Origin of the sequence: Herpetosiphon geysericola (genome assembly GCF_001306135.1) — a bacterium.
Classification (GTDB): domain Bacteria; phylum Chloroflexota; class Chloroflexia; order Chloroflexales; family Herpetosiphonaceae; genus Herpetosiphon; species Herpetosiphon geysericola.
Genome location: NZ_LGKP01000021.1, coordinates 288,358 through 334,712 on the forward strand (window position 1 = coordinate 288,358; position 46,355 = coordinate 334,712).

The 46,355-nt window shown below is 50.7% G+C and carries 42 protein-coding genes (1 of these 42 running past the window's edge); 21 read left to right on the forward strand and 21 right to left on the reverse strand.

Annotation, left to right across the window (positions count from 1 at the left end; all coding sequences use genetic code 11):
- Positions 1-182: the 5' end (the start) of a DUF11 domain-containing protein gene (locus tag SE18_RS12655; protein ID WP_054534825.1), read on the reverse strand. 1,051 nt of this gene lie to the left of the window's left edge; the window shows 182 of its 1,233 coding nt (coding positions 1-182); the start codon lies at positions 180-182; its stop codon lies off the left edge, out of view.
- A 675-nt stretch (positions 183-857) separates the two neighbouring features.
- On the opposite strand from SE18_RS12655, the gene purL reads away from it, so the two are divergent.
- The 4 genes from purL to purQ all read left to right on the forward strand — a co-directional run bounded on the left by purL (position 858) and on the right by purQ (position 6,470).
- Positions 858-3,737, forward strand: coding sequence for a phosphoribosylformylglycinamidine synthase subunit PurL (gene purL, locus SE18_RS12660; protein ID WP_152976640.1), 2,880 nt, complete (start codon positions 858-860; stop codon positions 3,735-3,737).
- Between the two features lie 66 nt (positions 3,738-3,803).
- Positions 3,804-4,637, forward strand: a complete 834-nt coding sequence (locus SE18_RS12665) for a DUF1444 family protein (RefSeq protein WP_054534826.1) — start codon at positions 3,804-3,806, stop codon at positions 4,635-4,637.
- Positions 4,638-4,652: 15 nt separating this feature from the next.
- A complete protein-coding gene (locus tag SE18_RS12670) occupies positions 4,653-5,369 on the forward strand; it encodes a hypothetical protein (protein ID WP_054534827.1) in 717 nt (238 codons plus the stop codon).
- 330 nt (positions 5,370-5,699) lie between these two features.
- Positions 5,700-6,470 (forward strand): phosphoribosylformylglycinamidine synthase I, encoded by a 771-nt coding sequence (purQ, locus tag SE18_RS12675; protein WP_054534828.1) that lies wholly within the window; start codon positions 5,700-5,702, stop codon positions 6,468-6,470.
- Positions 6,471-6,526: 56 nt separating this feature from the next.
- Here the strand turns inward: purQ and SE18_RS12680 are convergent, their stop codons facing one another.
- The 6 genes from SE18_RS12680 to SE18_RS12705 form a co-directional block, all read right to left on the reverse strand.
- Positions 6,527-8,104, reverse strand: coding sequence for an ankyrin repeat domain-containing protein (locus SE18_RS12680; protein WP_054534829.1), 1,578 nt, complete (start codon positions 8,102-8,104; stop codon positions 6,527-6,529).
- A gap of 155 nt (positions 8,105-8,259) precedes the next feature.
- Complete coding sequence (locus SE18_RS12685) at positions 8,260-9,351, reverse strand: prenyltransferase/squalene oxidase repeat-containing protein (protein WP_054534830.1); 1,092 nt, start codon at positions 9,349-9,351, stop codon at positions 8,260-8,262.
- 195 nt (positions 9,352-9,546) lie between these two features.
- On the reverse strand, positions 9,547-10,983 hold the full coding sequence (locus SE18_RS12690; protein ID WP_054534871.1) for an aspartate kinase: 1,437 nt from the start codon (positions 10,981-10,983) through the stop codon (positions 9,547-9,549).
- Between the two features lie 145 nt (positions 10,984-11,128).
- Positions 11,129-12,202 carry a threonine synthase gene (thrC, locus tag SE18_RS12695; RefSeq protein ID WP_054534831.1) on the reverse strand — a complete coding sequence of 358 codons (1,074 nt, stop codon included), beginning with the start codon at positions 12,200-12,202 and terminating at the stop codon, positions 11,129-11,131.
- Positions 12,203-12,619: 417 nt separating this feature from the next.
- Complete coding sequence (locus SE18_RS12700) at positions 12,620-12,982, reverse strand: DUF1294 domain-containing protein (protein ID WP_054534832.1); 363 nt, start codon at positions 12,980-12,982, stop codon at positions 12,620-12,622.
- A 104-nt stretch (positions 12,983-13,086) separates the two neighbouring features.
- Positions 13,087-14,376: a hypothetical protein gene (locus SE18_RS12705; protein ID WP_054534833.1), complete on the reverse strand. Its 1,290-nt coding sequence runs from the start codon at positions 14,374-14,376 to the stop codon at positions 13,087-13,089.
- Positions 14,377-14,916: 540 nt separating this feature from the next.
- Here SE18_RS12705 and SE18_RS12710 point away from each other — a divergent pair.
- Entirely contained in the window at positions 14,917-17,091 is a 2,175-nt protein-coding gene (locus SE18_RS12710) for a hypothetical protein (protein ID WP_054534834.1), read from the forward strand.
- A gap of 1 nt (position 17,092) precedes the next feature.
- On the opposite strand, the gene SE18_RS12715 is transcribed toward SE18_RS12710, so the two are convergent.
- The 3 genes from SE18_RS12715 to SE18_RS12725 form a co-directional block, all read right to left on the reverse strand.
- A complete protein-coding gene (locus SE18_RS12715) occupies positions 17,093-17,611 on the reverse strand; it encodes a GTP-binding protein (protein WP_054534835.1) in 519 nt (172 codons plus the stop codon).
- A gap of 17 nt (positions 17,612-17,628) precedes the next feature.
- Positions 17,629-19,011, reverse strand: a complete 1,383-nt coding sequence (locus SE18_RS12720) for a glycogen synthase (protein ID WP_054534836.1) — start codon at positions 19,009-19,011, stop codon at positions 17,629-17,631.
- A gap of 104 nt (positions 19,012-19,115) precedes the next feature.
- Positions 19,116-21,929 (reverse strand): XRE family transcriptional regulator, encoded by a 2,814-nt coding sequence (locus SE18_RS12725; protein WP_054534837.1) that lies wholly within the window; start codon positions 21,927-21,929, stop codon positions 19,116-19,118.
- Positions 21,930-22,136: 207 nt separating this feature from the next.
- Between SE18_RS12725 and SE18_RS12730 the strand changes: the two genes are divergently transcribed.
- Entirely contained in the window at positions 22,137-22,340 is a 204-nt protein-coding gene (locus SE18_RS12730; RefSeq protein ID WP_054534838.1) for a hypothetical protein, read from the forward strand.
- A gap of 56 nt (positions 22,341-22,396) precedes the next feature.
- Positions 22,397-23,068 carry a hypothetical protein gene (locus SE18_RS12735; RefSeq protein ID WP_054534839.1) on the forward strand — a complete coding sequence of 224 codons (672 nt, stop codon included), beginning with the start codon at positions 22,397-22,399 and terminating at the stop codon, positions 23,066-23,068.
- Positions 23,069-23,152: 84 nt separating this feature from the next.
- Here the strand turns inward: SE18_RS12735 and SE18_RS12740 are convergent, their stop codons facing one another.
- A complete protein-coding gene (locus SE18_RS12740) occupies positions 23,153-24,307 on the reverse strand; it encodes a hypothetical protein (RefSeq protein WP_054534840.1) in 1,155 nt (384 codons plus the stop codon).
- A gap of 100 nt (positions 24,308-24,407) precedes the next feature.
- Here SE18_RS12740 and SE18_RS12745 point away from each other — a divergent pair, with 100 nt between their 5' ends.
- The gene (locus SE18_RS12745) at positions 24,408-24,836 is read left to right on the forward strand and encodes a methyltransferase family protein (RefSeq protein WP_054534841.1); all 429 of its coding nucleotides are present in this window, start codon (positions 24,408-24,410) and stop codon (positions 24,834-24,836) included.
- On the opposite strand, the gene SE18_RS12750 is transcribed toward SE18_RS12745, so the two are convergent.
- Positions 24,817-25,305, reverse strand: coding sequence for a hypothetical protein (locus SE18_RS12750; RefSeq protein ID WP_054534842.1), 489 nt, complete (start codon positions 25,303-25,305; stop codon positions 24,817-24,819). The genes SE18_RS12745 and SE18_RS12750 overlap by 20 nt on opposite strands.
- A gap of 31 nt (positions 25,306-25,336) precedes the next feature.
- Here SE18_RS12750 and SE18_RS12755 point away from each other — a divergent pair, with 31 nt between their 5' ends.
- Positions 25,337-26,221, forward strand: a complete 885-nt coding sequence (locus tag SE18_RS12755; RefSeq protein WP_054534843.1) for an MBL fold metallo-hydrolase — start codon at positions 25,337-25,339, stop codon at positions 26,219-26,221.
- A 37-nt stretch (positions 26,222-26,258) separates the two neighbouring features.
- Here SE18_RS12755 and SE18_RS27500 read toward each other — a convergent pair whose 3' ends face one another.
- On the reverse strand, positions 26,259-26,435 hold the full coding sequence (locus tag SE18_RS27500) for a hypothetical protein (RefSeq protein WP_160319507.1): 177 nt from the start codon (positions 26,433-26,435) through the stop codon (positions 26,259-26,261).
- Between the two features lie 64 nt (positions 26,436-26,499).
- Complete coding sequence (locus SE18_RS27720; RefSeq protein WP_170206275.1) at positions 26,500-26,676, reverse strand: hypothetical protein; 177 nt, start codon at positions 26,674-26,676, stop codon at positions 26,500-26,502.
- A gap of 203 nt (positions 26,677-26,879) precedes the next feature.
- Here SE18_RS27720 and SE18_RS12760 point away from each other — a divergent pair, with 203 nt between their 5' ends.
- The 4 genes from SE18_RS12760 (at position 26,880) to SE18_RS12780 (ending at position 30,666) form a co-directional block, all read left to right on the forward strand.
- A complete protein-coding gene (locus SE18_RS12760) occupies positions 26,880-27,557 on the forward strand; it encodes a GNAT family N-acetyltransferase (protein WP_054534844.1) in 678 nt (225 codons plus the stop codon).
- A gap of 50 nt (positions 27,558-27,607) precedes the next feature.
- Positions 27,608-28,867, forward strand: a complete 1,260-nt coding sequence (locus tag SE18_RS12765) for a Glu/Leu/Phe/Val family dehydrogenase (RefSeq protein WP_054534845.1) — start codon at positions 27,608-27,610, stop codon at positions 28,865-28,867.
- Between the two features lie 550 nt (positions 28,868-29,417).
- Complete coding sequence (locus SE18_RS12775; protein ID WP_054534847.1) at positions 29,418-29,969, forward strand: O-acetyl-ADP-ribose deacetylase; 552 nt, start codon at positions 29,418-29,420, stop codon at positions 29,967-29,969.
- A gap of 286 nt (positions 29,970-30,255) precedes the next feature.
- On the forward strand, positions 30,256-30,666 hold the full coding sequence (locus SE18_RS12780) for a hypothetical protein (RefSeq protein WP_054534848.1): 411 nt from the start codon (positions 30,256-30,258) through the stop codon (positions 30,664-30,666).
- Between the two features lie 38 nt (positions 30,667-30,704).
- On the opposite strand, the gene SE18_RS12785 is transcribed toward SE18_RS12780, so the two are convergent.
- Positions 30,705-31,499, reverse strand: a complete 795-nt coding sequence (locus tag SE18_RS12785) for a hypothetical protein (protein ID WP_054534849.1) — start codon at positions 31,497-31,499, stop codon at positions 30,705-30,707.
- Between the two features lie 187 nt (positions 31,500-31,686).
- On the reverse strand, positions 31,687-32,397 hold the full coding sequence (locus tag SE18_RS12790; RefSeq protein ID WP_054534850.1) for a hypothetical protein: 711 nt from the start codon (positions 32,395-32,397) through the stop codon (positions 31,687-31,689).
- A 131-nt stretch (positions 32,398-32,528) separates the two neighbouring features.
- Between SE18_RS12790 and SE18_RS12795 the strand changes: the two genes are divergently transcribed.
- Complete coding sequence (locus tag SE18_RS12795) at positions 32,529-33,059, forward strand: response regulator transcription factor (protein WP_083469884.1); 531 nt, start codon at positions 32,529-32,531, stop codon at positions 33,057-33,059.
- Here the strand turns inward: SE18_RS12795 and SE18_RS12800 are convergent.
- Entirely contained in the window at positions 33,034-33,879 is an 846-nt protein-coding gene (locus SE18_RS12800; RefSeq protein WP_160319508.1) for a CPBP family intramembrane glutamic endopeptidase, read from the reverse strand. The two genes, SE18_RS12795 and SE18_RS12800, sit on opposite strands and share 26 nt — an antisense overlap.
- Before the next feature lie 201 nt (positions 33,880-34,080).
- On the opposite strand from SE18_RS12800, the gene SE18_RS12805 reads away from it, so the two are divergent.
- A complete protein-coding gene (locus SE18_RS12805; RefSeq protein ID WP_054534853.1) occupies positions 34,081-34,776 on the forward strand; it encodes an aspartate/glutamate racemase family protein in 696 nt (231 codons plus the stop codon).
- 89 nt (positions 34,777-34,865) lie between these two features.
- Positions 34,866-35,744, forward strand: a complete 879-nt coding sequence (locus SE18_RS12810) for a tetratricopeptide repeat protein (protein WP_054534854.1) — start codon at positions 34,866-34,868, stop codon at positions 35,742-35,744.
- Here SE18_RS12810 and SE18_RS12815 read toward each other — a convergent pair.
- Complete coding sequence (locus tag SE18_RS12815) at positions 35,737-37,101, reverse strand: anaerobic glycerol-3-phosphate dehydrogenase subunit C (RefSeq protein WP_054534855.1); 1,365 nt, start codon at positions 37,099-37,101, stop codon at positions 35,737-35,739. The two genes, SE18_RS12810 and SE18_RS12815, sit on opposite strands and share 8 nt — an antisense overlap.
- Before the next feature lie 143 nt (positions 37,102-37,244).
- Between SE18_RS12815 and SE18_RS12820 the strand changes: the two genes are divergently transcribed.
- The 4 genes from SE18_RS12820 (at position 37,245) to SE18_RS12835 (ending at position 42,238) form a co-directional block, all read left to right on the forward strand.
- A complete protein-coding gene (locus tag SE18_RS12820) occupies positions 37,245-38,489 on the forward strand; it encodes an ROK family transcriptional regulator (RefSeq protein WP_054534856.1) in 1,245 nt (414 codons plus the stop codon).
- A gap of 107 nt (positions 38,490-38,596) precedes the next feature.
- Positions 38,597-39,907: an extracellular solute-binding protein gene (locus SE18_RS12825; protein WP_054534857.1), complete on the forward strand. Its 1,311-nt coding sequence runs from the start codon at positions 38,597-38,599 to the stop codon at positions 39,905-39,907.
- A 167-nt stretch (positions 39,908-40,074) separates the two neighbouring features.
- Complete coding sequence (locus SE18_RS12830) at positions 40,075-41,112, forward strand: carbohydrate ABC transporter permease (RefSeq protein ID WP_054534858.1); 1,038 nt, start codon at positions 40,075-40,077, stop codon at positions 41,110-41,112.
- Positions 41,105-42,238: a sugar ABC transporter permease gene (locus SE18_RS12835; RefSeq protein ID WP_152976641.1), complete on the forward strand. Its 1,134-nt coding sequence runs from the start codon at positions 41,105-41,107 to the stop codon at positions 42,236-42,238. Before SE18_RS12830 ends, SE18_RS12835 begins: the two co-directional genes overlap by 8 nt.
- A gap of 81 nt (positions 42,239-42,319) precedes the next feature.
- On the opposite strand, the gene sucD is transcribed toward SE18_RS12835, so the two are convergent.
- Positions 42,320-43,201 carry a succinate--CoA ligase subunit alpha gene (gene sucD, locus SE18_RS12840; protein ID WP_054534859.1) on the reverse strand — a complete coding sequence of 294 codons (882 nt, stop codon included), beginning with the start codon at positions 43,199-43,201 and terminating at the stop codon, positions 42,320-42,322.
- A gap of 205 nt (positions 43,202-43,406) precedes the next feature.
- Positions 43,407-44,384: a GDP-mannose 4,6-dehydratase gene (gene gmd / locus SE18_RS12845; RefSeq protein ID WP_054534860.1), complete on the reverse strand. Its 978-nt coding sequence runs from the start codon at positions 44,382-44,384 to the stop codon at positions 43,407-43,409.
- 140 nt (positions 44,385-44,524) lie between these two features.
- Here gmd and SE18_RS12850 point away from each other — a divergent pair, with 140 nt between their 5' ends.
- The gene (locus SE18_RS12850) at positions 44,525-44,956 is read left to right on the forward strand and encodes a helix-turn-helix transcriptional regulator (protein WP_054534861.1); all 432 of its coding nucleotides are present in this window, start codon (positions 44,525-44,527) and stop codon (positions 44,954-44,956) included.
- A 1-nt stretch (position 44,957) separates the two neighbouring features.
- Here the strand turns inward: SE18_RS12850 and sucC are convergent, their stop codons facing one another.
- Positions 44,958-46,094 carry an ADP-forming succinate--CoA ligase subunit beta gene (gene sucC / locus SE18_RS12855; RefSeq protein ID WP_054534862.1) on the reverse strand — a complete coding sequence of 379 codons (1,137 nt, stop codon included), beginning with the start codon at positions 46,092-46,094 and terminating at the stop codon, positions 44,958-44,960.
- Between the last annotated feature and the right edge of the window lie 261 nt (positions 46,095-46,355).

Genomic DNA, 46,355 nt, shown 5'->3' on the forward strand with positions numbered 1-46,355 from the left:
GTCAGGGTTTCGCCAACCATCACCACATTGCTCGATTTGAGCAAAGTTTTTTCAACTCGCAAGCCATTGCTTTGGGCAGCCGCGGGGCGTACCGAACCTCCAAAAAACAAAACTCCGACTACCAACAGAAAAAGTGCGGTCGTGATGGCCAACAATAATCCAAGTATGCGCGAACGAAGCATACGTTTGCTCCTTGGCGAGAATTAAAAAGTGGTTAAATACTACCATAGAACGTATCTGGTGATGTTGGGGTGAGGAGATTGATCCACGAAGCGCACGAAGGACGGAAACCGCGAAGGACGCGAAGATCGCGAAGTTAAGTTTTTTCGCCACGAATTGCACGAATGATGATTGTTGTAGCCACAGATTAGCACAGATTATTGTTCCGATAGCCAATAGACTATAGCTTCCTATAGCCCTAATTTTTCTGCGCCGCTGCGTTAAAAGCTTGATCTACGAACCGCACGAAGCTATATTTTTTAGCCACAGATTGCACAGATTCCACAAATGATTATGTTCACCACCCTTCCGTCCCGCCTCAAGGCGGGAGACGCAGGGGGTTTTCAGCCCCCTGCACCCCCAAATATTTACTTTTTGGATTATCTGTGTTTGTGCCAATGAGACAATATTTGCTCTACTCCGCTGCGTTAAAACCTAAGCCATGATTTTTGAGCCACAGATTGCACAGAATATTCAGATTATTGTTCCTATAGCCCACAGCCTATAGCCTGATCCCTCATCCATAATCTATATGTTCTCTGTTCTATGCTCTATGTTCTGACTACCCTTTTTGACATTCATCCGTGAGACGGGTAGAATCGCGATAGCCTACGAGTTCACTCGAACAGGAGTCAATTGTGTCCGCATATTTGGTCACTGTTTGCCCACGCGAGGCCGACAACCACGAACGGCTGTACCTTCTCGCTGGCGATCTTTCCTCAGAAGATGTCCAACGCCTGACCCTCGAATTATTGCATGATCCCGTTGCTCATACTGCTACTTGGCAAGCGCTCGACGCTGAGCTTGCTGCGCCCAACGCTGGAGCATTGGTGGAGATTGCCTTTCGTCCAGGCGTGACCGATAACGAAGCTGAGACGATTTTAGTTGGCGCGCGCCATATTGGGATTACTGGCTTGAAACAGGCCAAAACCCTGCGCCGCGTCTATGTGTCCGCTGGCCAAGACGAAGCTGTTTTGCGTCAATACGCTGGTGAACATCTTTTAAATGATTTGATTGAAACTGCTTATATAACGCTTGAAGCTCGTAGCGCTGAACGCTTGCAGTTTTATCAACACTTATTGCAACTTCCTGCGCCACACACGCCCACGGTCACTCGCGTGGCTTTGCGTGGCGTCAGCGATAGCGAACTCGAACGGATTAGCCGTGAAGGTATTTTGGCCTTGAGTTTGGCCGAAATGCAGGCAGTTCGCGATTATTTTGAAGATTTGGGCCGCGACCCAACTGATGGCGAGCTTGAAACCCTAGCCCAAACATGGTCGGAGCATTGCCGCCACAAAACCTTCCGCGCCACAATTAGCTATCAACAAACTGGCTCTGATGGTGCGATTGACCCAGCTTTACACCCAGCCTTGGCCGAACTCAACGCTACCAACGGCGCGACGATCAATGGCCTGCTTAACCATTATTTGCGCAGCGCCACCGATGCAGTCAGCAATGAGGCCTTGCTCTCGGCGTTTGTCGATAATGCAGGCATCGTTGCCTTCGACGAGAATTATGAAATTTCCTTCAAGGTCGAAACCCACAATCACCCTTCAGCGCTTGAGCCGTTTGGCGGCGCAAATACTGGGGTTGGTGGGGTTGTGCGCGACGTGTTGGGGGTTTCTGCTAAGCCTATCGCCGTGACCGATGTGCTTTGTTTTGGCTACCCCGACTTGCCAGAAAGCGAGCTTTCGCAAGGCGTGCTGCACCCACGGCGGATTCGCGAAGGCGTGGTGGCTGGGGTGCGCGATTATGGCAACAAACTTGGCATTCCCAATGTCAACGGGGCAGTTTGGTATGATCATGGCTACACCGCCAACCCGTTAGTCTTCTGTGGCACGCTGGGCATTGCGCCCCGTGGCAGCCACCCACGCGGCGTTCAGCCTGGCGATGCAATTGTCGTAATCGGCGGACGCACAGGCCGTGATGGCATTCACGGCGCAACCTTCTCGTCGGTGGAATTGACCCACGATACTGCCGAAACTGTTGGTGCTGCGGTACAAATTGGCGATCCCGTCACCGAAAAAACCGTAATCGATGTGTTGTTGCAAGCCCGCGATTTGGGCTTGTACAGCGCAATTACCGATTGTGGCGCTGGCGGGCTTTCCTCGGCAGTTGGTGAAATGGGCGAAGAAACGGGCGCAGTTGTTGAATTGCGCGATGTGCCGCTTAAATATGCTGGCCTGCAACCTTGGGAAATTTGGATCTCCGAGGCTCAAGAGCGCATGGTCGTCTCCGTGCCGCCGCAGAATGTCCAAACCCTGCTTGATCTTTGCCGTGGCGAAGATGTTGAGGCCACCGTTATCGGCCACTTTACTGCCGATGGCGTGTTGACCGTTAAACACAACCAATTAACCGTGGTCGAGCTTGATATGGCGTTCTTGCATAGCGGTGGGGTGCAGTTTAAGCTGAATGCTGATTGGCAGCCAGCAGCAGCGCCAGCAGCAACGCCAGCCACTATCGATCACAATGCCTTGCTCAAGGCAACCTTGGGCCAGCCAATTGTGGCCAGCAACGAAAACATTGTGCGTACCTACGACCATGAAGTGCAAGCAGCGACGGTGCTCAAGCCTTTGGTTGGCGTAGATGAAGATGGCCCAGGCGATGCTGGGGTGTTGCAACCATTGGTCGATTCACGCCGTGGCGTGGTGCTTGGCTGTGGCCTGAATCCGTTGTATGGCAAAATCGATCCCTATTGGATGGCCTTGGCGGCGGTTGACGAAGCCTTGCGCAACATCGTAGCTGCTGGCGGCGACCCAGAACAAACTTGGATTTTGGATAACTTCTGCTGGGGCGACCCTAAATTGCCTGACCGTTTGGCGGGCTTGGTGCGCGCTTCTGCTGGTTGTCACGATGCAGCCTTGGCTTATCGCACGCCCTTCATTTCGGGCAAAGATTCGCTGAACAACGAATATCGCGATGCAGAAGGCAAGCGGGTGGCGATTCCACCAACCTTGCTCATTTCGGCCATGGCCTTAGTACCCGATGTGTTGCAAACAATCTCGATGGATGCCAAAGCCGCTGGCAATGCGATTTATGTGGTTGGCTTGACCCACGATGAACGCGGCGGCGCGGTCAGTGGCTTGGTTGGCGGGATTGATAATGGCGCTGTGCCCAAAGTCAATTTGGCCACCGCCCCAAGCGTGCATAAAGCTGTGCATGCGGCAATTCGCGCCAACAGCGTGCGCGCCTGCCACGATTTGAGCGAAGGCGGTTTGGCGGTTGCAGCTGCCGAAATGGCATTTGCTGGCGGGTTTGGCTTGAACTTAGAATTAAGTGCCATGCCAACATCAACAGGCTTAAGTGCTGAGGCCTTGTTGTGGAGCGAATCGGCGACCCGTTTCTTGGTTGAAGTTGCCCCCGAGCAAGCAGCCACGTTTGAAGCGCAACTCGGCAGCATTGCCTATGCCAAAATCGGCCAAGTGCTGGCTGAACCACGCTTGATCATCAACGATTTGGCTGGTCAGCCGATTATTGACAGCGATTTGGCAGCACTCAAGGCTGCATGGCAAGCGTAATGATCCAAAGGCTTAGCGTTTTGGGCGTTAGGCCTTTGGCTTTTAACCTACAATAAGGACAAGGCTATGGAAGAACGGCCACTTTTAGATCAAGAAGAATTTGGCGATGTTGTCGAGGAACGCCTAGAGCAACTTGGCGGCATCGAAGAACTAAGCCGCGAAGGCATGGAAATTCGCTTTCGCTGGCATGGACGGGCGGTCGTTTCAGAACTAGAACATTTTTACAATGCCTATCGCCGCTCGCCAGCCCAACTCGAATCAATTTTGCAATCGCTTGAAGCAGCGGTGCGTTCGTTCGCGCCCGATCGTGGCCAAGAACTGTGGGATGAACTCGAAGATCGGATTTACCCAATGATCAAGCCAGCCACGATGTTGCTAGAAGTTGCCGAGCGCAATTTGCCCCAACTGGTCTATCGCCCGTTTCTGGCCGATTTGATTATTTGCTATGTGATCGACGAGCCAGAGAGTGTGGCCTACATCAACGAAGAACATCTCAAAACCTGGGGTGTGCTCGAAACCACCATCTACACCAAAGCAGTCGATAACTTGCGAACCAAAACCCTCAAGCCTGGCATGGCTCAAGTGGTGGGCGAGGGCAATCAGATGCTGTTTATCTATTCGACCAGCGATGGTTACGATGCTTCGCGGATTTTACTGACCGATGTTTTGAACGAATGGGCCGCTTTGCTGCCTGGTAATTTGGTGCTAGGAATTCCCAACCGCGATTTTTTGATTGGCTTTAGCGATGCCAACCCCGAAATTTTGCAGCGAATTGCCATGCAAATTGCCCAAGATGCCTACAAACTCGATTATGGCCTGAGCGATCAGCTTTGGACGGTCAAACAAGGCCAAATTTTAATTTACGAGTACGATTGGTCATCAAGCGAACGTAAAAATTAGTGCGAGGTTTGGTGCATGGCAACAATCTTCATTGGAATTACGGTCATTTGTTATGCCGTCGCGATGTTATTGTGGCTGCGCTTTCGCTCATACCGCTATTTGCTGGTGTTGATTGCAGGCCATTGCACCATTGTAGCTGAGCCGATTTTACAACGTTTCTATAGTTTGACTTACCCTGCTGAGGTGGCGGCACTCAGCGTTTTTGGCAATCCTGTGCCAATTTATAGTGTGCTTGCCGCCAGTTGGATTGGCGCATTGCCAGTGTTGTTGATGTATTTTGGCCAGCAGCAACAGTGGTGGACGCGCCATTATCTGACAGGGTTGGTGGCCTATATTGCGCTGGTGCTCTATCACATCATCGTGCAGGGTTTGGCGGCACGCACTGGCTTGTGGCGATATAGCCAAAGTGTCGGGGCATGGGGCATTAATTTCTATCTGTTGATGGCGATTTTTGCTGGGCTAAGCTCATTATTGTTGTTCTATGCTATGGTTGCCACGCGCTATTATGCTGCCGAAATCGCCGTGCCAACCTTATTGGCAGCCACAGTGCTCTCGCCGTTGGTTTGCTTTGGCGTGCTCGGCGCGCCATTTTGGCTACCACGGCTGATTGGCAGCAGCAGCAATTTTACCAAGCCAGCCTTGGTAGTGATTGCAGGCTTGGTGCTGTGGGTGGTGCATTTGGCCAGCGCTGGCATCCATGCTTCACGCCAACACCATGTGATTGAACGCTAGCAGAACATAGAACATAGATTAGATGTAATGGTTCATTAGGGTATCAATCGTGGCATTCCCGCACCCCAGCCGCTTCTATCGATCGGTTTTCACTGCGCACCACGCATCCGCAGGTTGATCAACACATGCGGTTTGGTCGCGGATTGTCCTTGAGGGGATGAAAGCCCCCTGCGTCTCCCGCCTTGAGGCGGGACGGAAGGGTGGTGCGCAATCCATAGATGAACAACGAACCCTTGGATGGTATGGAAAGCGTATTGTTAATGCTACGAACCATTACACTTAGAGCATTAACATTTGAATAATCGACCTTCACGATAAGGAACTCTGATTATGACAAAGGTATTGGTGCTGCGCGCACCGGGGATTAACTGCGATGCCGAGGCCGCCGAAGCCCTCGAATTAGCGGGAGCGACAGCCGAGCGGGTTCACGTTAATCGCTTGGCCGAGGGCAGTGTTCAATTAGCCGATTATGGTATGTTGCTGATTCCTGGCGGCTTTGCCTATGGCGATCATCTGGGCGCTGGGCGCATGCTGGCGGTCGATTTGATCTATCGCTTGCGCGAGGATTTGAGCCGCTTTGTGGCTGATGGTCGGCCAGTGCTGGGCATTTGCAACGGCTTTCAGGTGTTGGTCAAAACTGGCCTCTTGCCAAGCGATAACGTTGGTCAAGCAACCTTGATCGACAATGCTAGCGGCAATTATGAATGTCGCTGGATCAAGCTCGGCCTCAACAGTGCCAGCCCGTGTATCTTTACCCAAGGCCTGAGTGGCACGCTCGATTTGCCAGTTGGCCACGGCGAAGGCCGCTTCCTAACCGATCAAGCTACATTTGAAAAACTCCAAGCCAACAACCAAATTGTGGTGCAATACCTTGATCAAGCAGGCCAGCCAACCATGGAATATCCAGCCAATCCCAATGGCGCATTGCATGGGATTGCGGGCATTTGCAACCCTGCGGGCAATGTGTTTGGCTTGATGCCACACCCAGACCGCGCCTTCTTGCCCCAACATCATCCGCAATGGCGCCGCCGTGGCCTCGATAAAGAAGGCCCAGGTATGGCGATTTTCCGCAATGGAGTGCGGGCAATGGCTTTAGTTTAACTTACGATGGCGCAATAGCAAACATCTATTGCGCCATATTTCGCTTCAATTAAATTTTAGAGCGTAGCCACTTGGTTGCGCGGCGAGCCACCCCAATTATCTAATGCATCAATATCCGCCCCGCTGGCAACCAGCATGCGCGCCGCCGCCGCTTGCTCGTGCCACAGCGCCAAGGTCAGTGGCGTGCCACCATCAGAGCCACGCGGCTCCAAGCCAGCTCCCTGCTCAATCAGATATTCGAGCGCCACCAATTGCCCAGCTTTACTAGCCCAATGCAAGGCCGTATAGCCCCACTGATCGCGCTGATGCAATGCACGGCGCTCAGCTTCGACTAAGGCTTTAACTCGCGCAAGATCGCCCATGCCTGCAGCTAGCCAAAGGTCGGGCTTAACTCCATGCGCCAGCAAAAGCTCAACAACTGCCGAATGATCGCGCTCAACTGCTAGCCGCAATGGCGTGCGACCATAGCGATTGGGTGTATTGCCAGCTTCAGGATTCTGCTTCAGCAAAGATTCTAAAAGATCGACGCGCCCAAGCATGGCAGCACTCAATGCATCAGGCGTTGCCCCATGATTCAACAAAAGCTCGGCAGTTGAATTGTGACCATAGGCAATTGCGAGTTGCAGCGCCATCTGATTACGGTTGGTTTGAGCCTCAACATCTGCTCCATGGGCCAATAAGATTGCTACAGCAGCTTCATTGCCATTCCATGCTGCCAAATGCAAGCCAGTATGCCCGCCCTGATCGCGAATGTGGACTTGCCCTGCATCGCGAGCCAGCAGATCTTCCAAGGCTTGTTGGTCGCCAAGCAAACTAGCAGCCACGATCGGCGCTGCATAGCTATGGCCCAACAAGCGGGCTGCTAGCTCAGGCGTTGCTTGGGGTTTACGAGTTCCAGCGGCGTGGGCCGCCAAATATAGCGGCAGGCGACCATGAGCATCCACACTATTTGGATCGGCGCGCTGTTCTAGCAGCAGCTCAGCCATAACCAAATTGCCGCGATCAGCGGCGACATGCAAGGGTGTAGCCGCTGGCGGATGGGTCTGATTGCCACTGGTACGGGCGTTAACTAAGGTCGGGTCGTTTTTGAGCAACGTAGCGGCCTGTTCATGCAAATCAAGAATAATGGCTGAGAAAATATCGACCGTTGCTCCCTGCGCAATCAGAAAATTGGCCAAATCGCGATGATTGCCCCATTGATGACCAGGGCGGCGAATGCAACTAGCAGCCAAGTGGAGCGGAGTCTGATTCGCAGCATCAACAGCGTTGATCTCAGCGCCATGTTCAAGTAAGGTGCTAATAATGTCGGGGCGCGTGACCCAGCGCACCATCGCATGCAGAGGAGTCGCGCCATAGAGATCGCGGGCATTTGGGTCAGCTCCCAACTCAAGTAACTGCTTGACCAAACGCAGCTCGCCATTCCAAGCAGCAAGGTGCAGTGGCGTTTGGCCAAGCCGCGCATTCGCATATTGCTCAGGATGGGCAGGCATAACAGCCTCAACAGTTACTGGCTTAGTGGGCTTGAAACTGGTGGTTGCTAGCGCTGGCTGGGCCGCCAGAATTACGCTAACATTTGAGCTTTGACCTGAACCAAGGGCCTCGAAAAGCTGCGCTTCGATCGTCAAATTATCCATTGAAACTCCTTTTCTGCTCGATCCACCAATTTTGGGGAGTTCAACTATACGCGATCAATATACGCACGTCAAAGCCTAGTTTTGCCATGCTTGGCCCTTGGTTAAGCTTAAAAAACGGCCTTGATCAATCAGCTCGATCAAGGCCGTTTGGCAATTTACGCCAATTTGCGCAGGCGCAGGCCAACTAAGACACAGGTGGCAAGCCCACCAAGAATAATCGGCAAAGCAAGGTCTGAGTCTGAGCCAGCATCTGGCAGCATAATCGGCAGCCCAGGCTGAGGAATGGGCGTAGCCGTTGCACCGTCGCTTGGAACCAAGGTTGGAGTAAGCGTAATTCCAACCTGCGCAAGCTCAATCAATGGATAGGTCGTATGCAGCAAGGCAGGGATAGCCGAGCAGGTTGAAATCGTATCTGGCTGTGGAGTCGCTGAATCATGGACAAAGCCACCATCTCCCATCTGCAAGCGACTCAAGGCTTTGAATGGATTCGAGTTTGCATCGGCCCATGGTGCTTCATTGGGGTTGCCGCCGGTCGCCAAAATCGCTTGGATGGCCAAGGCGGTTGAAACAGCATCTTTAAACGCCGCTGGGGGAAAGTTGCGATTCTGCATAAACCCACGATCACTATCTTGTTGGGTTTGTAAGTAGGCCAAACCACGGGTAATCGCAGCGGATTGCTGTTGATCAGCGGCAACTAAGGCTTGAATCAGCAAGGAGGTGGTTTGGGTATTTGTAGCCCATGCCCCGTCGGCAGCCTGCTTATCGAAGATCGTTTGAATTGCTTGGGGTTCGATCTGCTCACCAGCTGCGTTCAACGCCAAGATTGCTAAGCCATGGGCGGTTAAATTTTCGCCATACATTCCCGTAGTTGGATCGTAGTGATTAACGATCGCAGCCACTAAATCAACGCCCGCAACAGAGCGCGGATTATGGCCGGTGAGTAATTGGGCCATCACAAATGCGGCAGCTTTATCAGGATCGTTTGCATAGTTGGCAGCATTTTGCTCAATAAATTGCTGGGTTGCTGGCGCAAGTTGATAGCCTGCGGCCTTCAAGGCATACACCGAGCATGCCGTTGGATCAACGGGATAGAAATAATACGAACTAAAACTACCGTCTGCCTGCTGTTGGCGCTGGAGCCAATCTGCACCGCGATTGTTATTTCGCGTTTGCGCAGCAATTGGGACCGCTACCAAGAAACCGATTAAGGCCAACAGCCAACGATAACGAACCATAGTTTGAAGCATGCCAATACCTCCTAGAACACACAGCTCAGCCAAGAAGCAGGGCCAGATTCTCAATTCTTGGGCTGATTGCTTTATTATGGAAAACAAATGCCTAGCTAGGTATAGGACTAAGGTCATGGTTTTTTAAGTATTAAACCAAAAAGACCCTTGATGCTTGATTGGCACCAAGGGTCTGATTTCGATGCGGTGTTGTACCTACTCGCAGGGAGCGCGATGTTGCGCATTGATCGTTTCGCGGTAGGTCAGGGCATGAATTGCCCGCACCCCAGCTTTGGCGCTATCGCCAGAAACCACCAAGCTAATCGCACATTCTGATGAGCCTTGGGCAATCGCAATCACATTAATTTCTGCATCGCCGATTGCGCTAAATACCCGTTTGGCCACCCCAGTTGTGCCGCGCATGCCAGCGCCAACCGCAGTGATGATTGAAACGCCTTCTTCAAGCGCAATTGTGTCGATGTCGCGGCGCTCTAATTCGACCGCCAGCTCTTGATTGAGCGATTCAACAACTCGTTTTGCGCCGCCATCGGGAATCACAAAACAGATGCTCTGCTCGGAAGAAGCCTGCGAAATCATCAAAATGCTAGCATCTTCACGAGCCACAGCGCCAAATGTACGGGCTGCGATGCCAGGCACACCCAACATCCCGCGCCCTGCAACCGTAATCATGGTCAGGTTGTGAATTGCCGTGACTGCTTTGATGGCGCCAACAATTGGCGCAGTCTTGCCGACGATCACCGTACCAGCATGGCTAGGATTGAAGGTATTTTTGACCCGCAAGGGAATGCCGCGCTCAACCACAGGCCGAATTGTTTTGGGATGCAGCACTTTTGCGCCATAGTAGGCCAGTTCACTAATTTCGTTGTAGGAAAGCGTGCTAATCACATGGGCATCTGGGGCAATTCGTGGGTCGGCGGTCATCACGCCATCAACATCGGTATAAATCCACACTTCACTGGCTTCGAGGGCTGCGCCCAAAATTGCCGCGCTCCAATCGGAGCCGCCACGCCCAAGCGTGGTTTTGACCCCAGCCAAGGTCGCGCCAATAAATCCGGTCACAACTGGGGTGATGCTTTGTTCCAAAATCGGGCCAAGAGTTGCGGTGGTGCGCTCGGTGGTTTCGGCCATCAACGGCGAAGCATCTTGATAACGATCATCGGTAACGATCAAATCGCTTGCATCAAAATGCTGAGCTGGCACACCTTGGCTACGCAAGGTTGCGGCCACGATACGGGCGCTCATCCGCTCGCCCAAACCAGCAATTGCATCGAGGGTACGCGGCGTTAATTCGCCCAAAACCCGCACACCTTCGCACAAACGGGCGCATTCAGCAAGCAAGCCATCAATTTCAGCTTGGATGGCAGCTTGTTCTGCATCAAGTAATTCGCCAATAACCGTATGATGACGTTGGCGCAATTCCTCATGCAAAGTAGCGACCGCCACAGCATCGCCCGTCGTTTGGGCAACCCGTACAATATTCAACAATTTATCGGTGACACCGCTGAGGGCCGACACCACCACAACAACATGATCCCATGTAGTGCGATTAGTGGTAGTGATTGCAGTTAAGCCACGAATAGCTTCGGCTGAACCGACCGACGTACCACCAAATTTCGTCACTAACAAACGCATAACATGCTCCAAATGAAAAATTGAATCCACCGTGCAGGCGAGCAACAACTCAACAACTTTTTGCCCCCAGCAATTCAGTTGCTGCTCAAACGCCAGCATGTGGCTAAATCAATAGCGTCAAAACCAACTCGCTCTCACCGCGCCATTACAAATTTAAGGCTGCCACCACGGCACTCAATTCAGCAGGAATCGCCTGCGGAACCGAGAACTGTTCGACGGCCAATTGTGGATCTTTCAAGCCGTGGCCAGTAATTACCGCCACAAACCGCCCATTGGGATCGATGCTGCCACTCGCCAAGAGCTTGCGAATGCCTGCAACCCCCGCAGCCGAAGCTGGCTCGCAGAAAACACCTTCGAGCGCTGAAAGGTCGCGCCATGCAGCCAGAATTTCTTCATCGCTGACATGATCGATCGTGCCTTCCGATTCATCGCGAGCATTGACGGCCAAATGCCACGAAGCTGGATTACCAATCCGAATCGCGGTTGCCACTGTTTCGGGATAGGCAATTGGCTCACCACGCACGATTGCTGCTGAACCAGTGGCTTCGAAGCCCAAGATTTTGGGCAAGCTTTCGGAGCGATGCGCTTCGTAATAGCGTTTGAAGCCCATCCAATAGGCCGAAATATTGCCTGCATTCCCAACTGGCAAGGCCAAATAATCGGGAGCATCGCCGAGCACATCGCAAATTTCATAGGCGGCAGTTGCTTGGCCTTCCAAGCGATAGGGGTTGACCGAGTTAACCAAGGTAATTGGATGTTGTTCGGCCAAAACGCGCACCATATCGAGAGCTTGGTCGAAATTACCTTCGATGACCAGCAATTTGGCGCCGTACATCAAGGCTTGAGCCAATTTACCCAAGGCGATTTTGCCTGCTGGCACGACGACCACGCATTCCATGCCCATGCGGGCGGCATAGGCAGCGGCGGCAGCACTGGTATTGCCAGTTGAGGCACAAACAACAGCTTTGCTGCCAGCTTCTAAAGCCTTGGCAATTGCCATCACCATGCCGCGATCCTTGAATGAACCAGTTGGATTCATGGATTCGAGTTTGAGCCACAATTCGCGCACACCCAAATGGGCTGCCAAACGAGGCACGTTGATCAACGGAGTGTTGCCTTCGTGCAAGGTAACAATCGGAGTTTGAGCGGTGATCGGCAAAAATTGACGGTAGCGTTCGAGTAACGGCACCGCCGAAGCATGGGTGGTTAGCTGACTCATAGCTGGTGTATCCTACAAAAAAAGCCCCTTCCCAATGCGGAAAAGGGCATCATCGCCGATAGCGCTGATTATAGCATATTTAGATTATTGTTGAGTTAGTTACTGAAGATTGACCACTTTTTTAACCACGAAGAGCACGAAGGATAGGAACCGCGAAGGCCGCCAAGATCGCGAAGGCTTTTTTAGCCACGAATTCCACGAACAATGTTTCGCTAGCCAAAAGCCCATAGCCTTCGTTCCTCTGCACCTCTGCGTTAAAAGTTTGATGCAGAAAGGCCGTTTTTAGCCACGAATTCCACCAATTTCACGAATAAACTTCCGCTAACCCATAGCCAATAGCCATGCTTGCTCTGCGCCTCTGCGTTGATCGTATTTCCCAATAGCCTATAGCCTACAGCCCATTTTTGTGCTTATCCATCAACGTAGGATCAGATTGCGCACCAACCCGACTGCCAATAAACCAACAACTTGGCAGCCAACAATCAGCCAAAAGCCTTGCAAAAAGCTGGTTTTTTGTGATTTATGCCGAAAAAACCAGATGCCAATCACCGCCCCCAAGGTTCCGCCAAAGGCAACAAACCACAACAATGTGCGCTCGGCAATGCGGCGACTGCGGCCTTGCGATTTTTGCTTATCAAGAATAAAGGCAATTAGGGTGATAAATGAAATAACGATTAGCCCAATTAAGCCATAACTATAGCCCAAATTAAATGCAGCACCCACACCAAAGGCCACCAAAAAATGACCTAAACCTGCTGGAATTCGCCCACGTTGCGCCATTGTTCAACCTCAATCACAAACGATGCAGGCTATTATAACGAAAAAAGGTGGTGCTTCGGGAAATATCTGAAGCACCACCTTTGAAACAGTTAGTCGATTGTGAATTAGTTACAGTGGCCTGGGCCAATCAAACCGTTGTTGTAGCGATCTAATTGGGTAGCGTAGCTGTTGCCAGTGCTGGCGGCTGCGCCACTTGGCTTGCTGCCCAATGGATATTGTTGCAACCAAGCATCGGCGGCGGCAATCGTTGCATTGATCGTGCTGCCATTGGCACCTTGAGCGGTATTCAACTTAGCAGCAATCAATTGATGGATCAAGATATAGGTTGTGTCGCCACGTGGTGACGTGTTGAAGATGGCCATCAATTGGCTTTGGTTGTAGGTTACGCCACCAACAACCAAGGTCGTTACTGGCCAAGCACTTGGGTGGTTCTTCCAATAGCCTTGGGTATAGCTACAATCCTTGCCAGCAGGTGTGCTGGTTGCGCTTGGAACTGGTGTTTTGGTCGCCGTTGGAACTGGTGTTTTAGTTGCGGTTGGCGCTGGCGTGTTGGTCGCCGTTGGCGCTGGCGTATTGGTTGCGGTTGGCGCTGGCGTATTGGTTGCGGTTGGCGCTGGCGTATTGGTTGCGGTTGGCGCTGGCGTGTTGGTCGCGGTTGGCGCTGGCGTATTAGTTGGCGTTGGATATGCCGTTGGCTCAAGTGTTGGCTCAAGTGTTGGCTCAACCGTTGGAACCGTAGTTGGTTCTGGAGTTGGCTCAAGCGTTGGTTCAAGCGTTGGTTCTGGAGTTGGCTCAAGCGTTGGAACCGTGGTTGGCTCGACCGTTGGAATTACACCACAATAGTTGGTGCCACCAGTGTGGCGAGCAGTGATCAAGCGATCGCCATAGCGCTGGCCATCGAGTGAGTGCAAGACTCCGCCATAAAACAAATCGATTTGGGCGGCACATGCAGGTACACCAACACTCAAGGCCAAAATTGAGTTTGGCCCAACTTGGCCAGTAGCCCACGAATAAATCACTTGATGATCAATCACTTCATCCATTTTTTCATATGAAGCCATGCCCACATTGTAGGAACATGTGGTTGATTTATTCTGAATTTTGCCAACTGAATTGCTTGAGAACCAGCCCGAAAGATCAACTTTTGGGTTACAGACTGGCACAGCAGTTGGGGCGGTGGTTGCGGTTGGGGCAACCGTTGGCGCTACTGTTGGCTCGGCAGTTGGCTCTGCTGTAGGTTCGGCGGTTGGCTCAAGCGTTGGCTCGGTTACTGTCTCAACGCTGGCGGTTTCGGCTTTGCTCACGTTAGCAAACGTGGCGCTTGGCCCACCGACAGCCAAAATTGTTGCAAGTAGTACAACCCGTGTTGTCCATCGTCGCAGTGTCGGGGTCATAGGAACTCCTTACAATAAAAAAATAGTTAAAAAAATAATAAATTACTTAAAACAATCCAGATAACATACGCTACTAGCTAGTATAATGTCATCGATTTGTAATATCTAGTTCAACATGAGCGTGATCTTTTTGTAATAAGGGGACTATGTTTAAGCAGTACTAGTGCTATTTTTATTCGTAAGGTTCTTCGTAAGGTTCAATTAATTAAAAAACTATTCTATTGATAGAATAGTCATGAAATTAACTATTTAAAACAATTATTTCTGTTTTTATGTACAAAATAGTTAATTTATCCACATATAAGTACTAAATCATGATCCTATTTATCGATTAAACCCATTAATTCAATTGGCATGCAACTGATTTAATCGCGCAACAGGTACTAATCAAAAAAACCGTTGTTACTCACCCCGTTGCTAGGAGTTTGAAACAACCGTTTGCGCTGAATCAGCTCCGTTAACTATGGAGGCGTTCGATTCCAAAACTTCTGGCGAATGCTCTATAATTGGCTGCTAGCTTAACTTGTTGATAGGTGGATTATGCTGCTTGGTTTGCGCTCGCGTTGGGGAAGTTTGTTGCCATTACTGCTGTTATGGCTAATTATTGGCTGGTGGGCCAATGCCCAGCCAACGCGCCAGGCAGATGTTTTGCAGCATAGCTCAACCAGCGTTGGCGGCTTGTATGGCCTTGAACAATCGAGCACGTTGCCAGGCGCAAGCGGCCCAACTAGCCGCAGCTATCGTTGGAGCAATGGTAATTTGCAGGTGCCACTTTGGCCGAATGGGTCGCATTCGCGAATGATGCAGCTTGAATATTTGGCCCCATTCAGCCCCACAATGCTGCAATTTGAGCAAACCCAAGCCTTGAGTTTGCCAATGCAACCTGAACTACGCCAACTCAGTATATTTGTGCCAGCAGAGGTCAAGCACGTTAACGCGATCAATCAGCCCAACGAGCAAAATGGACGGCCTTTGGGTTTATTATTGAGCAACCTCAATTGGCAAGAGCTTGGCGCAACTGGCTGGGCTAACTTGCGCACTGCCACACCATTTAATCCTAGTAATTTGCTGCTGCTGGGTGGTGTGGCACTTGTGCTGAGCCTTGGGCTGGCACGCCATTGGGTTGCCCTGTTTGGCACAGGTTTGAGCCTTGGGTTGGCAGTTCTCGCATGGTCGGGCAACTGGCTCAATCGGGCGGCAATCAACAGTTTAAGCCAATTGGTGTTGGTCGCAGCCCTCGCGGCAGGAGCATGGTATGGCTGGCAGCGCTGGCAACGCCCAATCAATTGGCGTTGGCTGCTGGTGGCAATTTGGCTGATTACGACCGTTTGTTTGTGGACGCCAACTGTTCAATATGATGGCGTGGGTTATTATGCCTATCTGCGCTCAGCGGGGATTGACCACGATTTTGATTTTAGTAATGAGTTCAGCCAAACTCCGCTAGAACTCAACACAGGCGTGAAAATCACCAAAACTGGCTATGCTGCCAACCCGTGGAGCGTTGGGCCAGCTATGGCTTTTGCGCCGCTGTGGTGGTTGGGCCATGGCAGTGCGCTGCTCGGCGGTTGGCCAAGCGATGGCTATAGCCAACCCTATTTGGCCCTCACCACTTGGGGCAGCGCCTTAGCAGGCTTGATCTTTATCTTGAGCTGCGAAGCACTCTTGCGCCGCCAATTTAGCCCCAAAATTGCCGCCTTGGCAACCATCAGTGTCTATCTTGCCAGCAATTTGCTCTACTACAGCTTATTTCAAGGAGCCTATGCCCATAGCCTTTCGGCAGCTTGCGTGAGCCTGATGGCGCTAGCGAGCGTGCGCTTGCGCGAACAACCAAGCCTTGGGCGTTGGGCGCAACTTGGCCTAACCATGGGCGCAACAATCGTCAGCTATTGGATTGGTGCGTTGGTGCTGATTTTGCCAGCGCTGATTATTTGGCCGTTGCTGGTTGGCAAACACCGCCGCGCATGGCCAGATTTACTCAAAGGCTTGTTGCTTGCAGCGCTTACTGGGCTGCTGATCGTGTTGCCGCAGTTGGCAATGTGGAAGCTGCTCTATGGCTCATGGCTGACGATTCCGCAGGGTGGAAATTTTGCCACGCCGCGTAGCAGCCAGCTTTGGCCGATGTTGGTTGGCTCGCTTTACGGCATGCTTTGGTGGACCCCAATCTATGTGCTTGGGTTGCTTGGGCTTGGATTAAGCGTGCGCCAGCGCCAAGCTTGGCCCTATCTGGCAGCAGTCATTATCTATCTGGTGTATATTTCGCGCTTGCCGGATTGGCATGGCAGCGGAGCCTTTGGCTTGCGCCGCTTGACCACAATCGCGCCATGTTTGGCGTGGGGCGTGGCTGCATTGTTGCAACGCTGGCGGCGCTGGCCGGGCGCAGCAATTGGCCTGCTTGCAAGTTTCGGATGCTGGAATCTAGCTCTGATGGCGCGGTATATCACCTATGCGATTCCGCGTGGCTATCCGGCAATTGCCGAGCTACCACTGAGTGCAATTTTGCTCTCCAACGAGCCATTAGAACTATCGCGGCTGGGCATGCTGCTTGGCAACGGCTGGTTTGGCAGTCAATTGAGTAATTTCCAAGCGCGCAGTGTATGGATCTTGCTAGGCCTGCTAGGCAGTTTAGCGGGAGTGTTGGCGCTTGGGAGTTGGTTGGGGCGGGCCAACTCGCCCAGCCTCAATCAAGAGCCTGAGCAAGTTGGCTTGGGAGATTGAGCTATTTATGGGCATCGCGCAGAAAGCGCCGCACCACTTCGCGCACCGAATTTTTATCTGTCGCCGTGCATAAGTAAATATGAATTTCGGGCGAAAGATTCAACTGTTGGCGCAGATCAGTTTGGCTGATCACAGTGTTTAAATCGCTTTTGTTGGCCACAACTGCGTATGGTACCTCGCCGTGGTCGCGGAATTGGGCCAAAATTGTTGCTGCCTCGTCGATCGTTGCAGGCTGTGAAAGATCGACGAGCACCAAAAAGCCGTCCATGTTTTTGGCCAAAATATCGCGCATAAAGTCGAAACGGGTTTGGCCGGGCGTACCAAATAATTGCAACGTATAATCGTCGAGCCTCACGCGGCCATAATCCATCGCAACAGTCGTATTAGCTTTAATCCGCTGCTCGTCGGGCGATGAGGTGGCTTTATCGGTATTAACAGCATTAATATCCGATAATGATCGAATAAAGGTGCTTTTGCCCGTGTTAAAGGCTCCGGTGATCACGAGCTTAAATGGTTCCACAGGAATGCTCCTTTCATTTAGCGCAAGCTCAGCGCCCAACGGTACACATCTTCATAACGCGTTGCGGCGGTATCCCAGCTAAAATCGTGGCTCATAGCGCGCCGCATAAAATAGCTCCAATCATTCGGGTAGCGATAGGCGGCCAAGGCGCGGCCTAAAGCATGCAGCATGGCCTCGACGTTGTAGTCGCTAAAGACCACCCCAACGCCTTCTGGTTGGCTCATATCGGGCACGGTATCGACCAAGCCGCCAGTTGCCCGCACCACCGGAATCGTGCCATAGCGCATGGAAATCATTTGGCTCAAGCCGCAAGGCTCAAAGGCCGAGGGCATGAGAAAAATATCGGCCCCAGCATACACCCGTTGTGCTAAGGGCGCATTAAATCCAATATAATTTGCGACCCGATCAGGCGCATAGCGGCTGGCATCGCGAAAGGCATCTTCGTAGGGGCCATAGCCCGAGCCAAGCACCATCAATTGAGCATCGGTGTCAGCAATAATTTGGCCCAAGCCTTGCACAATCAGATCAATCCCTTTTTGGCTATCGAGCCGCGAAACAACCGCCACCAATGGTACATCAGCGCGCTCTGGCAGGCCAACCTCACGTTGCAGCGCTGCCTTACACACCGCCTTGCCAGCCAAATCATCAAGGCTAAATGGCTGGGCAATATGCTGGTCGGTTGCTGGGTCAAAGTGCCGTGGATCGATCCCATTCAAAATCCCAATTAAGCGATCAGAACGCTCGCGGAGCATGTGGTCTAGCCCAAAGCCATATTCAGGCCGCTTAATTTCCTCGGCATAGGTTGGGCTGACGGTCGTAATCACATCGCTGGTATACAGCGCTTGCTCCATCAAATTGAGATCGCCAAAGGCATCGTAGACCCCAACCAAGGGCCAAGCGTCGTTGGCAAAGCGTCCTTGATGAGCCAAATTGTGAATTGTAAAGACCAAGGCAGGCCGCGCAGCGTTGCCCCAAGCAATCCGAATGGCGGCGGCGGCATGCCAATCGTGGGCATGAATCACATCGGGCCACCAATCCATTTGGCGGCAAGCTTCGAGCGCTGCGTGGCAAAAGAGGCCAAAACGCACATCATCATCGCCATGGCCATAAATCGTGGTGCGCGAGCCAAAGAAATATTGATTTTCAATAAACCAAGTATGCTCATCAGCAGTGGCCCAAAGTTGACATTCTTCCGTGCGCCAATCCAAACGAACTGGGAAATTATCGCGTAACTGCCCCAAATTCCAGCGCAAAGGGTCGATCGTACCATAGCGTGGGATCACGAGCCGAACATCAAGCCCCCGGCGACGAAGTGCCTCTGGCAATGCACCCGCCACATCGCCCAACCCCCCAACCTTGACAAATGGAACGCTTTCCGCTGCCAGAAACAAGACCTTCATGGTTGCCCCTTTGCGCTCGCAACAGGAAAGGGCATCCTGTGCTTGCCTGCATTATACTCGTTCAGTTGGCTTGATAGAAGATCGCGTTTGTTGACGGTTGGAACTTAGCAATTAACCGCCTGGACTAATGACGGACGATCCCAACGAACAACAGCAAATGGTTGATGCATCTGCAACACTCGTTGCTGCACGCTCGCAGTATTGGGTGCGTTCAATTGAGTTTCGGCCACAATTCGATAGTATTCATAGCCAGTGATTGCTGCTCGCTGAGCCAGTTGCTGCCATTCACGCTGGGCTGTTGCTCGCTCGCCAATTGCTTCGCTAATCAGCGCCGCCAAACAGGCATAATCCAGGGCAGCTTCGCCATTACCTGTTGGCGGCAAGGTTTGGTTCATGAGGCTATAAGCCTGCTCAGCACCGTCGTCGAGCAAACTCAAGAGGAGGGTATGACGTTGCCATGCGATCTGCAAGCCGCTATTCTTTTGGCCATTTGCCAGCGCCGCAAGCTGCTCAAGGCCTTGGCGCGCTGCTGCAAACTCAGCCCGCAAAAGCCAACACAGCACCGCTGTATCGAGCATTGCCCCGCGAAATAGTGGCTCGCCACTAGCCCCAAGCAGCTGCAAATTTTGGATAATCATGTGTTGTGCTTGTTCAGTTTGGCCTAAGGCGAGCAAGGTAATCGCCGTTTGGTTGCGCGAATTGAACCAGCCTTGTTGATCGGCGATCTGTTGTTTGAGCGCACAGGTTTGTTCGAGGGTTGTTAAGGCAAGCTGAGGCTGACCACGCATCAACTGAATAATGGCTTGGGTGTGTTGCATCCGTGCTTGGGCATAGCGATCGCCAATTTGGATTAAGCCAGTTACTGCCTGTTCAATCGTCGCTTCTGCCTGTTTCAAATCGCCTTTGGTATAGTAAATATTAGCGAGGTTGGCCAAGGCCCGCGGGCGCACCCGATCCAAGCGAGCAAGCTTGGTTTGGGCCAACACATCGTGCCAGGTTTGAATACTGGCCTCGATTTCGCCAGTATATTGCTGCACAATCGCTAAGGTTCCGCCAGCCCGTGCCCGAATTTCGGCCAGCGTTGTAATGTGGGTCGCATCAAGTTGGTTGGCCAACCCAATTGCATGTTCGGCGGCTACCCGGGCAGGGCCAAATTGCGATTGCAGCAACAGGGCCTTGCTGAGGGCCATCTGCAATAAGCCATGTAAGCGAATTTCCTCAGCATCAAGGTTGGCAAGTGTTTGTTCGAGCACGCTTTGGGCAGCAGCAGCCTGATTGAGATGGAGCATTGCGCCAGCTAAGCGCCAAACCAAATCCGCTCGTTGGGTTGGTTGCCATGCCACAACCAAGGCTTCGCGATAGATTGCCTCGGCGGCGCTGGCTTGGCTGGTTGCCATTAAAAACTCGCCATAGGTTTGGAGCCATTGCAATAAGCAGCCTGGATGCTGCTGCTCCACACTTGAGCGAATGGTTTGCAACATTTCAGCAGCAGTGCTAGCCAAACCTTGCTGAATCAGCCGATCGCGGTGTTGCTGCAAACAATCCAAGGCAGCTGGAATAGCGGCGGCAGCGATCGCATGCTGGGCGGCACGAATCGGATCAAGTGCTTGTAAGGCATTGGCTAATTGATGGTGCAAGCCTTTGCGGCGTGCAGGTTGACTACGCAGTTGGGAATCCATATAATCTTGAACCAATGGCAAAACAGTGGCATGGCTCGGCGTATCAATCAACTGACGGCGGGTCAAATCGCTCAGCGCTTGGTGCCATTGATATGGCCCATCGACCGCAAAGCTACACTCCATCGGCCATTCAGCGTGCAAATTCAGTGGCTGAGCAGCAACCGCCAAAAGCGTCAGCAAGCGTTCGCTACTACTTGGTAATTGACGAAGCATCTGTTCAAGCACAAAACTGGCAATCTGTGGCTCATCAATCAAATGCTGCAAGCCGGCAGCGTCAATCCCATCAACCAATAAGCCAATCGTTAACCGCAATAACCCAGGATTTGCCTGGGTGCGTTCGATCACATGCTGGCTTGTTTCAACGCCATAATGCTGGAACAACGCTCGAGCCTCAGCAGGCTCAAATCCATGCAAGCCCCAATAATGAAATCCTTGCAAATTGAATTGCTCACGGCTCAGCACCAGCATGTGGCTGTTGGTTTTTTGGGCTAGCTGCTCAAGCATCAGGCGTAGTTGGGGCTGATCGATCAAAAGTTGGGCATTATCAAAGCACAGTAAGGCCGGAATCTGGTGCAAGCCATGGATTAATAGCCCTAGTTGGCGCTCAAAACTCAAGCCAAGCTCGCCATCGTTGGGCAGATGCAGCAATGGTTCAACTTGGCTAGCACCATGGCTCAGCAAAAAAAGTGCCAATTGGCAGATCAAAATCTCGCTTGTAAGGTTAATGGTGGCGGTGAAACTAAACCAAAAGCAGCGCTCGCCCCAACGTTGTGCCAGCTGGCTGGCGATCACCGTTTTGCCAACCCCAGCCAGCCCATTCACCATCAAACAGCGTTCGCTGGCTAAACGTTGCTGAAGTTGACTGGTGGCCTTGCGCTCAATCAAGCAGTTTGGCAACGGTGGCGGTAGCTCAAGCAAACCAAGCTCGCTCTGCTGCTGCTCGATTTTTCTGCTTAGCGTGACATTTGCCCCAACCAATGGCTCGCCGCGGGCTGCCGCTGCTAGCTCCAACAAACGCGCCACACTCGTTGGATCATCATTCAGATCAAGGGCTGGCACTATTAATGCTACCACGCTGGTTAGGTCGGGCAAGCGTTGATTATTTTCCAAGCGCGAGATATGGGCCTCGCTATAGCCCGTCGCAATTGCCAAATCGCGCTGAGTGAGTCGCGCTCTGCGCCGCAGAAAATGGAGCAGTGCTCCGAACGTCGCAAACGAATCGAGCTTAACTGCTGACATGAGAAGCCTCCTCAATGGTGTGGAAAGTGTTCAGGTCACCAAATCGTCATTCATGTGGCATTAAGAGGAGTACGTACTGCGAGTATTTCTCGTTACTTGCTTGAATAAAGGGCAGCTATTTGGCAAGAATTGTCATATTTTGCAGCGTGAAGTTTGCTATGCTAACGCGCAAACAAGCTTGAGCAGCTAAACCAAAGGAGTTGCCCAATGCGCCGAATTGTGCGCCGCACAGTAACCACGGTTACAACAATTACCACGACCATCACGTGGCAAGAAACTGCGACCGATCAAGCAAGCAAGCCTGAAATAAGCCCTGAGCAGCCGCCTAATTTTGAGCAGAGCATTCAAATCGTAAGCAATCACGCAAATTCGTTTGGCCCGCTTGAGGCCGAGCCAAACCCAATTGGGTAATTCGTAGCAAGGTCTAGTCGATTGAACAACTAGACGTTATCGATGGAGAACATTCCATGAGCAACGATCAATATTCCAACCAACCACCAGTTGATCCCAATCAACAACCATATCAGCCCTATAACCAAGCGCCGCCAAATCAGCAGCAACAGCAACCATATCAGCCCTATAATCAACCACCACCAGACCAACAACAACCGTATCAACCCTACCAGCCTTATAGCCAAGGGCCACAAACCCAACCCCAAGGCCAATTTGTCGTGCCCAGTAGCGATCAATTAGTAAGTGGCTTTAAGGGCTTATCGCAAGGGCGGCGCTTGGCAATTGGCGGTGGTCTCGTAGCGTGGATTAGCTATTTCTTGCCCTGGTATCATGTGCGATCAACCCTTGTTAATGTCAATGAAACAGTGAATGGGATAACTGGTTTCTTACCATCGCTTGGCTTTCTCCTGCTCAGTGCTATCCTCGCTAGCTTAATTGCGCCGCTTTTTGGCAAACATATTTATCCGCTAATCCAACGCACTCTTAATCTAACATTCGGTAAAGCAGTTTTTCTTGCCAATGCAGCAGTCTTGGCTATGGCCTTAATTGGTGGCTTGATCGCGAAGCCAGATAATAGTGGCTTTGCAGAGATTGATGCTGGCTTCAGTTTTGGCTTCTATTTGGCAATTTTGGCCTTGGGTGCAGCCACAGCTGGCGGCTGGATGATGCAACAAAATCGCGAATAACCCTCAATAGCGTTTAATCGATTACATTAATCGTATGCCCCAGCCATACTGCAAATACTTGGCTGGGGTATTTGTTTAATCAATTCACGGCTTGGTCTTTTCAGCAAACCCAGCATGCTCGGCATTGGGCAGGCCTAAAAAACCATTGACGGTTGCTGGTCGCCAGGGCAGCCGAAAAGTGCGCAGAATTCGTTCGAGTGCAGCTCGATCTTGTTTGGTAGTTGTGAATAGTTGCTGACCAATCCAGAGCACCACTTTTGCGTGAATATCTGCACGCTCAATCGTCGATTTCTTATAGCGCAAAGCGCCCAAGGCCAGCATTAAGAGTGCTGCAACATCGTAATCGTTCAAGGCTGCATCTTGGCCTTCAAGGTAGGCAAGGCATTGCTCAGCAAGCTGAATGCGCTCACTCAACGGTCGCCGATACAGCATCAAGGCACAATCGAACCAATAGCTATGGGCTAGCCCAAGCGCATTATAGGTTTCAATCAGGCGCAGATTGTTGACGCTGACGGTAGCAATCAGCCATGCATACATTGTTTCAGGAACCTGCTGCGCAGTTTGGGTCATAACGAATGCTGCTGTTAATTTCACCAATGGCTCCTGCGCTTGATCAAATGTCTCGCTCACCCACGCTAGCGCTGCCAGATCGGCGCTCGCCCAAGCAACAAACTGATAGCTCGCCTGTAGCAACGGTCGCTGCTCTGCCAGCGCACATGGCAAAACCGCTGCCCACAACCCGCCATCAACTGCTACACAACAAGCAACAATCCGCAAGATTGTCTGCGCAAACTGCTCATCAGGGTCATGCAACAATGGCAGCAGGTTGGGAAATTCCTCAATAACTAATGCGTAGGGGATTATGCGCGCGCTATCAGCACCATAGTGCGCTCTAAATGTCCCATTATCGTAGACAAAATAGAACCAAGGAGTCCGTGATGGGTGGGCGGGAGCGATGGATTCAACAATCTGCATCACCAAGTCGCTGATGTAAGTTCGCGAGTAGCCCTTAGCCGTAAACAGCTTACTCAGCAGATAGGGAAAGGCCTCCAATCCCGCAGTCGAGACCGAGCGAAAACCCACGAATGGTTTCTCTAACGCTGCATACGCCTTGTCAACCACTGTTGGATCAGGATGAATCAGATTGCGCAGCTGCTGCGCTGTATCAAGCCTATTATGACCAGCATCATAGTGCTGGTAGATCGTACTCCATGGAATGTGGTCAAGCTCATCGCTCATATCTACCTCTCTTGGTTGCTAAGAATATGCATCAATGATTATTGTAGCGCTTCATGCTAAGCTGTGCTAAAAAGCGAAACCTGCGCAGCAAAGGAACTGTATGCAATCGAAAATCTACGTGGCGTTACAATTTATCTGTTTGGGGTTGTTGGCGGCAAGCACACCGTTGTACAATGTACCAAACTTGTGGTTTATTGTGTTTGGGCTGGGCTTTGGCTTGGGCATATGGGCCATGATCAGCATGCGGCTCAATAATTTATCGATTATGCCTGAACTGCTTGTAACAGCTCAATTAACCGTCCATGGTCCCTATCGCTGGATTCGCCACCCAATGTACACTGCCTTGGCGCTCTGTAGCTTGGCGTGGGTGATGGTTGATCCTCGGCTTTGGCGCTGGTTGGTTTTGGCAATGTTGCTAATCGATTTGTGGCTCAAAGCGCGTTACGAAGAGCAATTGCTCATCCAGCGCTTTGCCAATTATGCTGTCTATCAACAACGCACGAAGCGCTTTATTCCGTGGCTGGTGTAGCCAACACAACCACATCGGGATAGCGCGGATGAACCTTCAGGCTAAGGTATTGGTTGCGGCGTGGCGTTTGGGCATTATGAAGATAACGATAGAGCGTTACTTGGCGAGTTGGCTGATTGGGCTGATTAATTTCAACCTGCAACCGATATTCGCGTTCGGTAATTCGATTTGAAAAGCCCCGCGCACGGCGATGTTTCCAGCCAGTTGGTGCAACATCGACGATCCGGCCTTGCACCAGCAGGCCAATTTTTTCTGCTTCGCGATAACGTGGTGGCTTGAGTGCCCAACGCGTCGCCACATATATTCCTATTCCAAAACCTACACAGCCAAGCACCGTTACAACAATAAAGAAGGTTGGATATTTGCGGGGATCGATTACAAAAATTGAGCCAATGTTGAAAATTAGATACCCAATAATCGTACCAAGCATCGCCAACATCAACCGCCCAGCCGTTTGCGACGAACCCATATTAGCCTCACTTATTGGAGAATGAAACTCAATGGTTGCGCTCGATCAATTACAACCCTTAACTGAACGAACGTTTTGGTTGCCCGCTGATAGCCGCACCGATCGCCCAATGTTGGGCTTAGTGGTGGGCGATCGCGAGTGTTTATTAATCGATGCAGGCAATTCGCCCGCTCACGTTGGCTTATTATGCCAAGCGATTCAGGCCCAAGGCTTACCGCAACCAACGAGCCTCGCCATCACTCACTGGCATTGGGATCATGTGTTTGGCATGGCAACCCTCAACTTACCAAGCTACGCCTCGCAGGAAACCGACCGCATTTTGCGCGTGTTGGCAACCCTCGATTGGGGCGATGCAGCTTTGGATCAACGGGTTGAGGCTGGACTAGAAATCGCATTTTGCCGCGATATGATCAAGGCCGAAATGCCCGAGCGCAGCCAGTTGCAGATTGTGCCAGCAACCAGCACCATCGCCCAGCAATTAAGCCTTGATTTAGGTAATTGTTCTGCCGAATTAATCGTCGTTGGTGGCGATCATGCCCACGATTCAATGATTGTGTTTGTTCCAAGTCAAGCGGTAGTCTTTTTGGGCGATTGTATCTACGACGACCTGTATCATGGAGCAAGACGCTTAACCAGCAGCCAACTTTTCCCTGTATTAGATCGTTTATTGGCTTTTCCAGCCAAATATTATTGCGCAAGCCACCATGGCCAGCCACTAACGCGGGCTGAATTTGAGGCCGAAGCTCAGCTTTTACGCCAAATTGGCACCATCGTAATCCAGTTTGGCCCTGAGCCTGAGCTAATTTTGGCCCAAATTAGCCAACAATTCGATAACCTATTAACCGAAGATCATCATGCAATTATGGCAGCATTTTTGGCAGGCTTGGCGCTGCCCGAAGTTGCGTCGATTTATTAAACAAAAAGCGTGCTGGAGCTATCCAGCACGCTCAGCTTTAGGCTTGTTCGGATTTAACCTCGTGCACAGCCTCAAGCGAATAATCCAATTGATCGATATGTGGTGGCTCTTTGGCTTTTTGAACGATGATGCTAGCGCGTTGCCACAATGTTGAAATTGCTTTGGCCAAGCCCACCAAACCTAGCCCAGCCACAATCGCGATAATAATCGGCATTGTGCCTCCAGCCTACAATTAAACAAACGGCGTACTGAAAGAAATCCAGTACGCTGTTGTAGATTTATTGATCTTCGGCCTTCACCTCGCGGCCTTGATCCATCGAATAATGACCATGATCGATGTGAGGGGCTTCGCCAGCTTTTTGCACAACGACCCCAATTTTGAGTAGCAGCATAATCAAACCACTAATGCTGATTAAGCCCAAAATAACGAAACAGCCAATCCAAAACAGTGACATACACAATCCTCCTATAGTATTCCGGTCAATGCGTGAGCGCTAGAACTCACCCAAGCTCTAGCCCGTCAATCCGACCAATAGTGCTTGACGAGCGATCCGAGCGGGTGTAGAATGCGCCTAGCTAACGTGCCGGATCAACGTTGATTGTGGTACGCTCCAATCATCCGTGCAGGTTGCACGGTTTTTTTGTTTGGAAAATATCAATGATTGTACCATCACCGCAAATCCGTGCAACGGTGCCTTTCCAATTAGGCGACTTGGCTTTGACAATTCGTCCGGCCATGATGGATGATCTTGGGCCAATGCTGCAATTGCAGGCGCTGGCATTTGCCGATAAATTTAGCTCGGCTTTTGGCAAGCGCGGGGTGCAACGCGGCGTTGCGGCCTTACATCAATCGCATCAAATGCAAGGGCCAAGCAGCTTACAGGGAATGTACGTCATGTTAGCTGGCAGCGAAATTGTAGGCACAATTACGTTGCGCACAATCGAGATGCGCCCAGACGATGTTGGCTTGGTTGAGCAAGCGTTTTTACGCGAGCTTGGCGCTTGGGGCGCGTTTCGTGCTGTCCATGCGCTTTCGCAAATCGACCATCGAATTGGGCGGGATGAAGGTTTTATTAGCGACGTTGCGGTTGCTGAACGCTATCGCCGCCGAGGCATTGCCCAAGCCATGATGCAACATAGCATGACCATTGCCCGTGAACTTGGCAAACGCAAACTCGGCTTATACGTCAGTGCCTCCAATCATAACGCGCGCGCTTTATACCGTAATTTGGGCTTTAGCGAGGGCGAGGTGCGCCGCTCATGGTGGAACGCCCTGTTTCTCGGTGAACGCCGCTGGATTTATATGTCGTATAATCTTAGAGAGACTTCCGCATAACCGAGGAGCCTCTTTTGATCAAAGGCGATCAATTAGAAAGGAACAAGTCAATGGCTGACTCTCATCGCAACGCATTCGAGAACGCTCAGCGTCAATTCGATCTCGCTGCTGAAAAGCTGAATCTCGACCAAAGCTTGCGTCGAGTTCTTCGCGTCCCTCAACGTGAATTAAGCGTCAATTTCCCAGTCAAGATGGACAATGGTGAGATTCAAGTGTTTAGCGGCTATCGCGTCCAACACAACGTCTCACGTGGCCCAGCCAAAGGCGGGATTCGCTATCACCCAGCAGTCGATATCGATGAAGTTCGCGCGCTCGCGATGTGGATGACCTGGAAATGCGCACTGGTAAATATTCCCTATGGCGGCGCAAAAGGTGGGGTCATTGTCGACCCAACAAAATTATCCCAAAGTGAATTAGAACGATTGACGCGGCGTTTTGCAACCGAAATTAGCATTTTGGTTGGCGCTGAAAAAGATATTCCAGCTCCCGATGTTGGCACCAACGGCCAAGTGATGGCTTGGTTTATGGATACGATCTCGATGCATCGTGGCTACACTGTGCCTGCCGTGATTACGGGCAAGCCAGTTGAAGTTGGCGGTTCGTTGGGGCGGGTCGAAGCTACTGGGCGCGGGGTTAGCATTGTGGCCCGCGAAGCAGCCAAACACCTTGGCTTGCGCATCGAAGGCGCAACCGTGGTTATTCAAGGCTTTGGCAATGTGGGTAGCGTTACCGCCGATATGATGCAGCGCATGGGCAGCAAAGTGATTGCAGTCAGCGATGTTTCTGGCGGCTACTACAACCGCAATGGCCTGAATATCCCCGAAATGATTGCCTATACCAAGCAAAACCGTTCGCTCGAAGGCTATCAAGCAGCTGGCATCGAACGGGTCAGCAACCAGCAAATTCTCGAACTTGAGTGCGATATTTTGGCTCCTTGCGCCTTGGAAAACCAAATTACCGAGGAAAACGCTGGCCGGATCAATTGTAAATTGCTGGTCGAAGGCGCAAACGGTCCAACTACTCCCGAAGCTGATGATATTTTGTTTGAACGCGGCATTTTCGTCGTGCCCGACATCTTGGCTAACGCTGGCGGTGTGACAGTTTCCTACTTCGAATGGGTCCAAGGCTTGCAAGAATTCTTCTGGACCGAAGAAGAAATTAACAACAAGCTTGAGCGCATCATGCAGCACAGCTTTGAATCGGTGTTGGCCCAAACGCTGAAACACAAAGTTTCAATGCGCATGGGCGGCTATATGGTTGCTGTGGCCCGCGTTGCCGAAGCAACTCAAATCCGTGGCATCTACCCATAAACAATCCTGGCAGCTCCTCGCTCATGCACATGGGCGAGGAGTTTTATGTTTAAATATCAAGGATGAAGGATGAGGGATGAAGGCAAAAATCAAAAGTCAAAAAAGAACAGAGAGCATAGGATTAGGGGTCGGGGGTCGGGGACTAGACGAGGGCAAACGCAACCTTCGTGCTCTTCGTGCGCTTCGTGGATCAGCTTTTAACGCAGCGGCGCAGAGAAGCGATGGATATGGGCTATGGGCTTTTGGCTATGAGAAATTAATAATCTGCGCCAATCTGTGGCTAAAACGTCCTTCGCGATCTTCGCGGTCTTCGCGGTTTCATTCCCTTCGTGTCCTTCGTGTTCTTCGTGGATCGATCTTAACGCAGAGGCGCAGAGAACGAGGGCTATTGGCAGTAGACTTTGGGCTGGCAAGAACATAATCCTAAGCATCTGTGCCAATCTGTGGCTAAAAATACTCATTCGTGTAATTCGTGAAATTCGTGGCTAAAATACTTAATCTTCGTGTCCTTCGTGCGCTTCGTGGATCAATTAATGAGAAGGAGCTACCAATGACTTCACGGATCGAAATTCTCCAAGGCGATATTACGAAATTTACAGGCGCGGCAATCGTTAATGGTGCCAATGAATGGTTGCTTGCAGGCGGCGGCGTAGATGGAGCGATTCATCATGCTGCTGGTGACGAATTACAGGCTGAATGCGATCAATTAGGTGGTTGCGAAACTGGCCAAGCCAAAATCACCAAAGGCTACCGTTTGCCCGTTCGCGCCATTATCCACACAGTTGGGCCAGTTTGGCAGGGTGGCAACAAACACGAAGCTGAATTATTGAGCGCCTGCTATCAAAATAGCCTTGAACTTGCCGCCAAGCACCAGCTCGAAACTATCGCCTTTCCCGCAATTAGCTGTGGCATTTATGGCTATCCGGTCGAATTAGCCGCACCGATTGCCATCCACACCGTCACCAACTTCCTAGCAACCAATGCCATCCCCAAAAAAGTCACCTTCATCTGCTTTGAATCGGCAATCTATCACGCCTACTGCACCGCGTGGGCTGCCTATCAAGCTAGCCAAAAGCACGCAACCCATAGTACAGAGCTATAGCTAGAGCGCCAATCAATTAATCAACCAAGTACCAGAAGCAGTACTAGACCGCGGGATATGGACAGCTAGGAAGGTTTCTAAATGGCGTTCCCGTCATTCTCGTAGTACTGACCTAACCCGAATTGGGGCCAAAAATCCCTTGATTTATCAGCATTTCTCATGCAAAATTAAAGCCTAATCTGTATCTAAATAGATGTGGGATAAATTTCAGCCAGAAAGACCTTTTGAGACTACGTTATAGCTTCTGACAAGCATGCCTTGGTGGCACAAGGGAAAGGACAAGCAAATGATCCTATATCGACCTGTTGGGTTACAAGAATTAACGTTAATTGCACAAGCGGGCTATCGTTCATTCCCAGCACAATTGGCCGAGCCACCAATTGCTTATCCAATTCTCAACTTGGATTATGCGAGCCACGTTGCCAAAGATATTAAAACCCGCGAAGTTAATGCTGGCTATGCAGGTTTTGTGGCCGAATTTGAAATTAGCGAGCAATATGCCCGCCAATTTGCAGTCAAATCGGTTGGCCTGCGCCACCGCCATCGCGAGCTTTTAGTCCCAAGCGAAGAATTCCACAATTTCAATACCCGCATTCTTGGCCATATCAAAGTTGTTGCCGCCTTCTATGGCAAGCTTTTTCGCGGCATGGTCAACCCCACAACCGAGCTACCAACCTTTATCTCGCCAGTGTTGTAACGAATAAGGCCCCTACCCAACGAGGTAGGAGCCTTCGTTTATTCATGAAAAGCGCCAACTGGTAAAAAATCAAGATACTTCAGCACCGCTCCATCATCAAGGAATGGCGGTGAGAAGACTTGAAGCGGCAAAATTAATTGTTGGCGTGGGTTTTGCGCCTGTTGATAGCTCATCAGCGGTTGAATGACCAAAAACTCGGTTGGTAATTGCTCAATTCCATGCAGTTGGAAAAAAATAGTTTGGGTTTGTTGCGGTTGAAGCTCAATTGTTGCGCTGACTAAAGTTGGAAGCGGCTGTGGTGGAGCATCACCAAGCACTGGTTGCAGCGCAACTGCTCCATCTTGTGCCAAATGCAGGCTTGCAGAAAGCGTATAGGTCGAGCTGCTGATCGTGCTATCAAACACCCGAATCGATTGATCAGTTGGATTAATTAATTCAACCTCAAAACGCTCTGGTTTGCCAACCGTCAGCACACTATGACTACCCATTTTGAGCGGCGCAGTTGGCAAATCAAGAATGTTTAGTTCCCAATCGCCAACGTTCAGCGTTTGCTCACGTTGCTGTTCATCAAGATAGCGCACTTGGTTAAACCGATAAATACCTGGCTCAAGCCCATCAAGCATCGCCAACACTGAAAAAAAGCGATAGTTGGTTGTGGCTGGCGATGGAGTAAGTGTGACCGATTGGGTGGATAATTCGCCATGATCACTCAACAAGGTTAATTGATTGAATTGAATTTCGCTGCTCCGCCGCGGTTCGCCCACATCAATAAATGCTAGCTGAATTGGCACAACTTCATGGGCTTTCGCGCTGATTAATCCAATAAATTGCACTGCATAGCGCCCAGATCTATACCAAGCATCGTTTGATGCCTGGGTTGCACAACCACTTAATAGAAATATAGATAGAATCCATATTCGTATAAAACGTAACATTATGCCTCCTGTTAAAGCAGTTTAGGCATTGTGATTATCTTAAATTCAAGATAATCACAATGCCTAAAATTAGTTTTACTTTGAACTAAAAAGGTACTGACTTAAAGATTCTGGTATACCATTGGCCTGCCCATGCCGTTCCATCTTCACGATGCGAGAAGAAACATGTGCCACCGCCAAGGATTGCACAGGTGTACCAGTCTGTATGCACATTCATATCGGTAATATGGTAAAAATCATCATATTTGACGACTTTGCGCTCGCCAGCCGCCACAGGAAAGCTATAGGTAAATGTTTGGCTTGATGAATACGTTACATCATAGCCAACTGTGCCTTTAATCGGTGCTTTATCAAAGCCAATACTCACCCCAAATTTATGGCTCCATGTTTGCGATTCTGAGGCCGATAAAGTACACGGCCCGACACAACCACGCCCTAAATCAATTATATAAAAACCATCCCAACGGCCAGTAATTGCATCAGCAAAATGAAAATGCATTGCTGACGCAGCATGATTCGGTTGATCATTGGCACAGTCTGAATTTAATCGTTCATCATGTTTGATCCACGTTGGGCCGCTAAATGCTTCTTCTTTGATTTCGCGACCAGTTGTGGGCGATTTTCCTAATGCAGGCGTTGGGAGTTCAGCATTAATCGGCACTTCATGATTATCACAATCACTTTGGATAATTTGATTTGATTGAGGCAATTCATTTGCCTCAATCGAAACTGGATTCAGCGAAAATAAATTGAACATCAGGAACAAGCAGCTGAGCAATCCTAACTGTTTCATCATCGAAGCCTTCCTCACTACATACACTATTGTCAGTATTGAGCAATAGTTAAGTAGTATGTTATAGTGGTGGCAGCATCCTCGCTAGCGTACAAACACCTAATTTTTAATGTTAATTTAATGGTGAGGTTGTGATGAGAGATTATCTTCAGATTACCATGTGTGCTGAACATGGGTTTGCAGCAACATTATGGCTTGCCCTGTTATCAGACATTTTCCATATTCAATATCATTTGATCGATGATCTTCAACATATTCCAACGCAAACTGATATTCTTTTCATCTTTAACAAACCTTCAACAGCCTTTCTGAAAATCAAACAATATCGTATTTATAGGATCAACGATTGGGATTTAAATGCATTGCTCAACGAGCTAATTGCAAAATACAGTTATTTTTGCAAATTCGATTATCAAACAATTAAAGAATTCACTAAAAGAGAATATAGTATCTTTATGGAAATCTGTGCTGGCTTGAGCAATCGCATGATCGCCGAAAAATTTCAACTGAGTGAACGAACTGTTGAAGGGTTTGTTGCCAGAATCTTACAAAAAACCGGACTTAAAAATCGCCATGAAATTATTGTGTTTTACTATAAGTTTATTTATCCAATTAATCGAATTATTAAACGTGATGATTTTATTGGAAAATATCCCGTTTTATAGCAATATAGACTCCAAAACCAATCACAATTACTAAACCTAGCCCAAATTCATCGATCACATACGGCGTGACGCTATTTTTGCTGGTCAGTGGATTAAAAACGGTTTGGATAAAAATGTTATGGCTAGCATGCAACAACACTGCTGGCCAAACACTGGCTGTTTTCATGCGCAGCCACATCAGCACAAAACTCAGGCCGATGACCAAACCGGTAAAACAGAGCAAGCCAAACCACAATGGCGCGCCAGCATTGTTGTATTCGACCAGCAAAATTGCTGGATAATGCCAAATTGCCCAAATAATGCCGCTAATGGTGGCAGTTGCGGCGAACGAATAGCGTTTCAGCAACTCTGGCACCAAAAAACCGCGCCAGCCCAGTTCCTCGCCAAAAGCTAGCAAGGCCGAGCGCAAAATGCCCACGCTTGCAGTTTCGGCCAGATAGGCCCAGAATGCGCCGATTGTCAGCGGCGTGGCTAAACCAACGTGGGTTGCCAAGGCTTGCAACGAAAACCCGCCAATGCCACTCAGCCAAACCACGCCATACACCAACAAGCCATAAGCCAACGGCAAACCATAACTTAGCAATAAATCTTTGGCGGGTGCGACATTCCAACCTAAGCCTTTTAAATTGCGTTCAAAGCATAATTGGGTGCTGATTGCGGCCAAGGCTGGGCTAAATATTACGCCGAAGCCAAACGCCGCTTGCGGATTGGGGCCAACTAAAAAAGCGTAGCAAATCGTGGTCAAAACGGTGGTTATGAACAAAAATGTGATAATTTTTGGGCCTGATTTGGCTGCTTGGGCTGATTGAAGCTGGTTCACAAGCAATGCTCCTACGTTCAAAAAATGCATAATTTGAGCATAGGTGTGAGCTGTCATAAACCAATCCCAAGTTTGTTGTAGAACTGTCGCAAAAGCGAGGCTGCCAACACTGAGCAAAAAGCGCGTATGATAGGCGGCGTAGCATATGGCCAACCAACCATTGCTCCAATTGGGTTTGAACTTAGTGCGAAGGAGCATTGTATGAAAACGATTGGCCTGATCGGTGGAATGAGCTGGGAATCGAGTGTCAGCTATTATCAGGTGCTCAACAACACAATCAAGCAGCGCTTTGGAGGCTTACATTCGGCCAAATGTGTGCTCTATTCGGTCGATTTTGCCGAAATTGCCGCCTTGCAAAAAGCCGATCAATGGGAAACCGCTGGTGAGATTTTGGCTCAAGCTGCCCGCAATTTGGTTGCTGCTGGCGCAGAATGTATTGTGCTTTGTACCAATACAATGCACTTAGTGGCGACGGCGATTGAGCAAGCAGTTGAAGTGCCATTTATCCATATCGTCGATCCAACCGCAGCCGCGATTCAAGCCCAACAATTGCGGACGATTGGCTTGCTTGGTACACGTTTCACGATGGAGCACGATTTTTATGCTGGGCGCTTGCGCGAACGTTATGGTTTGGGAGTCGTCACGCCTGGCTTAGAACAACGCGATGAAGTGCATCGGATTATTTTCGATGAATTATGCCTTGGCAAAATCGAAGCGCACTCAAAAGCCTATTATTTAGCAGTCATCAACGATTTGGTGGCAGCTGGCGCCGAGGGCATTATTTTGGGCTGTACCGAAATTGGCTTGTTGATTAACCAAGCTGATTGCGCTGTGCCGCTCTTCGATACAACGCTGTTGCATGGCCAAGCAGCAGTAGCGTGGAGCTTAGAAAAATAGCACAAATTTTTCAAGGTTGTGACACTGATTGTCACAACCTTGAGCGATACTTAACCCCGATACGAGTATATGTAATAAGGGGTTGAGCTATGGCAACAATCATGACGGCGCAACGGCAGGAACGACGACATCTAACCACGGGAATACGGGTTGGTCGGGCGGTGATGCTCATGCCAGAATTGGTGGTGTTTCCAGCGCTCTGTGGCTTGTACTTTTTAACCAATCAAGCAGTTGGCGTGGCTTTGCTCAGCGAGCTTTTGATTGGCTTATTCGTTGCTCGCATCGCCTTAGTTTGGTACGCAGGCCGGGCTTGGTCGCATGGTTCGTATGCCCAAGCAGAACGCTTGGTCTTGTGGTCACTGCGCATTTATCCCGATTCTGCTGACGCTTGGTTGGCTATGGGTTCGATCCAATTGGCCCAAGGCGAAACCGAAGCCGCGATCAAAGCCATCGAACGTGCTGACCAATTGTATCCCTTTCATGCACCGATTTATTTGGAAATGAGCCGTGCACTCGCTGCCCATGGCGATTGGAACGAAGCCCGCCATTATGCCAGCATGGCCTTGGTGTTGGATGAGCAATTGGCCTTGAGCTATAGCCACAATGCCTTGTTGAGCTTGCATTTTGACGAAGCCAGCCAAACCACCAAACAATGGATCGAGGCAGGCTTGGCCTTAGCGCCGCATGTCGCCGCCAAAGCCAGCCTGTATGTCGCGCGCGCCGAATTGGCATTCTTGGCCAACGAGGAGCGCCAAGTTCAATTGGCCTTGGATCAAGCAGAATTGCTCTTGAATGGTTGCCCAATTCCCCAACAAGCAGAATTACTCTATCGGATCGGCCAACTCCAACGCTCGTTAGGCCAAGTTGATGCAGCCCGCGCCAGCTTTGAACGGATCGAACATTCAGACCGCGAAGGCGGCTATGTCCATGCAGCATGGCGAGCCAAAGTTGAAACCAGCGTTATTTAAGTTGGCGCTGTTGATCAAAGCGGCGATAGGCCTCGGCTAAAAGCTCCACGGGATGGCGGGTTTCCAAACCCGTCCCGTGGCTAATTTGCCAACGACAGGTTTCGCTATCACAGAGCACCGTATCTGCAGCATGGGCGTTGGCCCACGCAAACAACGGCTTGCCCACATCCATCGCAATCCCATATTTTTCGGTTTTCAAGCCATACGTTCCGGCGATGCCACAACAAGCAGCTTGGCTACGATCAATCTTCAAGCCTGGAATATGCGCTAAAATATCACTCGCTGGCAGGCCAATGCGATGGGCTTTTAATTGACATGGCGGATGATAGGGCAGCGTTTCCTCAATCGCTCCCAAGTTGCGATCAAATTCCCCTGCTTGGTCGAGCAAGCGTAAATATTCAAAAATATCATAGGTTTGTTCGGCCACCAACTGAACCTCAGGATCATGCCAGCCCAACAATTCGGGCGCTTCGTCTTTGAGCGTCAAGGTACAACTGGTCGAGGTTCCAATCACCACATAACCTTGGCGAATCCATGGCAACAGTGAACGGACATTGGCAGCGTGATAGCGCCGCGCAGCATTAAACTCGCCATTCGAAAGCATGGGCAAGCCACAACAGCCTTGATTGGCTAAAACCACCTCACAGCCATTGCGGTTCAAAACCTCAAGCGCAGCTTTGCCAACGTGTGGCTCGTAATAATTGGTTGAGCAGCCATGAAAATAGACCACTTTGCGCGAAATTGTTGGCACAGCTGTTTGCTGGTGGGCTTGATTTTGGATCAAGCGCCGTTGTTCGAGCGGCACCAGCGCGGTGCTGCTGAGCCACGAACGCAGGCCATACGTCCAACGCAAGGGTGTAGCAGCGCGGGGCAGATGCTTGCGCGCCCAACCGCGCAACGTGTAGCCAGCCCACTGTGGCAGCGGCGCACGTCGATCGATTTTAAACAGCTTTTCGATCAACCAACGAATTGGCCGATTGGTCATCGTCCAGTTGGCGAGCGGCGCGAAAGGTGTACCAAGCATGCCCAGCAACTCCGAGCGCCCAAGCATGCGATTGCGCAAGGGCAAACCGTTTTCGCGCACCATCTGCGCTCGCGCTCGGGCGTTGAGTTCGGCGATTGGCACGCCAGTTGGGCAAACCTCGTTGCAAACTCGACAGCCAGAGCAATAATCGACCGAATGATCGGGCGAGTGTTCAGCCTGATCGTGTCGGAAGCGAGCTGCTTGCGGGCCAACATATTTGGGGCCAGGAAAGAGATCAGTCACCGCTGCAACCGGACATGCAGTAGTGCAGATATTACATTTAATACAAAAATCGAGCGATTGCTCCAAGCGAATTGATAATCGATCATCCATAACAACTAGCCTCAGTTGCGATTTAAAGCTATGGAATAACCTAAACCGCATTCTATAATAAAACGTTTACGTTTGTTTGTTGTCTTGACAAAGTACCAAATAGTTGCTAAAATCGGAGCCACTTACCAAGTAGGAGCTTCCAAATGAATCGTCCTTCGGCACTGACAGCTGATCTGAGTTTAATGCGAGAACTCAACCGCGCCCTGGTACTCCAGTTAATTCGGCGTGAAGGACGAATTTCGCGAGCCGATATTGCTAAGCATACCAAGTTAAGTCGTTCAACGGTTTCGAGCATCATCAACGATCTGATTGATGCCAGCCTGGTGACTGAAACTGGGATTGGAACCTCAAAAGGTGGCCGTCGGCCAATCATCCTCGAATTCAATTATCAAGCTAATTATATTATTGGGCTTGATGTTTCGCGCAATGCGGTTAGCGCCGTTATTACCGATTTGAACGCTCGGATCTGTTCACGCCGCCAAATCTCCTTTAATGTCAATGATGGCCCGACCGTTGGTATGCCGCTGATCAAGCAACTGATTAGCACAATGCTAACCGAATCGCCAGTTGGCAGGGGCCGAATTAGTGCGATTGGGGTTGGCGTGCCTGGCCCACTCGATTTTCGCAATGGTCGCACAATTGCGCCGCCAGTTATGCCTGGCTGGGATAATGTGCCGATTCGCGAAGAGTTAAGCCAAACCTTCCGCTTACCCGTATCAATCGATAACGATGCCAACTTGGCAGCCATGGCCGAATATCGGTGGGGTGCTGGCCAAGGTGCGCAAAACATGGTCTATTTATATATGAGTAGCGCTGGGATTGGCGCTGGCCTAATTATTGATAGCCATCTATTCCGCGGCTCGATTGGTAGTGCAGGCGAGGTTGGCCATACCACGCTCAGCGTCGAAAACGACGAATCATTTGGGCCAATCAACGCTGGTTCGCTGGAAGCCCTAGCATCGCAAATTACGGTTTTACGGCTGGCGCGTGAGCAAAAGCTGATTAATGCCGATGATGATGTGCATGCCTTGGTGCGCAAAGCAGAGAGCAGCCCCGAAATTCAAGCTATTTTGCGGCGTACTGCCCACTATCTTGGGGTAGCAATCGCCAGTATCATTAATATCTTCAACCCAGATCGGGTTGTCATTGGCGGGGTTATTCCGGAAACCTCACCATTATTAATCGAGACTATTCGGGCAACGGTTGCGCGCCGCGCTTTATCGATTGCTGTGAATAATACCTCGATTGTGCCCGGCGCACTAGGCCGCAACGTTGCAGCCTTGGGAGCCGCAGCCCTTGCCACCGAGCGCTTATTTGCGCCGCCAGCCTTGGAACGACCTGCCACCTTAGGCGTGCATTCCAACGAAGTTGGGTCGTTGGCAAGCTAAACATTGCCCTTGATGGAACGTGAATAACCTTCACGTGTTTATATTCACCTGTTCGCCCTAATGGCACGGTACAGATTCCCTAATTTGGTACAAAGGAGTGTACAGCAATGAAGCGACTTATGAGCTTCCTGCTCGTCAGCGTGATGATGGTCGGTTTATTGGCAGCTTGTGGAAGCGCAACCCCAACCACGGCACCAGCGACCACAGCACCAGCGACCACAGCACCAACCACCGCAGCAGAAGCAACTGCTGCACCAACCGCCGCAACTACAGATGCAACCGCTGAAGCAACTGCTGAAGCAACCAACGTAGCCCCAGCTACTGGCGGTATGGCAGCAACTGGCGATATTACCTTGTGGCATGCCTACAGCACTGGTGGCAGCGAAGATGCAACGTTAACCACGTTGATCGCAAACGCCAAAACCGCTTTCCCAGATGCCAACATCACCGTGTTGCAAGTACCATTCGACCAAGTTTTCAGCAAGTTTGAAAACGACGTTGCCACTGGCAGCGGCCCAGACTTGTTGTTGGCTCCAAACGATAGCTTGGGCGATTTGGCTCGCAAAAACTTGTTGGCCGACCTCGATGCCTACAAAGCAAACTTGACCAACATCGGCCCAGCTGGTGTTGCTGGGATGTCAGTTGATGGCAAGTTGTATGGGATTCCAGAATCATACAAAGCTGTGGCCTTGTACTACAACAAGTCAACCATTGCAACCCCACCAACCACCACCGACGAGTTGCTGCAAATGGTCAAAGATGGCAAAAAATTGGTCTTGAACCAAAGCGCATACCACAACTTTGGCTTCTTCCAAGCCTTCGGTGCGAGCTTGTTCACCGCTGATAAAGCCTGTGGCTTGACCAACGGTGGCGGCGAAGCATTCAAGTATTTGCAAGACCTCAAAGCTGCTGGCGCAACCTTCCTCACCGATGGTCCTAGCGCTGATGCTGCTTTCCGCGAAGGCAAAGCCGACATGATCATCAACGGGCCATGGGTTTTGGCCGACTACCAAAAAGATTTGGGCGAAAACTTGGCTGTAGCTCCAATGCCTGCTGGGCCAAAAGGTCCTGCTGGTCCATTGACCGGTGTTGACGGCTTCTATGTCAACATCAACAGCCAAAACGTTGAAGGTGCAGTTGCTTTGGCAATGTACTTGACCAACACCGAATCACAAAAATTGTATACCGAACAAGCTGGCCACGTGCCAACCGACATCAATGTGGTTCCAACCGATGCCTTGGTCTTGGGCTTTAGCCAAGCCGCTTCAACCGGCTATGCTCGCCCACAAGACAAAGAACTTGGTAACTTCTGGACACCAGTTGGTGACGCGTTGACCAAAGCCCTTGACGGCGGCGAAGAAGCAACCAAGGCTATCACCGATGCCTGTGCTGCAATGGACCTCGCCAACGGTAAATAAGGCAAGTAGCGGCCCGTTCCTTCTTCGTGAGGGAACGGGCCACGCCAAGGCTATGGTGGACTTACCAAAGATAGTGCTGTAAACGATGCCGTAGTCTTGCACCCTGTTCCTCGCTCACGCGATACCAATCAATCCGACCCCGCCCCTGTCAGCAAAGGAGCACCGCCATGGCATCGGCAGAAAGTAGCGTCGAGCGTGCTAGTGAGAGTGACCTTCCACGCCAATCGTGGTGGACACGCACCAGAACGTCGCGCACAGCGTATACCTATCTTTTTCCCGCCTTGATCGTGATGGCAATCATCACGTTCTATCCGATCGTCTATCAATTCTGGATGTCGCTGACCGATTTCGGCCCTTCCAGCATTAACCCAAACGTTGCTAACTATAAAGCCCCCAATTATGTTGGCTTCGAAAACTATCGCTTGATTTTGCAAGATAAGTTGGCAACCGTTGATGCCGACTTGAATAGTTTTCGCTTCTGGCGCACCTTGGGCTTCAACATCTGGTGGACATTCTCGAATGTGATTTTTCACGTTTCACTGGGGATCGTCATCGCGGTTATGTTGAACGTTGAGGGTTTGTGGTTTAAAAAGATCTATCGCGCAATTTATATTTTGCCGATGGTTTTGCCGCAGCTGGTTATTGCCACGATTTGGCGCAATATGTTCGATGCCAAAGAAGGCGCTGTCAATCTGTTTCTCAAGATTTTTCTTGGGCCAGCCATTCCTGAGGCTGGGATCGATTGGCTGCAACGGGTTGAACCAGTCGCTTTTGGCTTGCCGCTCTCGTATTTTGCCATGCTGATTGCCAATATTTGGCTGGGCTGGCCGTTTATGACGATTGTGGCCACCGGCGCCCTGCAAAGTATTCCCAAAGAATTATATGAAGCAGCTTCGATCGACGGCGCAACTGGCTGGAATAAATTCTGGATGATTACGCTGCCCTTGCTGCGCCCCGCGATGGTTCCAGCAACCATTTTGGGGATTATCCAAACCTTCAATCTTTTCCACGTGATTTACTTCATCAGTGGTGGCGGCCCGCTCGGCCAAACCGAAATCTTGGTAACCCAAGCCTATAAGCTGATCAATGGTAACTCGCTGTTTGGGATTGGAGCAGCATTTAGCGTCTTTATCTTTATTATTCTTGGCTGTATCTCGGCAATTACTGCCCGGATTTCACGAGTAGCGGAGTCGTATGATGGCTAATTCATCTATTACACAATCGACCAGCCGCAAAGGCCTGTTTGCTCGTGGGCGCGGTGCTGGCCGTCAATTGGAATGGTGGCAACAACTGTTACTCCAAGTATTTTGCTTGGTCGTTGCAGTTTCGGTCTTGTTCCCAATTATGTGGATCGTCACGCTTTCGTTCAAGGAAGCAGGCAGCCAACGTTCAAGCACGCTCGAACTCATTCCGAAGTCGATTTCGCTTAGCTCATATCAAGCGGTGATTGATCAGCCGCTTTCCAAAACTGCTGGCGATATTTCGTTTTGGAAGTTGATGGGCAATAGCTTTTTCTTGGCAGCTGGCGTTTCATTCTTCTCAGTGATGATCGGCGTTGCCGCAGCCTATGCCTTCTCGCGCTTGAACTTTGTAGGCCGTAAGTTTCTGTTCTTGAGCATTGGTTTTATTTTGCTGATGCCTGGGATTGCCACGCTTGCGCCATTGTTCGCGATGTTGGCCAAAATTCGCACGAGCCTTGAAGTGCTGCGAATTATCTATTTTGTGCTTGCAGGCTTAATTGTCACAGGCTTAATCTTGATGACGATTTCGCGGATTCGCTCCGACGATTTCAGGGCTGGCTCAATCGCTGTAGTCTTTGGGGGCTTGGCGGTGGCTGGCTTATTATTATGGGGCGGCCTCGGGATTGATATTCCCAAAAATGCCAAACCTTTTGATCTTGGCCGCTCGCTGTATGGCGTAGGCTTGGCGATGATCTCTGGCGCGTTGCCATTTGCGATCTGGAATCTCAAAGGCTATTTGGATACGATTCCCAAGGAATTGGAAGAAGCGGCGATTATTGACGGCGCTTCACCAAACCAGATTTTCTTCCGCATCATCCTGCCGCTGGCAACTCCGGCGCTGGCTGTAACTGCCTTCCTTGGCTTTATGGCTGGCTGGACTGAATTTGCCTTGACGGCGCGCTTTATCAACAAGGCCGAAAATTACACCTTGGCGATTGCCTTGCAAACCATGACTGGTCAATATACCACGGTTTCGTGGTCGAATTTCGCGGCGATGTCGATTATGATTTCGCTACCAGTCTCAATTGTCTACTTGGCGCTGCAAAAATATATCGTTGGCGGTTTAACCTTGGGCGGGGTAAAAGGTTAATTCCTTCAGCGGGCTTTTGGTATCGCAAACAAAAAAACCACTCCAGCAATTGGAGTGGTTTTTTTATACCAACAAATTGGCTTATTTGCCGAGGCTTTCGGCGACCAATTTGGCAATGTCGGTGGGCAATTTGGCAACTTTCGCGCCAACTGCTTCCAAGGCGGCAATTTTTTCTTGGGCTGTGCCCTCGCCACCAGCGCCGATAATTGCGCCAGCGTGGCCCATGCGTTTGCCTGGAGGTGCCGATTGACCAGCGATGAACGAGACGACTGGCTTGGTGACGTTTTCCTTGATGAAGGCAGCGGCATCTTGCTCGGCGTTCCCACCAATTTCACCAATCAAAACGATGGCTTCGGTTGCTGGGTCAGCTTGGAACATTGCCAAAACATCGATGAAGTTGGTGCCGATAATGGGGTCGCCGCCAATCCCAACGATTGAGGTTTGGCCCAAACCAATGCGGGTCAAAGCATCGACTGCTTCATAGGTCAACGTACCTGATTTTGAAACCACACCGACTGGGCCGGGCTTGGCGATTGAGCCGGGGATAATCCCCAATTTGGCTTCGCCAGGAGTGAGCAAACCGGGGCAGTTTGGCCCGATCAAGCGTGAGCCTTTGAGCTTCACAAACTCGTAGGTTGCCACCATATCGAGGGCTGGCACGCCTTCAGTGATACAAACGATCAAGGGAATGCCAGCATCGGCGGCTTCGCGCACAGCATCAGGAGCAAAGGCGGCTGGCACATAAATGACGGTTGCGTTTGCGCCAGTTTCCTTAACTGCTTCCTTGACCGTGTTGAACACAGGCACGCGGCCATCAACGGCTTTTTGGCCGCCGCGACCTGGTGTAACCCCACCGACCAAATTTGTGCCATATTCCAGCATTTGGCGCGAATGAAACTCACCTTCGCGGCCTGTAATCCCCTGCACAATCAGGCGGGTATTTTTATCAGCCAAAATACTCAATGGAAATGTCCTCCTTGACAGAAAATCAAAAGGCAAAATGCAAAAGTCAAAATGACACTGAAAATCAAAAGGCAAAATGCAAAAGTCAAAATGGCTATGTTTAAGTAGATATATTTTTGACTTCTTACTTCTGCCACAATAAACATCAAAGGGCCATGTTCATTCAGTAGTCGTACTTTTGACTTTTTACTTCTGCCCTTTGCCTTTACATACGGTATTCATGTTTCAATAATTCGAGGTCGGCTTCGACCATCATAGTCACCAGTTGCTCGAAAGGTGTTTCTGGTTGCCAGCCCAAGACGCGCTTGGCCTTAGCTGGGTCACCAATCAACAAATCGACTTCGGCAGGCCGCATAAAGCGTTCGTCCAATTTCACATAGTCGGCGTAATTCAAGCCAACATGGCCAAAGGCGATTTCGCAGAAGCGGCGCACTGAGTGGGTTTCGCCAGTTGAAACTACAAAATCATCAGGCTGATCTTGTTGCAGCATCAGATACATGGCTTTAACGTAATCGCCAGCAAAGCCCCAATCGCGCTGGGCTTCGAGGTTACCCAAGCGTAATTCGCTAGCTAAGCCAAGCTTAATCCGTGCCACTGCATCGGTAATTTTGCGGGTCACAAACTCGCGGCCACGGCGTGGGCTTTCGTGATTGAACAAAATGCCTGAGCAAGCAAACATGTTGTAGCTTTCACGATAATTCACGGTGATCCAGTGGCCATAGACCTTCGCCACGCCATAGGGTGAGCGTGGGTAGAAGGGCGTGTTTTCGGTTTGCGGCACTTCAACGACTTTGCCAAACATCTCCGACGAACTTGCTTGATAAAAGCGAATCGACGGATCGACCGTACGTACTGCATCGAGAATGCGGGTTACGCCCAAGGCGGTGGCTTCGCCAGTAAAAACTGGTTGCGCCCACGAGGTTTGCACAAAGCTTTGGGCTGCTAAGTTATAGACCTCGGAAGGTCGATAGGTTTGCAGCAAATTAATTAACGAAACTTCATCGAGCAAATCGCCCGTGACCAGTTCGATATCATCTTGAATATGTTTGATGCGTTCGAAGTTAACTGTGCTCGAACGGCGCACCATGCCAACGACACGATAGCCTTGGGCGAGCAAATGTTCAGCTAAATACGAACCATCTTGGCCGGTAATCCCGGTCACCAATGCGACTTTCTTGGTCATGCTATCCTCATTCGATCTAGGCTAGGTTAATCTCGGCCTAGCATACATCGATATGGTGGCGGCGACTGCTAAGTTGCTTAGCAATCACCATGGCGAATGTGCAGTATGATCAAGCTCAATCTGCGTAGGAGTAGTGCTCAATGCCAGAATCTTTTGGCCAGCGTTTAGGCCGTTTACGGGCCTTGCATGGCTGGACTCAACAAGCGCTCGCTGATCGCTTGGCGCTTTCGCGGGTGGCGATCTCCCACTTTGAAATGGGTTTGGCCACGCCATCGGAACGCACGGTTATTTTGCTCGCAGGGTTGTTTCGGCTCGAACCGCATGAGTTGGTTGCCAATACGTTTTACCCTGAGGGCAAAAGCCTGCGTTTGCCGAGTGTTGCGCCGCGCTACAGCGAAGTTGAGCACCAGCTTGCCTTGTGTGCCCGTGATTTGGCATGGTGCGAACGCTTGCCAAGTGCCAGAGCCGAAACCCTGCTGCATTGGCAAACCAGCTTAGAACAACTCCAGCACAGGTGTGTTGATCTGCACGAGCGCCAGCTGATTCGGGCCATGTTAGCCCAACTCTGCTAACTTATTGTTTGGCAATATCAACAGCTTTTTGGGCAGCGTCGGCCAAGGTTGAAGCAGGCGTTAAGCTTGCATCAGCCAAGATCCGTTGGCCTTCTTCTTCGTTGGTGCCAACCAAACGCACGACCATTGGTACTTGGCGCTTGATGATCTTTTGGGCTTCGACGATGCCTTTGGCCACTTCATCGCAACGGGTAATCCCACCGAAGATATTGACCATGACAACTTTGACATTGGGATCGTCGAGAATGATATCGAGGGCTGCTGCCACTTTTTGAGCATTCGCGCCGCCACCGATGTCCAAGAAGTTGGCTGGTTCGCCACCGAAGAGGTTTACCACGTCCATGGTTGCCATGGCCAAGCCTGCGCCATTGACCATACAGCCAATATTGCCATCAAGCTTGATAAAGGTCAGGCCATTTTCGCGGGCCTTGATTTCCGATTCTGGTTCGCCAGCAATGTCGCGCATGCCTGCAACTTCAGTGTGGCGGAACAAACCGCTGTCATCAAGCACAATCTTCGAGTCGAGGGCTTGCAATTGGCCATTGGGTAATACCACCAAAGGGTTGATTTCGGCTAATTCAGCATCGTTTTCGACGAATGCGCGATACAAGCCGGTGGCAATGCTAGCAAATTGGCGCGCTTGCTTAGCATCGGTCAAGCCAATGCTATAGGCCAATTCTTGGGCTTGGTAGGGTTGCAGGCCCAATAATGGGTCGGCTGCTAATTTGATAATTGCATCAGGATTGGTTTTGGCGACTTCTTCGATTTCAACGCCACCCTCTGATGAGGCAATCAGCACAACCCGCTTGGTCGCCCGATCCAAAATCACCCCAAGGTAAATTTCTTTTTCGAAGGTGATCGCTTCGGCAACCAATACTTTCTCAACCGTCAGACCTTTGATGTCCATGCCCAAGATCGCTTTGCCAGCATCGAAGGCTTCTGCTGGCGTGTTGGCCAACTTGATCCCACCTGCTTTGCCCCGACCGCCAACATGCACTTGCGCCTTGACCGCCACAGGGCCGCCAATTTGCTCGGCAACTTTTTGAACTTCTTCCGCCGTCGCAGCAACACCGCCGCCTGTCACTGGAATGCCATAACGAGCCACGATGTCACGGGCTTGATATTCGTGGAGCTTCATTGCACCTCCGCACGAGTAAATGCATTAATCAAGATGGCTAAACAAAGCTATTTAGCCCCTCGGCATGGTAGCAGGCTCACCAAGAGAAGTCAAAGAAAGGCAGAAGGACGAGAACATAGAGCATAGAGCATAGATGTAATGGTTCATAGCATTAACAACCGGACGCTGGCATCCCGCGCATACTCGCGACGAAACACCGCATCGGGGGTTTCGCCCCCAAGCCCCTGATGCGGTCGCCGCGTGTTGTAGCTCATTTCCCAC

Bases quoted from the DNA above. Each gene is read 5' to 3' on its own strand.
- SE18_RS12805 (WP_054534853.1), top strand. From the start codon at position 34,081: ATGAAAACGATTGGCCTGATCGGTGGAATGAGCTGGGAATCGAGTGTC.
- purQ (WP_054534828.1), top strand. From the start codon at position 5,700: ATGACAAAGGTATTGGTGCTGCGCGCACCGGGGATTAACTGCGATGCC.
- SE18_RS12690 (WP_054534871.1), bottom strand. From the start codon at position 10,983: ATGCGTTTGTTAGTGACGAAATTTGGTGGTACGTCGGTCGGTTCAGCC.
- SE18_RS12810 (WP_054534854.1), top strand. From the start codon at position 34,866: ATGGCAACAATCATGACGGCGCAACGGCAGGAACGACGACATCTAACC.
- SE18_RS12795 (WP_083469884.1), top strand. From the start codon at position 32,529: ATGAGAGATTATCTTCAGATTACCATGTGTGCTGAACATGGGTTTGCA.
- SE18_RS12680 (WP_054534829.1), bottom strand. From the start codon at position 8,104: ATGGATAATTTGACGATCGAAGCGCAGCTTTTCGAGGCCCTTGGTTCA.
- SE18_RS12850 (WP_054534861.1), top strand. From the start codon at position 44,525: ATGCCAGAATCTTTTGGCCAGCGTTTAGGCCGTTTACGGGCCTTGCAT.
- SE18_RS12720 (WP_054534836.1), bottom strand. From the start codon at position 19,011: ATGAAGGTCTTGTTTCTGGCAGCGGAAAGCGTTCCATTTGTCAAGGTT.
- SE18_RS12745 (WP_054534841.1), top strand. From the start codon at position 24,408: ATGCAATCGAAAATCTACGTGGCGTTACAATTTATCTGTTTGGGGTTG.
- SE18_RS12665 (WP_054534826.1), top strand. From the start codon at position 3,804: ATGGAAGAACGGCCACTTTTAGATCAAGAAGAATTTGGCGATGTTGTC.
- SE18_RS12710 (WP_054534834.1), top strand. From the start codon at position 14,917: ATGCTGCTTGGTTTGCGCTCGCGTTGGGGAAGTTTGTTGCCATTACTG.
- SE18_RS12815 (WP_054534855.1), bottom strand. From the start codon at position 37,101: ATGGATGATCGATTATCAATTCGCTTGGAGCAATCGCTCGATTTTTGT.
- SE18_RS12830 (WP_054534858.1), top strand. From the start codon at position 40,075: ATGGCATCGGCAGAAAGTAGCGTCGAGCGTGCTAGTGAGAGTGACCTT.
- SE18_RS27720 (WP_170206275.1), bottom strand. From the start codon at position 26,676: ATGTCACTGTTTTGGATTGGCTGTTTCGTTATTTTGGGCTTAATCAGC.
- SE18_RS12725 (WP_054534837.1), bottom strand. From the start codon at position 21,929: ATGTCAGCAGTTAAGCTCGATTCGTTTGCGACGTTCGGAGCACTGCTC.
- SE18_RS12750 (WP_054534842.1), bottom strand. From the start codon at position 25,305: ATGGGTTCGTCGCAAACGGCTGGGCGGTTGATGTTGGCGATGCTTGGT.
- thrC (WP_054534831.1), bottom strand. From the start codon at position 12,202: ATGAGTCAGCTAACCACCCATGCTTCGGCGGTGCCGTTACTCGAACGC.
- SE18_RS27500 (WP_160319507.1), bottom strand. From the start codon at position 26,435: ATGCCGATTATTATCGCGATTGTGGCTGGGCTAGGTTTGGTGGGCTTG.
- SE18_RS12775 (WP_054534847.1), top strand. From the start codon at position 29,418: ATGACTTCACGGATCGAAATTCTCCAAGGCGATATTACGAAATTTACA.
- SE18_RS12700 (WP_054534832.1), bottom strand. From the start codon at position 12,982: ATGGCGCAACGTGGGCGAATTCCAGCAGGTTTAGGTCATTTTTTGGTG.
- SE18_RS12790 (WP_054534850.1), bottom strand. From the start codon at position 32,397: ATGATGAAACAGTTAGGATTGCTCAGCTGCTTGTTCCTGATGTTCAAT.
- SE18_RS12685 (WP_054534830.1), bottom strand. From the start codon at position 9,351: ATGCTTCAAACTATGGTTCGTTATCGTTGGCTGTTGGCCTTAATCGGT.
- SE18_RS12825 (WP_054534857.1), top strand. From the start codon at position 38,597: ATGAAGCGACTTATGAGCTTCCTGCTCGTCAGCGTGATGATGGTCGGT.
- SE18_RS12740 (WP_054534840.1), bottom strand. From the start codon at position 24,307: ATGAGCGATGAGCTTGACCACATTCCATGGAGTACGATCTACCAGCAC.
- SE18_RS12705 (WP_054534833.1), bottom strand. From the start codon at position 14,376: ATGACCCCGACACTGCGACGATGGACAACACGGGTTGTACTACTTGCA.
- SE18_RS12730 (WP_054534838.1), top strand. From the start codon at position 22,137: ATGCGCCGAATTGTGCGCCGCACAGTAACCACGGTTACAACAATTACC.
- SE18_RS12780 (WP_054534848.1), top strand. From the start codon at position 30,256: ATGATCCTATATCGACCTGTTGGGTTACAAGAATTAACGTTAATTGCA.
- SE18_RS12835 (WP_152976641.1), top strand. From the start codon at position 41,105: ATGGCTAATTCATCTATTACACAATCGACCAGCCGCAAAGGCCTGTTT.
- sucC (WP_054534862.1), bottom strand. From the start codon at position 46,094: ATGAAGCTCCACGAATATCAAGCCCGTGACATCGTGGCTCGTTATGGC.
- gmd (WP_054534860.1), bottom strand. From the start codon at position 44,384: ATGACCAAGAAAGTCGCATTGGTGACCGGGATTACCGGCCAAGATGGT.
- SE18_RS12670 (WP_054534827.1), top strand. From the start codon at position 4,653: ATGGCAACAATCTTCATTGGAATTACGGTCATTTGTTATGCCGTCGCG.
- SE18_RS12735 (WP_054534839.1), top strand. From the start codon at position 22,397: ATGAGCAACGATCAATATTCCAACCAACCACCAGTTGATCCCAATCAA.
- SE18_RS12820 (WP_054534856.1), top strand. From the start codon at position 37,245: ATGAATCGTCCTTCGGCACTGACAGCTGATCTGAGTTTAATGCGAGAA.
- SE18_RS12760 (WP_054534844.1), top strand. From the start codon at position 26,880: ATGATTGTACCATCACCGCAAATCCGTGCAACGGTGCCTTTCCAATTA.
- SE18_RS12755 (WP_054534843.1), top strand. From the start codon at position 25,337: ATGGTTGCGCTCGATCAATTACAACCCTTAACTGAACGAACGTTTTGG.
- SE18_RS12765 (WP_054534845.1), top strand. From the start codon at position 27,608: ATGGCTGACTCTCATCGCAACGCATTCGAGAACGCTCAGCGTCAATTC.